Source organism: Streptomyces sp. BK239, from assembly GCF_004217285.1.
GTDB lineage: Bacteria > Actinomycetota > Actinomycetes > Streptomycetales > Streptomycetaceae > Streptomyces.
Genome location: NZ_SHKS01000010.1, coordinates 113,224 through 169,750, shown reverse-complemented (window position 1 = coordinate 169,750; position 56,527 = coordinate 113,224). Strand labels below are relative to the sequence as shown.

Annotated in this window: 52 protein-coding genes and 1 tRNA gene (2 of these 53 running past the window's edge); 22 read left to right on the top strand and 31 right to left on the bottom strand. The window is 70.9% G+C overall.

All coding sequences use genetic code 11. From position 1 onward, the window contains the following. The 3 genes from EV567_RS25985 to EV567_RS25975 all read right to left on the bottom strand — a co-directional run. Window positions 1-994, bottom strand: partial view of an FKBP-type peptidyl-prolyl cis-trans isomerase gene (locus EV567_RS25985; RefSeq protein WP_130444235.1) — the 5' portion only. It extends 14 nt beyond the left edge of the window; only the first 994 of its 1,008 coding nucleotides appear in the window; the start codon lies at window positions 992-994; its stop codon lies beyond the left edge, outside the window. A gap of 167 nt (window positions 995-1,161) precedes the next feature. Beyond that, complete coding sequence (gene pafA / locus EV567_RS25980; protein ID WP_030955459.1) at window positions 1,162-2,523, bottom strand: Pup--protein ligase; 1,362 nt, start codon at window positions 2,521-2,523, stop codon at window positions 1,162-1,164. Window positions 2,524-2,532: 9 nt separating this feature from the next. Beyond that, on the bottom strand, window positions 2,533-3,792 hold the full coding sequence (locus tag EV567_RS25975) for an MFS transporter (protein WP_130444233.1): 1,260 nt from the start codon (window positions 3,790-3,792) through the stop codon (window positions 2,533-2,535). An 87-nt stretch (window positions 3,793-3,879) separates the two neighbouring features. On the opposite strand from EV567_RS25975, the gene EV567_RS25970 reads away from it, so the two are divergent. Beyond that, window positions 3,880-4,896 carry a LacI family DNA-binding transcriptional regulator gene (locus tag EV567_RS25970; RefSeq protein ID WP_165430489.1) on the top strand — a complete coding sequence of 339 codons (1,017 nt, stop codon included), beginning with the start codon at window positions 3,880-3,882 and terminating at the stop codon, window positions 4,894-4,896. An 88-nt stretch (window positions 4,897-4,984) separates the two neighbouring features. Here EV567_RS25970 and prcA read toward each other — a convergent pair whose 3' ends face one another. From prcA to arc, 6 genes are all read right to left on the bottom strand, one after another. Then, a complete protein-coding gene (gene prcA / locus EV567_RS25965) occupies window positions 4,985-5,734 on the bottom strand; it encodes a proteasome subunit alpha (protein ID WP_130444229.1) in 750 nt (249 codons plus the stop codon). 60 nt (window positions 5,735-5,794) lie between these two features. Beyond that, the gene (gene prcB / locus EV567_RS25960; protein WP_130444227.1) at window positions 5,795-6,640 is read right to left on the bottom strand and encodes a proteasome subunit beta; all 846 of its coding nucleotides are present in this window, start codon (window positions 6,638-6,640) and stop codon (window positions 5,795-5,797) included. Further along, entirely contained in the window at window positions 6,592-7,167 is a 576-nt protein-coding gene (locus EV567_RS25955) for an endonuclease VII domain-containing protein (protein ID WP_130444225.1), read from the bottom strand. Before EV567_RS25955 ends, prcB begins: the two co-directional genes overlap by 49 nt. Before the next feature lie 60 nt (window positions 7,168-7,227). Continuing rightward, entirely contained in the window at window positions 7,228-7,446 is a 219-nt protein-coding gene (locus tag EV567_RS25950) for a ubiquitin-like protein Pup (RefSeq protein ID WP_130444223.1), read from the bottom strand. Window positions 7,447-7,637: 191 nt separating this feature from the next. Beyond that, the gene (gene dop, locus EV567_RS25945; RefSeq protein WP_347400509.1) at window positions 7,638-9,149 is read right to left on the bottom strand and encodes a depupylase/deamidase Dop; all 1,512 of its coding nucleotides are present in this window, start codon (window positions 9,147-9,149) and stop codon (window positions 7,638-7,640) included. 231 nt (window positions 9,150-9,380) lie between these two features. Beyond that, on the bottom strand, window positions 9,381-11,147 hold the full coding sequence (gene arc, locus EV567_RS25940; protein WP_130444220.1) for a proteasome ATPase: 1,767 nt from the start codon (window positions 11,145-11,147) through the stop codon (window positions 9,381-9,383). 243 nt (window positions 11,148-11,390) lie between these two features. Here arc and EV567_RS25930 point away from each other — a divergent pair, with 243 nt between their 5' ends. Beyond that, entirely contained in the window at window positions 11,391-11,696 is a 306-nt protein-coding gene (locus EV567_RS25930) for a ferredoxin (protein ID WP_130444216.1), read from the top strand. A 98-nt stretch (window positions 11,697-11,794) separates the two neighbouring features. Here EV567_RS25930 and EV567_RS25925 read toward each other — a convergent pair whose 3' ends face one another. Continuing rightward, window positions 11,795-12,361, bottom strand: coding sequence for a hypothetical protein (locus EV567_RS25925; protein ID WP_130444214.1), 567 nt, complete (start codon window positions 12,359-12,361; stop codon window positions 11,795-11,797). A gap of 201 nt (window positions 12,362-12,562) precedes the next feature. Beyond that, window positions 12,563-13,465: a tRNA (adenine-N1)-methyltransferase gene (locus EV567_RS25920; protein WP_130444212.1), complete on the bottom strand. Its 903-nt coding sequence runs from the start codon at window positions 13,463-13,465 to the stop codon at window positions 12,563-12,565. Window positions 13,466-13,770: 305 nt separating this feature from the next. On the opposite strand from EV567_RS25920, the gene EV567_RS25915 reads away from it, so the two are divergent. Next, the gene (locus EV567_RS25915) at window positions 13,771-14,391 is read left to right on the top strand and encodes a bifunctional 2-polyprenyl-6-hydroxyphenol methylase/3-demethylubiquinol 3-O-methyltransferase UbiG (RefSeq protein ID WP_130444210.1); all 621 of its coding nucleotides are present in this window, start codon (window positions 13,771-13,773) and stop codon (window positions 14,389-14,391) included. A gap of 49 nt (window positions 14,392-14,440) precedes the next feature. Here EV567_RS25915 and EV567_RS25910 read toward each other — a convergent pair whose 3' ends face one another. Continuing rightward, a complete protein-coding gene (locus tag EV567_RS25910) occupies window positions 14,441-15,910 on the bottom strand; it encodes a site-2 protease family protein (RefSeq protein ID WP_130444208.1) in 1,470 nt (489 codons plus the stop codon). A gap of 163 nt (window positions 15,911-16,073) precedes the next feature. On the opposite strand from EV567_RS25910, the gene EV567_RS25905 reads away from it, so the two are divergent. Both EV567_RS25905 and EV567_RS25900 read left to right on the top strand, forming a co-directional pair. Continuing rightward, window positions 16,074-17,066 (top strand): RecB family exonuclease, encoded by a 993-nt coding sequence (locus EV567_RS25905; RefSeq protein ID WP_130444206.1) that lies wholly within the window; start codon window positions 16,074-16,076, stop codon window positions 17,064-17,066. Window positions 17,067-17,080: 14 nt separating this feature from the next. Then, a complete protein-coding gene (locus EV567_RS25900; protein ID WP_130444203.1) occupies window positions 17,081-17,752 on the top strand; it encodes a response regulator transcription factor in 672 nt (223 codons plus the stop codon). 99 nt (window positions 17,753-17,851) lie between these two features. Here EV567_RS25900 and EV567_RS25895 read toward each other — a convergent pair whose 3' ends face one another. From EV567_RS25895 to metH, 4 genes are all read right to left on the bottom strand, one after another. Beyond that, window positions 17,852-19,432, bottom strand: a complete 1,581-nt coding sequence (locus tag EV567_RS25895; RefSeq protein ID WP_130444201.1) for an ABC transporter substrate-binding protein — start codon at window positions 19,430-19,432, stop codon at window positions 17,852-17,854. A gap of 87 nt (window positions 19,433-19,519) precedes the next feature. Then, window positions 19,520-21,130: an ABC transporter substrate-binding protein gene (locus EV567_RS25890; protein WP_130444199.1), complete on the bottom strand. Its 1,611-nt coding sequence runs from the start codon at window positions 21,128-21,130 to the stop codon at window positions 19,520-19,522. A 459-nt stretch (window positions 21,131-21,589) separates the two neighbouring features. After that, window positions 21,590-22,285 (bottom strand): HAD family phosphatase, encoded by a 696-nt coding sequence (locus EV567_RS25880; RefSeq protein WP_130444197.1) that lies wholly within the window; start codon window positions 22,283-22,285, stop codon window positions 21,590-21,592. A 164-nt stretch (window positions 22,286-22,449) separates the two neighbouring features. Then, entirely contained in the window at window positions 22,450-25,965 is a 3,516-nt protein-coding gene (metH, locus tag EV567_RS25875; RefSeq protein ID WP_130444195.1) for a methionine synthase, read from the bottom strand. A gap of 325 nt (window positions 25,966-26,290) precedes the next feature. On the opposite strand from metH, the gene EV567_RS25870 reads away from it, so the two are divergent. The 5 genes from EV567_RS25870 (at window position 26,291) to EV567_RS25850 (ending at window position 32,738) form a co-directional block, all read left to right on the top strand. After that, window positions 26,291-27,055 (top strand): IclR family transcriptional regulator, encoded by a 765-nt coding sequence (locus tag EV567_RS25870; protein ID WP_130444193.1) that lies wholly within the window; start codon window positions 26,291-26,293, stop codon window positions 27,053-27,055. Window positions 27,056-27,456: 401 nt separating this feature from the next. Then, window positions 27,457-28,251 (top strand): MIP/aquaporin family protein, encoded by a 795-nt coding sequence (locus EV567_RS25865; protein WP_130444191.1) that lies wholly within the window; start codon window positions 27,457-27,459, stop codon window positions 28,249-28,251. A 75-nt stretch (window positions 28,252-28,326) separates the two neighbouring features. Next, window positions 28,327-29,865, top strand: a complete 1,539-nt coding sequence (gene glpK, locus EV567_RS25860; RefSeq protein ID WP_130444189.1) for a glycerol kinase GlpK — start codon at window positions 28,327-28,329, stop codon at window positions 29,863-29,865. A 66-nt stretch (window positions 29,866-29,931) separates the two neighbouring features. After that, on the top strand, window positions 29,932-31,548 hold the full coding sequence (locus EV567_RS25855; RefSeq protein ID WP_130444187.1) for a glycerol-3-phosphate dehydrogenase/oxidase: 1,617 nt from the start codon (window positions 29,932-29,934) through the stop codon (window positions 31,546-31,548). A gap of 263 nt (window positions 31,549-31,811) precedes the next feature. Beyond that, window positions 31,812-32,738: a PAC2 family protein gene (locus EV567_RS25850; RefSeq protein WP_130444185.1), complete on the top strand. Its 927-nt coding sequence runs from the start codon at window positions 31,812-31,814 to the stop codon at window positions 32,736-32,738. 64 nt (window positions 32,739-32,802) lie between these two features. Here the strand turns inward: EV567_RS25850 and EV567_RS25845 are convergent, their stop codons facing one another. The 5 genes from EV567_RS25845 to EV567_RS25825 form a co-directional block, all read right to left on the bottom strand. Next, window positions 32,803-33,762, bottom strand: coding sequence for a superoxide dismutase (locus tag EV567_RS25845; RefSeq protein ID WP_130444183.1), 960 nt, complete (start codon window positions 33,760-33,762; stop codon window positions 32,803-32,805). Window positions 33,763-33,950: 188 nt separating this feature from the next. Further along, window positions 33,951-35,180 carry a cysteine--1-D-myo-inosityl 2-amino-2-deoxy-alpha-D-glucopyranoside ligase gene (gene mshC / locus EV567_RS25840; RefSeq protein ID WP_130444181.1) on the bottom strand — a complete coding sequence of 410 codons (1,230 nt, stop codon included), beginning with the start codon at window positions 35,178-35,180 and terminating at the stop codon, window positions 33,951-33,953. A gap of 92 nt (window positions 35,181-35,272) precedes the next feature. Next, on the bottom strand, window positions 35,273-36,106 hold the full coding sequence (locus EV567_RS25835) for an SCO1664 family protein (RefSeq protein WP_130444179.1): 834 nt from the start codon (window positions 36,104-36,106) through the stop codon (window positions 35,273-35,275). After that, the gene (locus tag EV567_RS25830) at window positions 36,070-36,660 is read right to left on the bottom strand and encodes a DUF3090 domain-containing protein (RefSeq protein ID WP_130444177.1); all 591 of its coding nucleotides are present in this window, start codon (window positions 36,658-36,660) and stop codon (window positions 36,070-36,072) included. The genes EV567_RS25835 and EV567_RS25830 overlap by 37 nt, the downstream gene beginning before the upstream one ends. Window positions 36,661-36,747: 87 nt before the next feature. Further along, window positions 36,748-37,434, bottom strand: a complete 687-nt coding sequence (locus EV567_RS25825; RefSeq protein ID WP_130444175.1) for a histidine phosphatase family protein — start codon at window positions 37,432-37,434, stop codon at window positions 36,748-36,750. A 62-nt stretch (window positions 37,435-37,496) separates the two neighbouring features. On the opposite strand from EV567_RS25825, the gene corA reads away from it, so the two are divergent. After that, window positions 37,497-38,492, top strand: coding sequence for a magnesium/cobalt transporter CorA (corA, locus tag EV567_RS25820; protein WP_130444173.1), 996 nt, complete (start codon window positions 37,497-37,499; stop codon window positions 38,490-38,492). Here corA and EV567_RS25815 read toward each other — a convergent pair. Both EV567_RS25815 and EV567_RS25810 read right to left on the bottom strand, forming a co-directional pair. Then, window positions 38,470-39,264, bottom strand: a complete 795-nt coding sequence (locus EV567_RS25815; RefSeq protein WP_130444171.1) for a ferritin-like domain-containing protein — start codon at window positions 39,262-39,264, stop codon at window positions 38,470-38,472. The genes corA and EV567_RS25815 overlap by 23 nt on opposite strands. 209 nt (window positions 39,265-39,473) lie before the next feature. Beyond that, entirely contained in the window at window positions 39,474-40,529 is a 1,056-nt protein-coding gene (locus EV567_RS25810) for an LLM class F420-dependent oxidoreductase (RefSeq protein WP_130444169.1), read from the bottom strand. 198 nt (window positions 40,530-40,727) lie between these two features. Between EV567_RS25810 and EV567_RS25805 the strand changes: the two genes are divergently transcribed. Then, entirely contained in the window at window positions 40,728-41,714 is a 987-nt protein-coding gene (locus tag EV567_RS25805) for an aldo/keto reductase (RefSeq protein WP_130444167.1), read from the top strand. Beyond that, on the top strand, window positions 41,711-43,960 hold the full coding sequence (locus EV567_RS25800) for a helix-hairpin-helix domain-containing protein (RefSeq protein WP_130444165.1): 2,250 nt from the start codon (window positions 41,711-41,713) through the stop codon (window positions 43,958-43,960). The genes EV567_RS25805 and EV567_RS25800 overlap by 4 nt, the downstream gene beginning before the upstream one ends. 83 nt (window positions 43,961-44,043) lie before the next feature. On the opposite strand, the gene EV567_RS25795 is transcribed toward EV567_RS25800, so the two are convergent. Beyond that, a complete protein-coding gene (locus EV567_RS25795; RefSeq protein WP_130444163.1) occupies window positions 44,044-44,724 on the bottom strand; it encodes a hypothetical protein in 681 nt (226 codons plus the stop codon). Window positions 44,725-44,771: 47 nt separating this feature from the next. On the opposite strand from EV567_RS25795, the gene EV567_RS25790 reads away from it, so the two are divergent. After that, the gene (locus tag EV567_RS25790; protein WP_130444161.1) at window positions 44,772-44,960 is read left to right on the top strand and encodes a DUF5703 family protein; all 189 of its coding nucleotides are present in this window, start codon (window positions 44,772-44,774) and stop codon (window positions 44,958-44,960) included. A gap of 78 nt (window positions 44,961-45,038) precedes the next feature. Here EV567_RS25790 and EV567_RS25785 read toward each other — a convergent pair whose 3' ends face one another. The 3 genes from EV567_RS25785 to EV567_RS25775 form a co-directional block, all read right to left on the bottom strand. Then, window positions 45,039-45,908, bottom strand: coding sequence for a chaplin (locus tag EV567_RS25785; RefSeq protein WP_130444159.1), 870 nt, complete (start codon window positions 45,906-45,908; stop codon window positions 45,039-45,041). A gap of 144 nt (window positions 45,909-46,052) precedes the next feature. Next, complete coding sequence (locus tag EV567_RS25780; protein WP_130444157.1) at window positions 46,053-46,286, bottom strand: chaplin; 234 nt, start codon at window positions 46,284-46,286, stop codon at window positions 46,053-46,055. A 169-nt stretch (window positions 46,287-46,455) separates the two neighbouring features. Beyond that, entirely contained in the window at window positions 46,456-47,784 is a 1,329-nt protein-coding gene (locus tag EV567_RS25775) for a M20/M25/M40 family metallo-hydrolase (RefSeq protein WP_130444155.1), read from the bottom strand. Between the two features lie 181 nt (window positions 47,785-47,965). Between EV567_RS25775 and EV567_RS25770 the strand changes: the two genes are divergently transcribed. Further along, window positions 47,966-48,050, top strand: a tRNA-Leu gene (locus EV567_RS25770). 132 nt (window positions 48,051-48,182) lie between these two features. After that, a complete protein-coding gene (locus tag EV567_RS25765; protein ID WP_130444153.1) occupies window positions 48,183-48,608 on the top strand; it encodes a YchJ family protein in 426 nt (141 codons plus the stop codon). Window positions 48,609-48,617: 9 nt separating this feature from the next. On the opposite strand, the gene EV567_RS25760 is transcribed toward EV567_RS25765, so the two are convergent. After that, a complete protein-coding gene (locus EV567_RS25760) occupies window positions 48,618-49,319 on the bottom strand; it encodes a FadR/GntR family transcriptional regulator (RefSeq protein ID WP_130444151.1) in 702 nt (233 codons plus the stop codon). 129 nt (window positions 49,320-49,448) lie between these two features. Here EV567_RS25760 and EV567_RS25755 point away from each other — a divergent pair, with 129 nt between their 5' ends. Then, window positions 49,449-49,964 (top strand): gluconokinase, encoded by a 516-nt coding sequence (locus tag EV567_RS25755; protein ID WP_130444149.1) that lies wholly within the window; start codon window positions 49,449-49,451, stop codon window positions 49,962-49,964. 187 nt (window positions 49,965-50,151) lie between these two features. Continuing rightward, window positions 50,152-51,549, top strand: a complete 1,398-nt coding sequence (locus EV567_RS25750) for a GntP family permease (protein WP_130444147.1) — start codon at window positions 50,152-50,154, stop codon at window positions 51,547-51,549. A gap of 70 nt (window positions 51,550-51,619) precedes the next feature. On the opposite strand, the gene EV567_RS25745 is transcribed toward EV567_RS25750, so the two are convergent. From EV567_RS25745 to EV567_RS25735, 3 genes are read right to left on the bottom strand one after another with little or no spacing between them, the layout of a single operon-like run. Then, entirely contained in the window at window positions 51,620-52,246 is a 627-nt protein-coding gene (locus EV567_RS25745) for a cytochrome b/b6 domain-containing protein (RefSeq protein ID WP_130444145.1), read from the bottom strand. After that, a complete protein-coding gene (locus EV567_RS25740; protein ID WP_242621003.1) occupies window positions 52,230-52,955 on the bottom strand; it encodes a molybdopterin-dependent oxidoreductase in 726 nt (241 codons plus the stop codon). Before EV567_RS25740 ends, EV567_RS25745 begins: the two co-directional genes overlap by 17 nt. A gap of 51 nt (window positions 52,956-53,006) precedes the next feature. Further along, window positions 53,007-54,029 (bottom strand): hypothetical protein, encoded by a 1,023-nt coding sequence (locus EV567_RS25735; protein WP_407071622.1) that lies wholly within the window; start codon window positions 54,027-54,029, stop codon window positions 53,007-53,009. Between the two features lie 420 nt (window positions 54,030-54,449). On the opposite strand from EV567_RS25735, the gene EV567_RS25730 reads away from it, so the two are divergent. The 4 genes in view from EV567_RS25730 to EV567_RS25715 are tightly spaced (at most 36 nt apart) and all read left to right on the top strand, a layout consistent with a single transcriptional unit that may run on beyond the window. After that, complete coding sequence (locus EV567_RS25730) at window positions 54,450-55,346, top strand: DMT family transporter (RefSeq protein ID WP_130444143.1); 897 nt, start codon at window positions 54,450-54,452, stop codon at window positions 55,344-55,346. Window positions 55,347-55,382: 36 nt separating this feature from the next. After that, window positions 55,383-55,895, top strand: coding sequence for an NUDIX hydrolase (locus tag EV567_RS25725; protein WP_130444141.1), 513 nt, complete (start codon window positions 55,383-55,385; stop codon window positions 55,893-55,895). Further along, window positions 55,885-56,283: a YidH family protein gene (locus tag EV567_RS25720; protein WP_130444139.1), complete on the top strand. Its 399-nt coding sequence runs from the start codon at window positions 55,885-55,887 to the stop codon at window positions 56,281-56,283. The genes EV567_RS25725 and EV567_RS25720 overlap by 11 nt, the downstream gene beginning before the upstream one ends. Further along, window positions 56,280-56,527, top strand: the 5' portion of a protein-coding gene (locus EV567_RS25715; protein WP_347400508.1) for a DUF202 domain-containing protein. Its footprint extends 163 nt past the window's final position; the window shows 248 of its 411 coding nt (coding positions 1-248); the start codon lies at window positions 56,280-56,282; its stop codon lies beyond the right edge, outside the window. Before EV567_RS25720 ends, EV567_RS25715 begins: the two co-directional genes overlap by 4 nt.

Below are 56,527 nucleotides of genomic sequence, written 5' to 3'. Positions count from 1 at the left end.
GGATGTCCACCGTGAACACCATCGTGGAGTCCTTCTTGATGCCGCTGCCCGCCGGCGGGCTGTCGCCGTAACCCAGCGACGGCGGGATCACGATGACGACCCGGCTGCCCACCTTCTTCCCGGTCAGCCCCTGCGACCAGCCCTTGACCACGTTCTGCAGCGGGAACGACGTCAGCTCGCCCCGCCCGTACGTCGAGTCGAACGTCTTGCCCGTCTCCCACAACACGCCCTGGTACTGGACCAACAGGGTGTTCTCCGCCTTGACCACCTCACCGTCGCCCTCGATGACGTAGTTCGACACGAGCCCCTTCGGCGGGCCGGACTTCGGGATCTTCACCGAGGGCGCCTTGCCGTCCGTGTTCGTGCCGATGACGGGCAGCGCCGCGTCCGTCTGCGGGACATCCTTGCCCTCGGCGGAGCTCTTGGCGTTGAACGTGGCCTCCAGGTCCACCACGAACACCAGCGTGTCGGTGCCTTTGATGCCCGCCTGCGCGTTGCCCTCCGTGCCGTAACCCCAGGTCGGCGGGACGGAGAATTCCACGCGGCTGCCCGTCTTCTTCCCCGACAGCGCGTACCGCCAGCCGTCGATGATGCTGCCCTGCGCCAGCTGGATCAGCAGCGGCGTCTTACGGTCGTAGGAGTTGTCGAACACCTTCGCGGTGGACCAGATCTGCCCCAGGTAGTTCGCCTGGACCCAGTCGTTCTCCGCGACCGCGCGGCCGCCGCCCGCGATGACCGTCCTGACCGCGAGCTGGTCGGACGGCTCACCGGAGCCCTTGGCGACCGTCGGCTTCTCACCGAACTTCACCCCCGCCGTGATGGCCGGCAACGGCCCGTCGACGATCTTCGGCGACGGCGCCGCCGAAGGCGCCGAGGCGGAAGGCGACGCGCTGCCGTCCGCCGCGCTCGACGAGTCGGACTCCTCGTCGCCGCATCCGGCGAGCGAGACCAGTCCTGCGGGGACGGCGGCGAGAATGAGTGAGCGTCGGCGCACGGTGAGGGCCTCGTAATCGGTCGATCTTGCTGATGGCGTGCGCGCTACCTTACTGACACCCGCCCGCCGATCCGAGGCTCACGCGACACGGCAAGGGCGCCGTACGCACCACGCACGACGCCCCACACACGCTCCGCCCCAGGCCACAGGGGGCGCAACGCATCCGCTCACATTCCCGCGATCAACTTCTCCACCCGGTCGTCCACCGAACGGAACGGGTCCTTGCACAACACCGTCCGCTGCGCCTGGTCGTTGAGCTTCAGATGCACCCAGTCGACCGTGAAGTCACGGCGCTGCTCCTGCGCCCGCCGGATGAAGTCACCGCGCAACCGCGCCCGAGTCGTCTGCGGCGGCACCGACTTGCCCTCGAAGATCTTCAAGTCGTTGCAGATCCGGGCCGCCTGACCCTTCTTCTCCAGCAGGTAGTACAACCCACGACGACGGTGGATGTCGTGGTAGGCGAGGTCTATCTGCGCCACCCGCGGATGCGACATCGTCATGTTGTGCTTGGCCCGGTACCGCTCGATGAGCTTGTACTTCATCACCCAGTCGATCTCGGTGCCGATCCGGTCCAGATCCTCCGACTCGATCGAGTCCAGCGTGCGGCCCCACAGCTCCAGCACCTGCTCCACGGTGCCCGTGCGGATGCCGCGGCGCTCGCAGAAGTCCACCGCCTTCTCGTAGTACTCCCGCTGCACCTCCAGCGCGGAGGCCTCACGGCCGCTCGCCAGCCGCACCTTGCGCCGGCCCGTGATGTCATGACTGACCTCGCGGATCGCCCGGATCGGGTTCTCCAACGTCAGATCACGCATCACCGTGCCCGCCTCGATCATGCGCAGCACCAGATCGGTCGCGCCGACCTTCAGAAGCATGGTCGTCTCGGACATGTTCGAGTCGCCCACGATCACATGCAGTCGCCGATAGCGCTCGGCGTCCGCGTGCGGCTCATCGCGGGTGTTGATGATCGGCCGGGAACGCGTCGTCGCCGACGACACGCCCTCCCAGATGTGCTCGGCACGCTGGCTCACGCAGTACACCGCCCCGCGGGGCGTCTGCAGCACCTTCCCCGCGCCGCACAGCAGCTGCCGGGTCACCAGGAACGGAATCAGGATGTCCGCGAGCCGGGAGAACTCCCCGTGCCGCGCCACCAGATAGTTCTCGTGGCAACCATAAGAGTTGCCCGCCGAGTCCGTGTTGTTCTTGAAGAGGTAGACGTCGCCCGCGATTCCTTCCTCGTGCAGGCGTCGTTCCGCGTCCACCAGGAGTCCTTCGAGAATGCGCTCGCCGGCCTTGTCGTGAGTGACCAACTCGGTCACGTTGTCACATTCCGGCGTCGCGTATTCCGGATGCGATCCCACGTCAAGATAGAGGCGGGCGCCGTTCCGCAGAAAGACATTGCTGCTACGGCCCCATGACACGACACGGCGGAAGAGGTACCGCGCCACCTCGTCAGGCGACAGGCGGCGCTGTCCCCTGAACGTGCACGTGACGCCGTACTCGTTCTCCAGCCCGAAAATGCGGCGGTCCATGACTGAACATTACGCCCGATCACCAGAACTGAAACGGGGTTCGACAACACGGTTCGGATCATTTTCCGATGAAGCCGCAACCACCCCGCCCCCCACCGGACGCGCCAGCACCCGCCCCCCGGCCAGCAGAACCGCCGACGCCACCGCACCCGCGACCCCCGGCACGGCGAACCCCCACACCGCACCACCCCGCTCCACCACCGGCCCCGCCACGCCCGTCCCCACCGACATCCCCACCGTGAACATCGTCACCAGCCACGAGAAGGCCTCCGTCACCGTCCCTCGCGGAGCGTGACGATCCACGATCACGAAAGCACAAGCCAACGCCGGCGCCAGAAACACCCCCGCCACCGCCGTCAACGCCACCATCGCCACCGCACCCGGCATCAGCAACAACGGCAGATAACACACCGCCAGCAGCCCCACCAGCACACGCAACCGCCGCTCCGGCACACCCGGCCACTCCCGCGCCCCGTACGCCAGACCGCCCACCAGCGCCCCCATACCCACCGCCGCCATCAGCCAGCCGTACACCACATCACCACCGTGCTCGTCCGCATACGGCACCGCGGCCACCGTGATCGAACCCAGCGCCACCCCCACGAACAGCAAAGCCCCCAACAGCACCAGCAGCCCCGGCGACCGCAGAGCACCGAGCCAGTGCGCCTCACGCGGCGCCGACCGCCACGCCCGCGAAGGCGCCGACACCACCACCGACAGCGCCCCCAGCACCCCGATCGCGTTGATGACCAGCAGCGCCACCGCCGGCGACCACAGCGACACGCACACCGTCACCAGCAGCGGCCCCACCGCGAACATCACCTCCTGCGCCACCGCGTCCAACGCGTACGCCGTGTGCACCTGGTCCTCCCGGCGCAGCACCGACGGCCACAACGCCCGCAGCCCGCCCTCCAGAGGCGGCGTGAACAGCCCCGCAGCCGCCACGGCCGCATACGCGAGCGGCAGCACCCCCGTGCCCGACAGGGCGAACCCCGCCATCGCCAGCGCCGACGCCAGCGCGGCCGGCAACTGCACCCTCGGCTGCCCGTACAGATCCACCAGCCGCCCCAGCAGCGGCTGACCGACCGCGTTGGCCACGCCGTACACCGCGGCCAGCGCGCCCGCCAGGCTGTACGCACCCCCCTCGCCCCGCACGAACAGCACGACCGCGATCGCCGCCGTCGCATTGGGCAACCGCCCCACGAGCGTGCCCGCGAGCAGCCGGGCCGCATGCCTCGCCCTGAGGATCTCGCCGTATCCCGCCGCCATCGAACCGCCTCAGTTGTACGTATAACCTCGTCCGTCATACGTACCATGTGCGCTGTTCACCAGTCCAGACGAAAGAGCAGGCCCACGGTGGCACGAGGCAACACCCGCCCCACAAGCCGCGACGTCGCCCAGGCCGCGCAAGTCTCCCAAGCCACCGTCTCCCTCGTCCTCGGCGACAAATGGCAAGGCCGCGTCTCCGCCACCACAGCCGAACGCGTACGCCAAGCCGCCCGCGACCTCGGCTACCGCCCCAACCTCGCCGCCCGCCACCTACGCCTCGGCCGCACCCGCACCGTCCTCCTCGTCGTCCCCGCCCTCACCACCGAATTCTTCGCCGGCGTCTACACCGGCGCCGCCCGCATCGCCGCCGAACACGGCTTCGGCGTCGTCCTCTACCCCTCACCCGAAGGCGTCGGCCCCGCCCGCGACCCCTTCGCCTCCGCCCAAGCCGCCCTCGACGGCGTCATCGCCTCCTCCATGGCCGCCGACGCCCTCACCGCCATCAGCGGCGACCAACTCCCCCTCGTCATGCTCGACAGCGACCCCGCCGCCCACCCCGCCGCGGCCACCGTCAACCTCGACATCGCCGACGGCATCCACCAGATCACCGACCACCTCCTCCACCTCGGCCACCGCCACTACCTCCACCTCGCCGCCGACATCCCCTCCTGGACCTTCCACCTCCGCGCCCGCGAACTCGCCGCCCGCCTCGCCACGACACCCGGAACCACCCTGCGCACGGCACCCGCCCCCATCTCCATCGACGGCGCCCTCACCGCCGCCCTCACCGCCCTGCGCAACCCCCACAACCGCCCCACCGCCGTCATCTGCGACGACGACAAACTCGCCGCCGGCGCCTACAAAGCAGCCCGCCGCCTCGGCCTGCGCATCCCCGACGACCTCTCCGTCACCGGCATCGACGACCTCGCCCTCGCCGGCGCCCTCGACCCCGAACTCACCACCGTCCACCTCGACGCCGAACTCTTCGGCGAACGCGGCATGCACGCCCTCCTCGCCGTCCTGGACGGCCGCACACCGGACGCGCAGGACATCCCCGTCCACCTCATCACCCGAGGCTCCACAGCGCCCCCACACACCCCCTGAAGGCCCCGGAAGACCCCACAACGCCCTGCGCCCCGGACGGCAGACCGACCGGGGCACAGAACAGGGCGACATCGAGCAGCACCGACGCCTACGAGTCGTCCTCCGACTCCTCGGCGCTCTCCGCCTCCGACACCGCACCACTCGACTCCAGCAGACGCGCCAGCTGACGCCCCACGATCCGCTTGAACTTCCGCTGCTGCGGCCGCGTACGATCCAGCACCGCCACCTCAAGACGCTCCGCCGGAATCTCCCGCTGCGTACCGTTGGTGTCCCGCGACAACGCCTGAACCGCCAGCTTCAACGCCTCGGCAAGACTCATGCCGTCCTGATGACGCTGATCCAGGTAACCGCTGATCTGCTCCGCGTTACCGCCCACCGCGACCGAACCGTGCTCGTCCACGATCGAACCGTCATGCGGCAACCGGTAGATCTGATCCCCGTCCGGAGTCTCCCCGACCTCCGCCACGACCAACTCCACCTCGTACGGCTTCTCACCCGCCGAAGAGAAGATCGTGCCCAACGTCTGCGCGTACACGTTCGCCAGACCACGCGCCGTCACATCGTCACGGTCATAGGTGTAACCCCGCAGATCCGCGTACCGCACACCACCGATCCGCAGATTCTCGTACTCGTTGTACTTACCGGCCGCGGCGAAACCGATCCGGTCATAGATCTCGCTGAACTTGTGCAGCGCACGGGACGGGTTCTCGCCGACGAACACGATCCCGTCGGCATACTGCAGCACGACCAGGCTGCGACCACGGGCAATGCCCTTCCGCGCGTACTCCGCACGGTCGGCCATCGCCTGCTGAGGTGAGACATAGAACGGCGTCGACACCGGTTATCCGTCCCTTTCTGTGAAAGTCACTCGATCACCTGAACCAGCGGAACCGGCCCACTACAGCAGCGCCGCCCGCGGACCGTCCGGCTGCTCCAGACGCCGAGCCAGCACCGACCGGGCGATCTCCGACGACTCGTCCTCCGTGAGCCGGCGGAAACCGTCCTCCGTGATCACCGTGACGATGGGGAAGATCCGGCGGGCCACATCCGGGCCACCCGTCGCCGAATCGTCGTCAGCCGCGTCGTACAGCGCCTGCACCACCAGCGTCGTCGCCTGCTCCTCGGTCAGGTCCTCACGGAACAGCTTCTTCATCGCACCACGCGCGAAGACCGAACCCGAACCGGTCGCCGCGTAGTTCTGCTCCTCCGAACGCCCGCCCGTGACGTCGTAGGAGAAGATCCGCCCCTTCCCCCGGTCCACGTCGAACCCGGCGAACAACGGCACCACGGCCAGCCCCTGCATCGCCATGCCCAGGTTCGACCTGATCATCGTCGACAGCCGGTTCGCCTTGCCCTCCAGCGACAGCTGAGCGCCCTCGACCTTCTCGAAGTGCTCCAGCTCCAGCTGGAACAGCTTCACCATCTCCACCGCCAGACCGGCCGTGCCGGCGATGCCCACCGCGGAGTACTCGTCCGCCGGGAACACCTTCTCGATGTCCCGCTGCGCGATGACGTTGCCCATCGTCGCCCGGCGGTCGCCGGCGAGCACGACACCGCCCGGGAACGTCACGGACACGATCGTCGTCCCGTGCGGCGCCTCGATGACACCCTGCGTCGGCGGCAGCTGCCGCTTGCCCGGCAGCAGCTCCGGCTGGTGCTCGGAGAGAAAGTCCATGAAGGACGAGGACCCAGGCGTCAGGAAGGCAGCTGGTAGACGCCCGGTGCTACGAGTGTTGGCTTCCACGCGATTCCTTCCACGTAAGCGGCAGCCCGCCTTATGGCATCGGGCCGATCCTTGAACTGCCCCAGTGCTGCATTGCAGCTGAAGCACAGTACGCCACGGACCCTACCCGTCTGATGGCAGTGATCCACATGCTCGGGCGCCGCTGCAAGACAGATGCAGCAGACGCCCCCTTGAGAGGCGACCAACTCGTCGCGTTCGGCTTCGGTGATGCCGTACTGGCGCTTCAGGTGACCGGCGCGCCCCTTGATCGCGCGACACGCCTTGCAGCTCGTCGACAGGCCATCAGAGGCAGACGCATTGCGATGCCACTCGCTGTACGGCTTGATCTCACAGCAGGAACGGCAGAACTTGTGCCCCTCAGGCACCTCGACTCGGGGACGCACGTTCTTGCCCTTAGCCAGTTGCCGAGCCTGGTGGTATTGCGCCCAGCATTCTCTGCAATAGGCCTGGAGGCCGTCGCGCGCCGCCCTGTTGCCGGCGAACGCCGCCCGCGGTTTGGACTCCTTGCACCGCGAGCAGCGTTTCACCGTCCGATCTCCCTGCACCCACACCCCCGACCGGACCTTCGATTCGAAGGCCAAAACGGCTTACTGGCCACCCTTCTGAACGAAGCTCCGAACGAAATCCTCCGCATTCTCCTCGAGGACATCGTCAATTTCGTCAAGAACCGAGTCGACGTCGTCGCTCAGCTTCTCCTGGCGCTCCTTGAGGTCGTCCGAGGCCTGCGTCTCCGCGGCCTGCTCTTCGACCTCCTCCGTGGAGCGCGTCGCCTTCTGCTGGCCGCCGCCGGTGTCCTTGGTCGCCATTACCCTCACCCCGCTCAGTTCGCCCGACATGGGTCGACAGGTCGGCTTTCCTGCCGATCGGTGATGATCAGACCCTACAAGCCGGGTCCGACATCGGCCCCGCAGTTCCTGGAACGTACGGGCGCCACCTCGATGATTCCCGGACGGCGGGGCTCTCACCCCGCTCGCCCGGGTCCGGCCGAGTACCCCGGTCAGCCGCCCGACAAGACCCTGACCAGGTCTTCCGCGGTCCGGCAGCGGTCCAGGAGTGCCTTGACGTGATTTCGCGTTCCGCGAAGAGGTTCGAGGGTTGGGACCCGCTGGAGCGAGTCCCGACCCGGAAGGTCGAAGATGACCGAGTCCCAGGAGGCCGCGGCGACGTCGTCGGCGTACTGCTCCAGGCAGCGGCCGCGGAAGTAGGCGCGGGTGTCCTCCGGGGGCTTGGCCTTGGCCCGCTCGACCTCGGCCTCGTCCAGCAGCCGCTTGATGCGGCCGCGGGCGGCGAGCCGGTTGTACAGGCCCTTGTCGGCCCGTACGTCGGCGTACTGGAGGTCGACGAGGTGCAGGCGGGCGGCGTCCCAGTCGAGGTCGTCGCGGCGCCGGTAGCCCTCCATGAGTTCGCGTTTGGCGACCCAGTCGAGTTCGCCGGCGAGGCTCATGGGGTCGTTCTCCAGGCGGGTGAGGGTGTCCTCCCAGCGCGCCAGGACGTCCTTGGTCTGGGCGTCGGCGTCCGCGCCGTACCGTTCCTCGATGTATTTCCGCGACAGCTCGTAGTACTCCATCTGGAGCTGGACGGCGGTGAGCGTGCGTCCGCTGCGCAGGGTGACGAGGCGCTGGAGCGTCGGGTCGTGGGAGACCTGGTGGAGGGTGCGGACGGGCTGGTCGACGGCGAGGTCTACGGCGATGAAGCCGTCCTCGATCATGGACAGGACGAGGGCCGTCGTGCCGAGTTTGAGGTAGGTGGAGATCTCCGAGAGGTTCGCGTCGCCGATGATCACGTGGAGGCGGCGGTACTTCTCGGCGTCGGCGTGCGGTTCGTCGCGGGTGTTGATGATGGGGCGTTTCAGTGTCGTCTCCAGGCCGACCTCGACTTCGAAGTAGTCGGCGCGCTGGCTGAGCTGGAAGCCGTGTTCGTGGCCGTCCTGGCCGATGCCGACGCGGCCGGCTCCGGCGAAGACCTGGCGGGAGACGAAGAAGGGCGTGAGGTGGCGCACGATGTCGGAGAAGGCGGTTTCCCGCTTCATCAGGTAGTTCTCGTGCGTGCCGTAGGAGGCGCCCTTGTTGTCGGTGTTGTTCTTGTAGAGGTGGATGGGCTGGGCGCCGGGGAGTGCGGCGGCGCGTTCGGCCGCTTCGGCCATGATGCGTTCGCCGGCCTTGTCCCAGAGGACGGCGTCGCGGGGGTTGGTGACTTCGGGGGCGCTGTATTCGGGGTGTGCGTGGTCGACGTAGAGGCGGGCGCCGTTGGTGAGGATGACGTTGGCGAGGCCGATGTCCTCGTCGGTGAGCTGGCTGGCGTCGGCGGCCTCGCGGGCGAGGTCGAATCCTCGGGCGTCACGCAGGGGGTTCTCTTCCTCGAAGTCCCAGCGGGCCCGGCGGGCCCGGTGCATCGCGGCCGCGTAGGCGTTGACGATCTGGGATGAGGTGAGCATGGCATTGGCGTTGGGGTGGCCGGGGACGGAGATCCCGTACTCCGTCTCGATGCCCATTACTCGCCGTACGGTCATGCGGCCCTCCTTGCCCGGCGGCGCCCTCGGTCGTGGGCGCCACTCCAGTACCGCGGGTGCTCCGGTGCGTGTGCGGTGCCCGTCCCCGCACTGCGCCCGGCGGTACGGAAGAGCCTAGAACGGCTCTGCGCTGGCGGGGAGATCATTTGCGTCATTGACTGCTCCAGCCGTGGCCCGAAAAGCAGTCGGCTGCGGATACCCCCGTGGAGGGCACCCGCAGCCGCCCTGGTTTTACAGGTACTGTCCGGTGTTGGCCACCGTGTCGATGGAGCGCCCGGTGTCGGAGCCTTGCTTTCCGGTGATGAGGGTGCGGATGTAGACGATCCGTTCGCCCTTCTTTCCGGAGATGCGGGCCCAGTCGTCGGGGTTGGTGGTGTTGGGGAGGTCTTCGTTCTCCTTGAACTCGTCCACGCAGGCCTGGAGGAGGTGGGAGACGCGGAGGCCCTTCTGGTTCTTTTCGAGGAAGTCCTTGATGGCCATTTTCTTGGCGCGGCCGACGATGTTCTCGATCATGGCGCCGGAGTTGAAGTCCTTGAAGTAGAGGACTTCCTTGTCTCCGTTGGCGTAGGTGACTTCCAGGAAGCGGTTTTCCTCGGATTCGGCGTACATGTGTTCCACTGCCGTCTGGATCATGCTGTCGACGGTGGTGGCCTTGCTGCCGCCGTGCTCGCCGAGGTCGTCGGAGTGCAGGGGGAGGCGTTCGGTGAGGTACTTGCCGAAGATGTCCTTGGCGGCCTCGGCGTCCGGGCGCTCGATCTTGATCTTGACGTCGAGCCGGCCGGGGCGCAGGATCGCCGGGTCGATCATGTCCTCGCGGTTGGAGGCGCCGATGACGACGACGTTCTGCAGGCCTTCGACGCCGTCGATCTCGGCGAGGAGCTGCGGGACGATGGTGTTCTCGACGTCGGAGCTGACTCCGGAGCCGCGGGTGCGGAAGAGGGATTCCATCTCGTCGAAGAAGACGATGACGGGGGTGCCCTCGCTGGCCTTCTCGCGAGCACGTTGGAAGACGAGGCGGATCTGCCGCTCGGTCTCGCCGACGTACTTGTTCAGGAGCTCGGGTCCCTTGATGTTGAGGAAGAAGCTCTTGCCGGCGGCCTGGCCGGTGACTTCGGCGACCTTTTTGGCCAGCGAGTTGGCGACGGCCTTGGCGATGAGCGTCTTGCCGCATCCGGGGGGTCCGTAGAGCAGGACGCCCTTGGGGGGCCGCAGTTCGTGCTCCTTGAACAGGTCGGGGTAGAGGTAGGGCAGCTCGACCGCGTCGCGGATGGCTTCGATCTGGCCGCCGAGTCCGCCGATCTGTTCGTAGCCGATGTCGGGGACTTCTTCGAGGACGAGTTCTTCGACCTCGCTCTTGGGGACGATCTCGTAGACGTAGCCGGAGCGGGGTTCGAGCAGCAGGGCGTCGCCGGGGCGGATGGTGACGTCCAGCAGCGGCTCGGCGAGCCGTACCACCCGTTCCTCGTCGGTGTGCCCGAGCACCAGGGCGCGTTCGCCGTCCTCGAGGATCTCCTTGAGGGTGACGATGTCCCCGACGCGCTCGAACTCCATGGCTTCGACCACGTTGAGCGCTTCGTTGAGCATCAGTTCCTGGCCGCGTCGGAGCTCTTCGAGCTCGACGCCGGGGCTGACGTTCACGCGGAGTTTGCGGCCTCCGGTGAAGATGTCGGCGGTGCCGTCCTCGTTGGCCTGCAGGAAGACTCCGAAGCCGGCCGGCGGCTGGGCGAGCCGGTCGACTTCCTCCTTGAGGGCCACGATCTGGTCGCGGGCCTCGCGGAGTGTGTTGGCGAGTCTCTCGTTCTGAGCGGACACGCCGGCCAGGTTGGTCTGCAGCTCGACGATCCGCTCTTCGAGAATCCTCGTGTGCCGCGGAGAGTCGGCGAGCTTGCGTCGCAGGACGGCGATCTCCTGCTCAAGGTAGGCAATCTGCCCGGCCGGGTCGTCGGACCCTCGTCCCGGGCGGATGCCGCGGTTCATGTCGTCGTCGTGGGCTGCCACGGTCCTCACCTCCTCCAAGGGGAGCTGGACGCTTCCAGACCCTACCTGGGTGGGTGTCGATTGAAACCCCTAGATCACAAAGACTGTCGGGGTGTGTCCGATCTTCACCCTTGCGCTCTCCCTCACGCCAGGGGAATACCCACCGAACATGATTGGAAAGCCGCCAGGGGTAGGGTCGAAGTGTTCAACACCCGTCAGGGCTCGCATGGTTCCCGTGGGGCTCGGTTCTAAACGGCAGGAGATATGGGCGTGCAGCAGGATGCGGTGGTCGGCGGTGAGGCGCTGGAGGTCTGGATCGACCAGGATCTCTGTACCGGTGACGGCATCTGTGCGCAGTACGCGCCGGAGGTGTTCGAGCTGGACATCGACGGGCTGGCGTATGTGAAGGGTGCGGGTGAGGAGCTTTTGCAGGCTCCGGGGGCGTCGGCGCCGGTTCCGCTGCCGTTGCTGACGGATGTGGTGGATTCGGCGCGGGAGTGTCCGGGCGAGTGCATCCATGTGCGAAGGGTTTCGGACAGTGTCGAGGTGTACGGCCCTGACGCGGAGTGAGTGCGTGTGTGCGTGGGGTGATGTGGTGAGGCCTGTCTGACGGGCGAGTTGTGGGCGCCGGCCGCCGCGCGGGGTGACGTGGGGGCGGTGGGCGGGTGTCAGACGGTGTGGGCGCCCGCGGGGGTGGAGCGGATGAACACGTTGTCCTTCCAGCGCCACTTGGCGTCGGCTTTGACGTCGGGGCAGCAACTGGGCACGTCGGCCGAGGAGTAGCCGAGGTAGGTGGCGAGGACGGCGCCGTCCTGGACGGTGAGGGCGGTGACGGTCCGGCGTTCCCCGGGGTCGAGGAGGGTGGCGACGAGGCGGGGGTGGGGGGTGTCGGCGCCTTGGGTGAGGACGTAGAGGCCGTCGGGTGGGGTGCCCATGGCTGAGTCGCAGTGGACGGCTGCGATGGTTTCGGGCCTGCCGTCGCCGTCGAGGTCTCCGGTGGCTTTCTTGACGACGAGGGGTTTGACGGGGCCGCACCGGAGGGGGAAGTCGATTCCGGTGGTGGCGGGCGCCGTGGCGGTGGTGGGGTGGGGGTCGGTCGTCTGGGCGGCGGTCGCCGGCCGGGGTTGGAGGACCGAGGAGAGGGCTATGACGGCGGCCAGGGCGGTGGCGGTCGCGAGCCAGTGGATCGGTCGGGTGTGGGTGTGTGCCAGTTCCGGGACGGCGGGTTGCTGCACGAGGTGCGTCTCCTGGGCTGTGCCGGGGGGTGGGGTGGCCAGCATCGTGCCACACGTCACAGTGCGGGGGAACGGCGGGGTGCGGGCCGGGCCGGTGGGGTGCCGGGCGGGGCGGGGGGTCAACGCGGTGACGCCGTGGCCGGGTTCCTGGCTGTGGCGGGGAACTCGGTCACGGCGTCGTGGCGTTGAGGGGGTGGGGTGTCAGCGGCCGTTGCCCGCGTCGGCGTTGGGGCCGGCGTAGTCCTCGCCGTAGGCGCCCTTGGCGGGGCGGCGGCGGCGCATGGGGGGCTCGACGCCGTCGGCGAGGCGGCGGGCGGTGAGCAGGAAGCCGGTGTGGCCGATCATGCGGTGGTCGGGGCGGACGGCGAGGCCTTCGATGTGCCAGTTGCGGATCATCGACTCCCAGGCGGTCGGCTCGTTGAAGCAGCCGATCTCGCGGATGGACTCGACGGTCCGGGCGAGCTGGGTGGTGGTGGCGACGTAGCAGCACAGGATGCCGCCGGGGACGAGGGCCTTGGAGACGGCCTCGAGGCATTCCCAGGGGGCGAGCATGTCGAGGATGACGCGGTCGACGTCGGGGTCGGACAGGTTGTCCTGGAGGTCGCCGACGGTGAGCTGCCAGGCGGGGTGGGGGCCGCCGAAGTAGCGTTCGACGTTCTGCCGGGCGATGTCGGCGAAGTCCTCGCGGCGCTCGTAGCTGTGCAGCATGCCCTCGTCGCCGATGGCCCGCAGGAGGAAGCTGCTGAGGGAGCCGGAGCCGACGCCAGCTTCGACGACGCGTGCGCCGGGGAAGATGTCGGCGAAGGCGAGGATCTGCCCCGCGTCCTTGGGGTAGACGACGGCTGCCCCGCGGGGCATGGACAGGACGTAGTCGGGGAGCAGGGGGCGCAGCGCGAGGTAGGCGACGTTGCCGGTGGTGCGGACCACGCTGCCCTCGGGTGCGCCGATCAGTTCGTCGTGCGGGAAGGAACCCTTGTGGGTGTGGAAGTTCTTCCCGGCTTCGAGCGTGAACGTGTAGTGGCGGCCCTTGGGGTCGGTCAGCTGAACCTGGTCCCCGACCTTGAAGGGCCCGCGCCTGCGGGCGGCACCGGTCGGTTCGGACATGTGACCAGACTACCGGCGTTTGCGGTGGTCGCCGACCACGGTGGTGGGGGGCGGGTGTTCGCCGGGAGGGGTGGTGCGGCCGGGGGCGGGGTGACCGGTCGAATTTGCTTGCGGGCATCGGCCGGTTCGGCTTTACCTGTTCCCTTGTGCCTCATAGCCTTGTGGATCAGGTCACATGGCGGGTGGGACATGGGCCGCGAGGGCGGGACGCGATGCGGGTCCGTCCTTGGGGTTTCCTTGTGGGTTCCGTTCGTTCCGCCGGTGTGGCCCGTTGTCGATCTCTCATCTGGGAATGGCGGTCATCGATGTCCGAGGCCAAGAACGGTAAGCCCGAGGCGAGCACGGAGGGCTCCGACTACACGAAGCGGCTCGCCCGGCTGGAAACCTCGGGGATCAAGCGGTTCCTGCCGACGCAGGCGCCGTACCGGTGGAACCTGAAGCGGCTTCGGCTGGGGCGGGTTCTCGACGTGGGGTGCGGTCTGGGGCGGAACCTGCTGAACTGCGGGCCGGACAGTGTGGGTGTGGACCACAACGAGCATTCGGTGGCGACGTGTCGTGAGCGTGGGCTGACGGCGTATGTGCCGGAGGATCTGGCGAAGGCGCCGGACTGCGGTCCGGGGTCGTTCGACTCGCTGCTGTGCGCGCATGTCCTGGAGCACATGGACGAGGCTCTGGGGGCGGATGTGCTGGCGCAGTACCTGCCGCTGGTGAAGCCGGGGGGCCGGGTGGTGCTGATCACCCCGCAGGAGGCCGGTTACAAGACGGACGCGACGCATGTGCGTTTCGTGGGCTTCGAGGAGTTGCGCCGGCATGCGGACAAGGCGGGGCTGACGGTGGCGCGGGCGTTCTCCTTCCCGTTCCCGCGGTCGGTGGGGAAGGTGTTCCCGTACAACGAGTTCGTCCTGGTGGGGACGAAGGCCGGCTGAGGTGGGCCGGGCGGTTCCGGTCCTGCGGGCCGGAACCGCCGGGGGGGTGTCAGCTGGGGCGGGCCATCGCCTTGACGAAGGCGCGTTCGACGTCGGCTGCGGACAGGACGCCGTAGATCGCGCCGGTCTCCTCCACGACGAGGTATTCGGTGGCGGGTGTCGCGCGCAGGGCGTCCAGGAGGTCTTCTCCGGCGAGTTCGGCGGAGACGCGCATGCCGTCGGTGAGGTCCTGGGCGAGGCCGCTGACGGCCACCCAGGGGCGGCGGTGTTCGGGGACGCCGACGATGGCGGCCTCGCGGACCAGGGAGAGCGGTTCGCCGTCGGCGTCGACGACGACGAGGGCGCGGGCGCCGGCGTCGTTGGCGCGGCGCAGTGCCTCGGAGAGCGGGGTGGCGGACTCGACGGGGACGGCGCGGCGGGTGAGGTTGCGGGCGCGCAGTTCGGGGAGGTGTTCGCGCAGTCGGGCCATGCGCAGGCTGTTGCCGGCGCCGGTCCAGATGATCGCGGCGAGGATGGCGGCGAGCAGGGCGTCCATGACGGTGTCCATGCCGACGCTGTCCTCGGCGGCGTCTCCGAGGGCTCCGGACTGGGTGAGCAGGGGCAGTCCGATGAGGACGGAGACGGCGAGGGCGCGGCCGACCCAGGCGGCGGCGACGGTGCCGGTCATGGGCTTGCCGGTGATCTTCCAGACGACGGCGCGGAGCATGCGGCCGCCGTCGAGGGGGAGGCCGGGCAGCAGGTTGAAGACCGCCACGATGAGGTTGGAGATCATCAGGCCGGCCAGGAGGACGCCGGGGACGGTGCCGGGCTCGACGGGTTGCATGGCGAGGTAGAAGACGCCGGCGAGGGCGAGGGAGAGCAGGGGGCCGACGAAGGCGAGCCAGAACTCGCGGCCGGGGGTCTCGGCTTCCTTCTCGATCTCGGATACGCCGCCGAAGAACTGGAGCTGGATGCGGCGGACGGGGAGTTTGAAGCGGAGCGCGGCGACGGTGTGGGCGAGTTCGTGGATGAGGACGGACGCGTAGAAGGCGACGGCGAAGAAGAGGGAGACGAGGTAGCGGGCGGCACCGAGTTCGGGGAGCACGCGGTCGAGCTGGCCGCCGAACACCCAGGTGATGAGGGCGGCGACGAGGAACCAGCTGGGGGCTACGTAGACGGGTACGCCGAAGGGGCGGCCCATGAGGAGTCCGCCGCGGGGTTCGGGGGCCTTGGGGGGGCGTCCTTTGCCGGCGGGGGCTTGTCCGAGGGCGGGGCCCGGCGCCGCGCCGCCCGGGGTGTGGGCGTGGGGGCGGTCGGGGTGGTGGTCGCCGTGGGCGCGGGCGGGGGTTTCGGCGCGTCGTGAGGCGTCGGCGGGTGCGGAGGCGTCGGGACGTGCGGGGGTTTCGCCGGGTTCTGGGGCGTCGCCCGGTGGCGGGGTGTCGGCGTCCGGTGGGGGCGGGCCCTCGGTCGGTGTCGTGGGGGGCTTGGCCGGCTGTTCGCTGTCCGGCCGCGGCTGCCCGTTCCCGCCGCTTTCCACCACGGTGTCCCCTCGTTCGATGCGTCTCCCGTCCTGGCGGGCGGAAGGGTCTCGGGATCGATGGTATGCGGCCGTGGTGGCGTGTTCCGCCCCGGCACCCCTGTGTTTTCACTGCCGTAGCGGACGGAGTGGGTGACTGTCAGTGGTGGGCCGTATGGTCTGGGGCATGGAGAGCAGCAGCGAGCGGGTCGCCGGGGCGGTCGGGGGCGGTGTGGTGGAGTCGCGGGCGGAGTCGGAGGCGCGGGTGGAGTCGGAGTCGGGAGCGGGGTCTCAGGGGGGCGCGGCGGCGGGTGGGAAGGCGGTCGCCGCTGTGGCGCCCGCTTCGCTGTCGCCGTCACGGGCCGGCGATTTCATGCAGTGTCCGCTGCTGTACCGGTTCCGGGTGATCGACCGGTTGCCGGAGAAGCCGAGCGCGGCGGCGACGAAGGGGACGTTGGTGCACGCGGTGCTGGAGCGGCTGTTCGACGCGCCGGCGGTGGAGCGGACGGCGCCGCGGGCCAAGTCGCTGATCCCGGGTCAGTGGGACCGGTTGCGTGAGTCGCGGCCGGAGCTGGTGGATCTGTTCGCGGACGATCCGGAGGGTGAGCGGCTGGCCGGGTGGCTGGCGGAGGCGGAGGGGCTGGTCGAGCGGTGGTTCACGCTGGAGGATCCGACGCGGCTGGAGCCTGCCGAGCGGGAGCTGTTCGTGGAGGCGGAGCTGGAGTCGGGGCTGACGCTGCGCGGGATCATCGACCGGGTGGATGTGGCGCCCACGGGTGAGGTGCGGATCGTCGACTACAAGACGGGCAAGGCGCCGCGGCCGGAGTACGCGGAGGGCGCGCTGTTCCAGATGAAGTTCTACGCGCTGGTGGTGTGGCGGCTGAAGGGGGTGGTGCCGCGCCGGCTTCAGCTGGTGTATCTGGGCAGCGGTGACGTGCTGACGTACGACCCGGTGGTGGCCGATCTGGAGCGGGTGGAGCGCAAGCTGCTGGCGTTGTGGGAGGCGATCCGCCGGGCCACGGAGACGGGTGAGTGGCGGCCGCGGCCGACGAAGTTGTGCGGTTGGTGTGATCACCGGGCGCACTGTCCGGAGTTCGGTGGGACTCCCCCGCCGTATCCGCTGCCGGTGAGGGCGGTCGGGCCGGCGGTGGACGCTCAGGGCAGAATGGGGCCGGACTAACTAAGGAGACTTACGTGGCCATCCGCGTCCTACTGGTCGACGACCAGCCGCTGCTGCGTACCGGCTTCCGGATGATTCTGGAGGCGGAGCAGGATCTCGCGGTGGTCGGTGAGGCCGGTGACGGTTTGCAGGCCCTCGACCAGGTGCGGGCTCTGCAGCCCGATGTGGTTCTGATGGACATCCGTATGCCGCGGATGGACGGTGTGGAGGCGACGCGGCAGATCACGGGGCCGGGTCGGGACGGTCCGGCGAAGGTGCTGGTGCTGACGACGTTCGACCTGGACGAGTACGTGGTGGAGGCGCTGCGGGCGGGGGCGAGCGGATTTCTGTTGAAGGACGCGCCCGCCAACGAGTTGGTGCAGGCGATCCGGGTGGTGGCCGACGGTGAGGCGATGCTGGCGCCGAGCATCACGCGCAGGCTGCTGGACAAGTACGCCACGCATCTGCCGTCGGGTGAGGAGCCGGTGCCGGACACGCTGCACACCCTGACCGACCGTGAGGTGGAGGTGTTGAAGCTGGTGGCGCGGGGGTTGTCGAACGCGGAGATCGCGGCGGATCTGTTCGTGAGCGAGACGACGGTGAAGACGCATGTGGGGCATGTGCTGACGAAGCTGGGGCTGCGGGACCGGGTGCAGGCCGCGGTATACGCGTACGAGAGCGGGCTGGTGCGTCCGGGCGCGCAGTAGGAGGCGTCCGGTGGCGGCCGTGTGGCGGTCTTGAGAGGTGCGGTACGGCGGAAGGGCGCCCCCGGTGGGGGCGCCCTTCGTGGTGGTGTGGCGGCCGGGTCAGCCCTTGTGGAGTTCCCAGAAGCGGAAGACCGTGGAGGCGTCGAGGCAGTTCTCCAGGCCGTAGACGTTCTCGTGGACGACGGCGTACTGCTTGGCCTGCCAGACGGGCAGGACGGGCATCTGCCGGGCGACGATGTCCTGGAGTTCGGCGAAGTCGGTGTCGGTGGAGGAGCGGGTGCTCTGGGCGGCGGTGCGCGGGATGAGCGTGCCGGTGATGGCGTCGTTGGCGTAGTTGTTGTTGAGGACGTTGCCCTTGCCGAAGAAGGGGGCGGTGAAGTTGTCGGCGTCGGGGTAGTCGGGGACCCAGCCCTTGACGTAGACGCCGTACTTGCCGGCGGCGATGTCCTTCTCGTACTGGTCGTAGGCGACGGATTTGACGTCGGCGGTGAACAGGCCGCTGGCGTTGAGCTGGGCGGCGATGGCCTTGAGTTCCGCGTCGGTGGCCGGGCCGTAGCGGGAGGGGGTGGACCACAGGGTGAGTTTCACCTTGTCGGTGATGCCGTCCTCCTTGAGCGCGGCGGCTGCCTTGGCCTTGGAGGGGCGGGCGCCGTAGCGGTCGAAGAAGGCGGTGTTGTGGCCGCCGATGCCGGCCGGGATGATCGAGTACAGCGGCGTGGCGGTGCCCTTGTAGACGTTCTCGATCAGGGCTTCGCGGTCGATGAGGTGGGCGATGGCCTGGCGGACGCCGAGCTTTCCGGCCACGGGGTCGTCCATGTTGAAGACGAGGTGCTGGACTTCGGCGCTGGTGCCTTCGACGACTTCGACGCCCGTGCTGTCGTTGCTCTGTTCGACTTCGGAGATGTCTGCGGCGGTGAGGCCGCGGTAGGCGATGTCGATGTCGTGGGCGAGGAGGGCCTTCTTCAGGGCGCTCTGGTCGCCCTTGAAGAACCTGAGGGTGACGCCGGTGTTCTGGACGTCGGCGGTGCCCTCGTAGTTGTCGTTGACGGAGAAGACGGCCTCGTCGTCCTTGAAGGAGTCCAGCTTGTAGGGGCCGGAGCCGACGGCTTCGCCGTCCTCGCGGAGTTTGTCCGCGTCGTAGGAGCGGTGGTCGACGATGGACCCGGCGCCGGAGGCGATCTTGCTGGGGAAGGTGGCGTCGGGGACCTTCAGCTTGAAGACGACGGTGTGCTCGTCCGGTGCTTCGACCTGGTCGAGCATGGGGAACATGATGGCCGGTCCGGCGTCGTCGTTGATCTTCAGCATGCGGTCGAAGGAGAACTTGACGTCCTCAGACGTGAGCGCTTCACCGTTGCTGAACTTCAGGCCGTCCTTCAGCGTGCACTTGTAGACCGTGGTCCGGGTGTCGGTGAAAGAGCATTCCTTGGCGGCGTCGGGCTGGGGCTCGGTGCCCCCCTTGGGGAAGCTCAGCAGCGACTGGAAGACGTTGTTGAACAACAGCCATGAGCCCGGGTCGTATCCGGAGGCGGGGTCCGTGGCGAGGACCTCGTCGGACATCCCCATCACGACGGAGGAGCCGTCGCCGCCGGAGCCGCCGTCCTGCGAGCCGCATCCGGTCAGCAGTCCGGAGGCCAGGCCCGCCATGACGGGCAGGAGCGGCCACTGGTTGCGCATGTTCACGTAGGTGTGCCTTGTCGTCGAATCTCGCGTCCCGGGGCCGTGGCCGCCGCAGGTCCGGGCCCCGGGGACGTCGAGGAGTCAGGTGCGTCAGCCGCTCACGCCGCGGGAGAGCTCCCACAGCTGGAGGCTCGCGGAGGAGTTGAGCACGTAGGCCGTGCCGGTGATGTCGTCGCTGGATGCGACGTACTGCTTGCCCTGCCACAGGGGGATGACGGGGACGTCTTGGGCGACGATGTCCTGGATCTTCGTCAGGCTCTTGGCCGCGGTGAGCCGGTCGGCCACCCGGCGGGACTGCGGGATGAGGTCGTCGATGATGTCGCCGTTCTTGTAGGGCGACTTGAGGAAGTTGTCCTTGTCCAGGAACGGGGCGAGGAAGTTGTCGGCGTCGGGGAAGTCGGGGAACCATCCCATGCCGTAGACCTCGTACTGGCCCTTGCGTTCGGCGGGGACGAACGTCTCCCAGGGCGTGCCCTTGATGGTGACGTCGAACAGGCCGCTGGCGTTGAGCTGCTTCTGCAGCTGCTCGAACTCCTGCTTGGTGGCGGCGCCGTAGTGGTCGGTGGTGTAGTTCAGGGTCAGCTTCACGGGGGTGCTGACGTCGGCTTCCTTCAGGAGCGCCTTGGCCTTGGCGGGGTCGGGGTCGCCGTAGGTGTTGAAGAACGAGTTGGAGTGGCCGGTGACCGAGGCGGGGACCAGCGAGTAGAGCGGTTCGGCTTGGGTGCCGTACACCGCTGAGACGAGTTCGCTGCGGTTGATCACCTGGGCCATGGCCTGCCGGACGGCCTTGGTCTTGACCGTGGGGGCGCTGGTGTTGAAGGCGAGGTAGCGGATCTCCAGGCCGGCGAGTTCGACGAGGGATTCCTTGTTGCCGCCGGCGGCGTCGGAGAGCTTCTTGATCTGCTCCGGCGTCATGGTGCGGGTCATGACGTCGATGTCGCCCTTGTCGAGGGCGGCGCCCATGGCGTCGGCGTCCTCGAAGGAGACCATGTCGACCTTCTCGTTCTTCACGTCGAGGACCCCCTTGTACTCGGGGTTCTTGGTGAAGACGGCCTTGGTGACGGCGTCGCCGTCGGTCTCGGTCTTCAGGGTGTAGGGCCCGGAGCCGTCGATCGCGAAGCCTTCGCGGAGCTTGCCCTTGTCGTAGTCGGCGGGGTTGACGATGCCGGCGACGGGGGTGGACAGCTTGAACGGGAAGGTGGCGTCGGCGGTCTTGAGGTGGAAGATGACCTCGTTGTCGCCCTGCGTCTCGACGGTGTCGATGGTGGACAGCAGGGCGAAGACGCCGGAGTCGGCCTTGATGGAGCGGGCGCGGTCGATGGAGAACTTGACGTCCTCGGCGGTGACGGGGTCGCCGTTGGAGAACTTCAGGCCGTCGCGGAGCTTGCAGGCGTAGCGTTCGTTGCCGCTGTCGGTGAAGCCGCAGCTCTGGGCGGCCTCGGGGACGGGGTCGCCGTCGCCCTTGGGCTGGATCATCAGGGTCTGCACGGTCTGGCGCAGGACGTTCCAGGTGCCGACGTCGTAGGAGTAGGCGGGGTCGAACGGCGCGGGGGCGTCCTTGGTGGCGGTGAACCGGTCCGTGGTGCCGACGACGATGGCGCCGTCGTCGCCGCCGCTGCCGCTGTCGGACCCGCCGCACGCGGCGAGCACGGGCGCGAGCAGACCGACGACGGCCGGCAGCACCAAAGTCTTGCGGTTCATGCTCGAGTTTCTCCAGAGCTCTCAAGTCCGTGTACCCGGCATGCAGGGGTGTCGCGGCGGGACACGGGGGTAACTGCGTTGTTCTCGCATCGAGGTTAGTCCGGGTCGGCACGGCGGTTCGCGGGCACCGGAGTTGAAAGCCCATCACGCTGCGAAACCGGGTGCGGACGGACCGAAAACCCGAGCGGGGAATGTTTCGTGCAGCGTCTGACCAATCGGGACACATGGGCGCGTGGGGACCCCCCTTGTGGGGGTGAACAGCACACGGTGGCGTTCGTGTCGACCCCGTCCCGCGTGGGGAACGTCACAGGTCCCGGGGGGTGCGATGGAAGCGGAATTCAGCCGTCGGTGATGGTTCGAATTCACCGTGCGCACGGGTGCGGAATTCCCGTTGTCGCCGGTTGCGCACGCTGGGTGAACGTCCGCTCTTTTCCGTCGCCGACCCGCCGCCGGTGATCTTCAGACGGTGATGAGGCCGCGCAGGAATGTCAGGTCGACGTGTTCGAGTGAGGGGACGACGGTGCGGCGGGCGGCGGGCGGGATGGGCGCCACGGAGGGGACGGCGACGACGTGGCAGCCGGCGGCCTCGGCGGCGGCGACGCCGGTGGCGGTGTCCTCGACGACGGCGCAGCGGGCGGGGTCGGCGCCGAGGCCGGCGGCGGCGAACAGGTAGGGGTCGGGGTGGGGCTTGGTGCGTGCGACTTCGTCGCCGGCGACGGTGAGGGCGAAGTGCTGCGGGCCGAGGAAGGTGAGGACGCGGTCGATGATGCGCCGGTACGAGGCGGAGACGAGGGCGGTGGGGACCTCGTGTTCGGCGAGTTCGGCGAGGAGGCGGGTGGCTCCGGGCATCAGGGGCAGGGTGCGGGTGATGCGGTTCTCGAAGCCCTCGTTGAGCAGGACGGCGAGCTCGGGGAGGGTGATGTCCGCTCCGGTCGCCTCGATGAGGAAGCCGGCGCTGCGGCTCATGGGGCCGCCGACGACGACGTGGCGCCAGGAGTCGTCGAGGGTGTGTCCGAGGCCGGCGAAGACCTCGACCTCGACGTCCCACCAGAAGCCCTCGGTGTCGACCAGGGTGCCGTCCATGTCGAGGAGCACGGCCTGCAGGGCCGAGCCTTCGGCCGTCCGTGTGCCGAGCGCGGGAACCGTACTGGTCATCCACGTACCTCCTGGAGGGACGAGCAGGCCGGCTGCCCTTTTCTCGCGAAGAGGCAACCGGCCTGCCGGGGATCGACCAGTGTACGACTTATCCGATCAGTGTGCTGAGTGTGGCGCGCCGCGTCGTGTGACGCGGGCCGCCGTGTGCACGTGGTGCGGGGTCGTCACCGTGCGTTGAAGTACTTGGCCTCCGGGTGGTGGATGACGATGGCGTCGGTGGACTGCTCGGGGTGGAGCTGGAACTCCTCCGAGAGGTGGACGCCGATCCGCTCGGGCTGGAGGAGTTCGGCGATCTTGGCGCGGTCCTCCAGGTCGGGGCAGGCGCCGTAGCCGAGGGAGAAGCGGGCGCCTCGGTACTTCAGGGCGAACATCTCCTCGACGTCGGCCGGGTCCTCGCCGGCGAAGCCGAGTTCGGAGCGGACACGTGCGTGCCAGTACTCCGCGAGTGCCTCGGCCAACTGGACGGACAGGCCGTGGAGTTCGAGGTAGTCGCGGTAGGAGTCGGAGGCGAAGAGCTTGGCGGTCTCCTCGCCGATGCGGGAGCCGACGGTGACGACCTGGAGGCCGACGACGTCGGTCTCGCCGGATTCCTGGGGGCGGAAGAAGTCCGCGAGGCACAGACGGCGGCCGCGGCGCTGGCGGGGGAAGGTGAAGCGGGTGCGTTCGTTGCCGTGCTCGTCGAGGAGGATGAGGTCGTCGTCCTTGGACACGCAGGGGAAGTAGCCGTAGACGACGGCCGCTTCGAGGAGGTTCTCGGTCTGGAGCCGGTCGAGGAGGCCGCGCAGGCGGGGCCGTCCCTCGGTCTCGACGAGTTCCTCGTAGGTGGGGCCGTCGCCGGTACGGGCCTGCTTCAGGCCCCACTGGCCCTTGAACAGGGCGCCTTCGTCCAGCCAGGAGGCGTACTCCTTGAGCTGGATGCCCTTGATGACGCGGGTGCCCCAGAACGGCGGTTCGGGGACCGGGTTGTCGACGGCGACGTCGGAGCGGACGTGGCCTTCCTCGGGGCGTTCCTCGACCTCGGCGGCGGCGGTGGCGCGGACCCGGCGCTGCTTGAGTTCGGGCAGCTTCGCGCCGGGGACGCCTCGCTTGACGCCGATGAGGGCGTCCATCAGACGCAGGCCCTCGAAGGCGTCGCGGGCGTAGCGGACTTCGCCTTCGTAGACCTCGTGGAGGTCCTGTTCGACGTAGGCGCGGGTGAGGGCGGCGCCGCCGAGGATGACGGGGTAGTCGGCGGCGAGGCCGCGCTGGTTGAGCTCCTCCAGGTTCTCCTTCATGATCACCGTGGATTTGACCAGGAGCCCGGACATGCCGATGACGTCGGCGCGGTGTTCCGCGGCGGCTTCGAGGATCGCGGAGACCGGCTGCTTGATGCCGAGGTTGACGACGTTGTAGCCGTTGTTGGACAGGATGATGTCGACGAGGTTCTTGCCGATGTCGTGGACGTCGCCGCGCACGGTGGCCAGGACGATGGTGCCCTTGCCGTCGGCGTCCGACTTCTCCATGTGCGGTTCGAGGTGGGCGACCGCGGTCTTCATGACCTCGGCGGACTGCAGGACGAACGGCAGCTGCATCTGGCCGGAGCCGAAGAGTTCGCCGACGACCTTCATGCCGTCCAGGAGGGTCTCGTTGACGATGTCGAGGGCCGGGCGGTCCTGGAGGGCCGCGTCGAGGTCGGCCTCCAGGCCGTTGCGCTCGCCGTCGATGATGCGGCGCTTGAGGCGCTCGTCCAGCGGGAGGGCGGCCAGTTCCTCGGCCTTGCCGGCTTTGAGGGACTTGGCGGTGGCGCCCTCGAAGAGCTGCATGAGCTTCTGGAGGGGGTCGTAGCCCTCGCTGCGGCGGTCGTGGATGAGGTCGAGGGCGGTGGCGACCTCCTCCTCGGAGAACCGGGCGATCGGGAGGATCTTCGAGGCGTGGACGATGGCGGAGTCCAGGCCGGCCTTGACGCACTCGTCGAGGAAGACGGAGTTGAGCAGGATGCGCGCGGCCGGGTTGAGGCCGAAGGAGATGTTCGACAGGCCGAGGGTGGTCTGCACGTCGGGGTGGCGGCGCTTGAGTTCGCGGATCGCCTCGATGGTGGCGATGCCGTCCCCCCGGGACTCCTCCTGGCCGGTGCAGATGGTGAAGGTCAGGGTGTCGATGAGGATGTCTTCCTCGCGGATGCCCCAGTTGCCGGTGAGGTCGGCGATGAGCCGTTCGGCGATCTCGACCTTCTTCTCGGGGGTGCGGGCCTGGCCTTCCTCGTCGATGGTGAGGGCGATGAGCGCGGCGCCGTGCTCGCGGGCGAGCTTGGTGACCTTGGCGAAGCGGGATTCGGGGCCGTCGCCGTCCTCGTAGTTGACGGAGTTGATGACGGCGCGGCCGCCGAGCTTCTCCAGGCCCGCCTGGATGACGTCGACCTCGGTGGAGTCGAGCACGATCGGCAGGGTGGAGGCGGTGGCGAGGCGGCCGGCGAGTTCCTCCATGTCGGCGACGCCGTCGCGGCCGACGTAGTCCACGCACAGGTCGAGCATGTGCGCGCCCTCGCGGATCTGCTCGCGGGCCATCTCCACGCAGTCGTCCCAGCGGGCCTGAAGCATCGCCTCGCGGAACTTCTTGGAGCCGTTGGCGTTGGTCCGCTCGCCGATGGCGAGGTAGGAGGTGTCCTGGCGGAAGGGGACGCTCTGGTAGAGGGAGGCGGCGCCCGGTTCGGGGCGCGGGTCGCGCTCGGCGGGGGCGAGGCCGCGGACGCGTTCGACGACCTGGCGCAGGTGTTCGGGGGTGGTGCCGCAGCAGCCGCCGACCAGGGAGAGGCCGTAGTCGCGGACGAAGTTCTCCTGGGCGTCGGCGAGTTCCGGCGCGGTCAGGGGGTAGCTGGCGCCGTCCTTGCCGAGCACGGGCAGGCCGGCGTTGGGCATACAGGCCAGCGGGATGCGGGCGTTGCGGGCGAGGTAGCGCAGGTGCTCGCTCATCTCGGCGGGGCCGGTGGCGCAGTTCATGCCGATCATGTCGATGCCGAGCGGCTCCAGGGCCGTCAGGGCGGCGCCGATCTCGGAGCCGAGCAGCATGGTGCCGGTGGTCTCGACGGTGACGGAGACGATGAGCGGCAGGTCCAGGCCGGAGAGTTCGCGGGCGCGTCGGGCGCCGAGGACGGCCGCCTTGGTCTGCAGCAGGTCCTGGGTGGTCTCGACGATGAGGGCGTCGGCTCCGCCGGCGATGAGGCCTTCGGCGTTCTGCTGGAAGGCGTCGCGCAGGGTGGTGTAGGCGACGTGGCCGAGGGTGGGCAGTTTGGTGCCGGGGCCGATGGAGCCGAGGACCCAGCGGGTGCGGCCGTCGCGGGCGGTGTACTCGTCGGCGGTCTCGCGGGCGATGCGGGCGCCGGCCTCGGACAGCTCGTGGACGCGCTCGGGGATGTCGTACTCGGCCATGGCCGCGTGGTTGGCGCCGAAGGTGTTGGTCTCGACGCAGTCGACGCCGGCGTCGTAGTACTCGGCGTGGACGGAGCGGACGATGTCCGGGCGGGTGACGTTGAGGATCTCGTTGCAGCCCTCGAGGTTCTGGAAGTCCTCGAGGGTGGGCTCCTGGGCCTGGAGCATGGTGCCCATGGCTCCGTCGGCGACCACCACCCGGGTGGCCAGGGCCTCTCGGAGCTCGGACACGCGGGTCCGGCTGTCGGCGGAAGGGGTCGGCGGCACTGAGGCCATGTAAGGGCTCCCTCGGGTGCGACGGCTGTCGGCTTCTTCGGCGCCGGCTCCGCGGTCGCTCCCGGGAGCCGCCCGGGAGGGGCGGCGCACGGATCTTCCGTGGAGGGCGCTCGCCGTCAGCGTAGCCGGGTCGGCGGGCTTATGGTCATGGCGTCCACGGGACGGACCGCGGCGATGTGCGGTTCACCCGTGTGGGGCGAGTGCTGTAACACCTTTCGGCAGACCATTAGCGGGAGGTCGGCATGGACCGGTAGTGTTCGACATTGCCGAACGACGGCGGTGCTTGCCGCGCGTGGACGGGCGAGGGGACGGAGGCAGGACGGCGATGGCACGGAACATCCAGTCGCTCGAACGGGCGGCCGCGATGCTGCGGCTCCTCGCGGGTGGCGAGCGGCGGCTCGGTCTGTCGGACATCGCCTCGTCGCTGGGCCTGGCCAAGGGGACCGCCCACGGCATCCTGCGCACCCTCCAGCAGGAGGGGTTCGTCGAGCAGGACGAGGCCTCGGGGCGGTATCAGCTGGGCGCGGAGCTGCTGCGTCTGGGCACCACCTACCTCGATGTGCACGAGCTGCGGGCGCGTGCCCTGGTGTGGACGGACGACCTGGCGCGCTCCAGTGGGGAGAGCGTTCATCTCGGGGTGCTGCACCAGCAGGGCGTGCTGGTGGTGCACCACGTCTTCCGGCCCGACGACAGCCGGCAGGTGCTGGAGATCGGGGCCATGCAGCCGCTGCACTCCACCGCGCTGGGCAAGGTGCTGTCGGCGTACGACCCGGTCGCGCACAGCGAGGCGCTGGAGGCCGACCGCAAGCCCTTCACGGATCGCACGGTGTGCGAGCTGGAGGACTTCGAGCAGCTTCTGGACCTCACGCGCGCGCGTGGTTACGCGGCCGACGTGGAGGAAACGTGGGAGGGCGTGGCCTCGATCGCCGCGCCCGTGCACGACCGGCGGCGCATGCCGGTGGGGGCGGTCGGGATCACGGGGGCGGTGGAGCGGCTGTGCCGGGAGGGCGAGCTGCGGCCCGAGCTGATCGCGGCGGTGCGCGACTGCGCCCGCGCGGTGTCGCGGGATCTGGGCGCGGCGCGGTTCTGAGCGCTGCTCGTGCGACGCGGGCCCGAGGGGCCTGCGCGGCGCGGTTTCGAAAGAGCAGCTGCGCGGTTCTGAGAAGCAGGTGAGAGCGGGCCGGGGCGCCGTACGGGCGTTCCGGTCTTCGCCATACCCTGAAAAGTGACATTCCGGGCAGGTTCGATCACGGGTTCGACGACCGGAAGCGATCAATAACGATCCTGCATTCGACAACACAGCTCTTGACGTGCGCGGAACGCCGGAGAAAGACTCCCGTCCATCGGTCGGCATTGTCGAACACCTACCGGCAATACGCGCTAGAGTGTGGCAACGCCATGGGCCGGCATCGCTCTCACCCCCGAGGGCGGCTCGAACCCCCGGAGGGACCCGGGGTTCGGTCCCCTGGACGAAGGACAAAGGAGTCGCGGGTGTCCAGCTCCGACATCTTCATCGGCGAGACCATCGGTACCGCCATACTCATCCTGCTCGGCGGCGGCGTCTGCGCGGCCGTCACACTGAAGGCCTCCAAGGCCCGTAACGCCGGCTGGCTCGCCATCACCTTCGGGTGGGGTTTCGCCGTTCTGACGGCCGTGTACACCTCGGCACCGCTCTCCGGCGCCCACCTCAACCCGGCCGTGACGGTCGCACTCGCGATCAAGGACGGCGAGTGGAGCAACGTTCCGACCTACTTCGCCGGACAGCTGCTCGGCGCCATGATCGGCGCGGCGCTGGTCTGGCTGGCCTACTACGGCCAGTTCCACGCCCACCTCACCGACCGTGAGATCGTCGGCGGCCCCGGCGCCCAGTCCACGGCGGCCAAGGCCGTGGAGGCCCAGGAGAAGGGCGCGGGCCCGGTCCTCGGCGTCTTCTCCACCGGCCCGGAGATCCGCAACGTCGTGCAGAACCTCGCCACGGAGATCATCGGCACGGTCGTGCTGGTGCTCGCCGTCCTCACTCAGGGCCTCAACGACAAGGGCAACGGTCTGGGCACCCTGGGCGCACTGGTCACCGCGCTCGTGGTCGTCTCGATCGGCCTGTCCCTCGGCGGCCCCACCGGCTACGCGATCAACCCGGCCCGTGACCTCGGTCCGCGCATCGTCCACGCCCTCCTGCCCCTGCCCAACAAGGGCGGCTCCGACTGGGCCTACGCCTGGATCCCCGTCGTCGGCCCGCTGATCGGCGGGGCGATCGCCGCAGGCATCTACAACGTCGCATTCGCATAGGCCAGGCTGCACCTTGCACCGCCAGCACGCGCCGTACGTACTGCCCATCACCCACGGAACTCCCAGGAGCACACAGTGACCGACGCCCACACCGCCGGCCCCTTCATCGCGGCGATCGACCAGGGCACCACCTCTTCCCGCTGCATCGTCTTCGACCGCGACGGGCGCATCGTCTCCGTCGACCAGAAGGAGCACGAGCAGATCTTCCCCAAGCCGGGCTGGGTCGAGCACGACGCGAACGAGATCTGGACCAACGTCCAGGAGGTCGTCGCCGGAGCCGTCGAGAAGGCCGGCATCACCCGGGACGACATCAAGGCCATCGGCATCACCAACCAGCGTGAGACCACGCTGCTGTGGGACAAGAACACCGGCGAGCCCGTCCACAACGCCATCGTCTGGCAGGACACCCGCACCGACGGCCTGTGCAGGGAGCTCGGCCGCAACGTCGGACAGGACCGCTTCCGCCGCGAGACGGGCCTGCCGCTCGCCTCGTACTTCGCCGGCCCCAAGGCCCGCTGGCTGCTAGACAACGTCGAGGGCCTGCGCGAGCGCGCCGAGGCCGGCGACATCCTCTTCGGCACCATGGACACCTGGGTCATCTGGAACCTGACCGGCGGCGTCGACGGCGGCAAGCACTACACCGACGTCACCAACGCCTCGCGCACCATGCTGATGAACCTGCACACGCTGGAGTGGGACGAGAAGATCGCCGAGTCCATCGGCGTCCCCCTCGCGATGCTCCCCGAGATCCGCTCCTCCGCCGAGGTGTACGGCGAGATCAGCGGCGGCAGGCTCGGCGACCTGCTGGGCGGCATCCCGGTCGCCTCCGCGCTCGGCGACCAGCAGGCCGCCCTGTTCGGCCAGACCTGTTTTGCCGAGGGCGAGGCCAAGTCGACCTACGGCACCGGCACGTTCATGCTGATGAACACCGGCGAGAAGATCATCAACTCCTACTCCGGGCTGCTGACCACCGTCGGCTACCGCATCGGCGACGACAAGCCGGTCTACGCCCTCGAAGGCTCCATCGCCGTCACCGGTTCGCTGGTGCAGTGGATGCGCGACCAGATGGGCCTGATCTCCACCGCCGCCGAGATCGAGACCCTCGCGCTCTCGGTCGAGGACAACGGCGGCGCGTACTTCGTGCCGGCCTTCTCCGGCCTGTTCGCCCCGTACTGGCGCTCCGACGCCCGCGGTGTGATCGCCGGCCTCACCCGGTACGTCACCAAGGCGCACCTCGCGCGCGCCGTCCTGGAGGCCACCGCCTGGCAGACCCGTGAGATCACCGACGCCATGACGAAGGACTCCGGCGTCGAGCTCGCGGCCCTCAAGGTCGACGGCGGCATGACCTCCAACAACCTGCTGATGCAGACCCTCTCGGACTTCCTGGACGCGCCCGTGGTGCGCCCCATGGTCGCCGAGACGACCTGCCTCGGCGCCGCCTACGCCGCCGGCCTCGCCGTCGGCTTCTGGACCAGCACCGACGACCTGCGCGCCAACTGGCGCCGGGCCGCCGAATGGACCCCCCGCATGGACGCGGACACCCGCGACCGTGAGTACAAGAGCTGGCTCAAGGCCGTCGAGCGGACCATGGGCTGGCTCGAGGACGAGAGCTGACGAGAGCCGGCTCCCCGCTTCGAAGCCGGCCGCGGCCGGAGCTCACATGAGGAGTAAGAACCCGATATGACCAGTCAGTCCACCCTCCAGTCCGTGCCTGCCCTGGGTACGCACCCGGCCTCCGGCTCCCACCCGAGCCGCGCCGAGACCCGGGAGCAGCTCGCAAAGGCGTCGTACGACCTCCTCGTGATCGGCGGCGGCATCCTGGGCATCTCCACCGCCTGGCACGCCGCGCAGTCCGGCCTGAGGGTGGCCCTGGTCGACGCCGGCGACTTCGCCGGCGCCACCTCCTCCGCCTCCTCCAAGCTGCTCCACGGCGGTCTGCGCTACCTGCAGACCGGCGCGGTGAAGCTGGTGGCGGAGAACCACTTCGAGCGCCGTGCGGTCTCCCGTCAGGTGGCCCCCCACCTGGCGAACCCGCTCACGTTCTACCTCCCGGTGTACAAGGGCGGGCCGCACGGCGCGGCGAAGCTCGGGGCGGGCGTGTTCGCCTACTCCGCCCTGTCGGCCTTCGGCGACGGGGTGGGCCACCTGCTCTCCCCCGCCAAGGCCGCGCAGGACGTGCCCGAGCTGCGCACCGACAACCTCAAGGCCGTGGCCGTGTACGGCGACGACCAGATGAACGACTCCCGGATGGCGCTGATGACGGTCCGCGCGGCCGTCGAGGCGGGCGCGGTGGTGCTCAACCACGCCGAGGTGAAGGGCCTGCGCTTCACCCGCGGCCGGGTCACCGGCGCCGATCTGCACGACCGGGTCTCCGGCGACGAGTTCGGCGTGAACGCCCGTCTGGTGCTGAACGCGACCGGGCCGTGGGTGGACCACCTGCGCCGGATGGAGGACGAGAACGCGGCGCCGTCGATCCGGCTGTCGAAGGGCGCGCACCTGGTCCTGAAGCGCACCTCGCCCTGGCGGGCCGCGCTGGCCACCCCGATCGACAAGTACCGCATCACCTTCGCCCTCCCCTGGGAGGACATGCTGCTGCTCGGCACCACCGACGAGGAGTACGAGGGCGATCCGGCCGACGTCGCCGTCAACGACGCCGACATAACCCAGATCCTGGACGAGGCCGCGTTCTCGATCCGGGACCAGCAGCTCAGCCGTGATCTGATCACCTACTCCTTCGCGGGCCTGCGGGTGCTGCCGGGCGGTCCCGGCGACACGGCCAAGGCCAAGCGGGAGACCGTCGTCACCGAGGGCCGGGGCGGCATGCTGTCCGTCGCGGGCGGCAAGTGGACGACGTTCCGCCACATCGGCCGTACGGTGATGCAGAAGCTGGAGGTGCTGCCGGGCCACCCGCTCGGCGACGACTTCGAACCGATCTCCTCGCTGCCGAAGAAGCTGCCGCTGCCCGGTGTGGCCAACCCGCGCGCGGTCGCCCACCGGCTGCTGGTGGACAACCCGGCGCCCGGCCCGCGCATGGCCGCCGACACCGCCAAGCACCTGGCGACGCACTACGGTTCGCTGGCCTTCGACATCGCCCGGCTGGCGAACGAGAACCCGGAGCTGGGCGAGCGGGTCCACCCGGACGCCCCCGAGATCTGGGCGCAGGTCGTCTACGCCCGCGACCACGAGTGGGCCGAGACGGCGGACGACGTGCTGCGCCGCCGTACGACGCTGACCATCCGCGGCCTGGCCTCGGACGAGGTCCGGGCGAAGGTGCAGAACCTCCTCGACAAGAAGTAGTCCCGCCGGGGGCCTCGTCGAGGGCCGACACCGGGAGAGGGGCGTCTCCGCACTGCCGGAGGCGCCCCTCTCGGCGTGGGGGGTCGTGACGCCCGGTCGACCGGCGACGGTCGAGCCGTGAGCGGCTTCGGGGGACGGGTGTTCGGGGGTCGGGATCGGGGCAGTGATCCGTTCACTCCCCCGTGCGAGGGGGCTGCGGGCGCCCCCGCGGAACGCCGTAAGGTTGGGTGGTCAGGCGAGGGCACGTCGGAAGGAGGCGCTGGGTGATCGAGCTCGAGGGGGTTCCCGAGCTGATCGACCCGGTCATGGTGGCCGCGTTCGAGGGCTGGAACGATGCCGGCGACGCCGCCTCCACCGCGGTCGCGCATCTGGAGCGGGAGTGGAAGGGCGAGGTGTTCGCGGCGCTGGACGCCGAGGACTACTACGACTTCCAGGTGAACCGCCCCACGGTGTTCATGGAGTCCGGCGTCCGCAAGATCACGTGGCCGACGACGAGGCTGTCGGTGGTGCGGGTCGGCGGTGAGAAGCCGCGCGATCTGGTGCTGGTGCGCGGGATCGAACCGTCCATGCGCTGGCGCTCGTTCTGCAACGAGTTGCTCGGCTTCGCCCACGAGCTGGGCGTGGAGCTGGTGGTCGTCCTGGGCGCCCTGCTCGGCGACACCCCGCACACGCGTCCCGTGCCGATCAGCGGAACCACGTCCGACGCCGACCTGGCCCGCCGGATGGACCTGGAGGAGACCAAGTACGAGGGTCCGACGGGCATCGTCGGCGTCCTTCAGGAGGCGTGCACGCACGCGGGCGTGCCCGCGGTGAGCCTGTGGGCGGCGGTGCCGCACTATGTGTCGCAGCCGCCCAACCCCAAGGCGACGCTGGCTCTGCTGAACCGTCTGGAGGACCTGATCGACCTGCGGATCCCGCTGGGCGAACTGCCCGAGGACGCCCGGGCGTGGCAGACCGGGGTGGACCAACTCGCCGCCGAGGACAGCGAGGTGGCCGAGTACGTCCAGACGCTGGAGGAGGCCCGGGACACCGCGGAGCTGCCGGAGGCGTCGGGTGAGGCGATCGCCCGCGAGTTCGAGCGGTATCTGCGGCGCCGGGACGGCGGGGGTCCGCCCGATCCCGGTGAGCGGACCCGCCCGCCGAAGCCGCCCAAGCCGGCGAGCGACGACGAGGACTCGTCGGAGGACTGAAAGCCCGACGCGGGGCGGGCAGGCGGAGGAGGGCGGTGCGCGTCGGCGCACCGCCCTCTCGTCGTCAGACGCGGTCCACGGCCACCACGTCGTAGTCGGTGGCGGGCGTCGGGTCGACGTCGAAGCGGGCGTTCGGCAGGTAGAGGCGGTCGCCCCACGCCGCGGCCGTCGTCGGGATGCGGAAGCGCGGGTCGGTGATCCGGGCGATGGCGGTGCCCCGGGTGCCGGCCGCGTTCAGCCGGAAGACGTCGATCGCGTTCTGCCGCTGCTGGACGGCGTAGAGGATCCGGCCGAGCAGGAGCAGGCCGTCGCCGTTGGGCAGCCGGGCCGGCCCGAGGTCGACCGCGCGGGCGACTCCGGTGGCCGGGTCGACCCGCATCAGGCCGCCGCCGTCGGCGACGGTGTCGACCACCAGCAGCGCCCTGCCGTCGGGGGTGCGTTCGATGCCGTTGGCGGTGAACTCGTCGCCCTGCACCCAGTCGCCGCTCAGCGGCACGGTCTCCAGGGCCTGCGGCGTGCCGTGCCGGCCGAGGACCAGTTTGTAGAGCCGGGGTGCGAAGGAGTCGGTGAACCAGGCGGCGCCCGGGGTGAGGATCACGTCGTTCACGAAGACGCCGCCGGTGGCGTGGACCTGCTCGGTCTCGCCGGTACGGGCGTCGGCGACGCGGATCTCGCCGCTCGGGCCGCCGGCGAGGAAGAGCCGGTGGTGCCGGTCGATCTTCAGTCCGACGGTGGGGTGGCCCTCGCCGAGGCCCTTGACGGCGAGGGAGCCGCGGCCGGTGGCGAGGCTCACCCGGTGGACGTCGCCGTTCGCGAGGGAGCCGAGGTAGGCGTGGGGGCGGCTGCCGATGGTTATGCCCTCGGGCTGAAAGCCGTCGGGCAGGGGGAACGCGGCGGGCCATGCCGTGCCGCGCACGCCTGCGGCATGGGCGGCGCCGGCGCCGCCGAGGAGCGCCGCGCCGGACAGGGCGGCGGTCGCGGTGAGAAGTCTGCGGCGGGCCAAGGACCGTTCTGTGGATGCCACTGTGCGTCCTTCCGCGTGGGGGCCGGCTCGTGGCCGGCGGAGCGGTTGTCGTCAACGCTCACACCCCATCACATGACAGGCGTCACCGGCAGCCTGACGACGGGTCGGGCAGGGGAACGGCAAGTGCCCTTCCGCTTCGGGGGTGTTGCTCCCGAGGGGAAGGGCACGTGCCGGTTCTCTCGCGCGGGTTACAGCGCCACGCCGAGCAGGGCGTCCACCGCTCGCGACACGACGCCGGGGGCCCCGGTGTCCGTGCCGCCCCGCTCCTGCTGGAGCGCGGCCCAGCGGTCGACGGCGGCCAGCGCGGCGGGGGCGTCCAGGTCGTCGGCGAGGGCGTCGCGGATCTCCTCGACGAGGGCCTCGGCGGGCGGGCCGTCGGGCCGGGAGACGGCCGCGCGCCAGCGCCCGAGCCGGTCCTGCGCGTCGGGGAGCACCTGGTCGGTCCACTCCCAGTCGGCGCGGTAGTGGTGGGCGAGCAGGGTGAGCCGGATCGCCGCCGGGTCGACGCCGTCGCGGCGCAGTCGCGAGACGAAGACGAGGTTGCCCTTGGACTTGGACATCTTCTCGCCGTCCAGGGCGACCATGCCGGCGTGGACGTACGCCTTGGCCATCGGGAACTCGCCGGTGAGGGCCTGGGCGTGGGAGGCGCCCATCTCGTGGTGCGGGAAGGCGAGGTCGGAGCCGCCGCCCTGGATGTCGAAGCCCATGCCGAAGTGGTCCAGGGCGATGGCGACGCACTCGATGTGCCAGCCGGGACGGCCGCGGCCCAGGGAGGCGCCGTCCCAGCTGGGCTCGCCGTCTCGGGCGGCGGTCCACAGCATCGGGTCGAGCGGGTTCTTCTTGCCGGGGCGGTCGGGGTCGCCGCCGCGTTCGGCGGAGAGCAGCCGCATGGCGGCGGCGTCCAGGCGGGACACCTTGCCGAAGTGCGGGTCGGACTCGACGGAGAAGTAGACGTCGCCGTCGAGTTCGTAGGCGGCACCGGCGTCGCGGAGCCGCTCGACGAGGGGCACGATGCCGGGTATCGCCTCGACGGCGCCTATGTAGTGGCGCGGCGGGAGCATGCGCAGGGCGGTCATGTCCTCGCGGAAGAGGGCGGTCTCCTTCTCGGCGAGGGCGGTCCAGTCGACGCCGTCGCGCTGGGCCCGCTCCAGGAGCGGGTCGTCGACGTCGGTGACGTTCTGGACGTAGTGGACCTGCCGCTTGGTGTCGAGCCACACGCGCTGCACGAGGTCGAACGCGTTGTAGGTGGCCGCGTGACCCATGTGGGTCGCGTCGTACGGCGTGATGCCGCAGACGTAGATTCGGGCGACGGGACCGGGGTCGAGGGTGACGAGGCCGCCGGTCGCGGTGTCGTGGATCCTCAGGTCGCGGCCCTGACCAGGCAGGGCGGGGACCTCGGAAGCGGGCCAGGCATGCATGCCATGAGCCTAACCGGACCGGAGTTCCCGTTACGAACCGGAGCCCGCCGGTTGACCGGGAAGGCACTCTTGCGCGTCCGTCACGAGTGTGGTCAGACGGGGGGCCAGGGGATCGCCGGCCAGTCGCCGCCGGGCTCGGGGTGTCTGCCGGAGGCCAGCAGGGCGTCGACGCGCGCGCGGGTGGCGTCGGTCTCCGCCGGTGTGATGAGCCCGGCCAGGACGCCGGTCAGCTCCCCCGCCGGTTCCAGGGCGGTGCGCAGGCGCTCCAGGGCTTCGACGGCGTCCGGGGTGAGGGGTTCTCCGGCCCAGCCCCACAGCAGGGTGCGCAGTTTGTTCTCGGCGTTGAAGGTGACGCCGTGGTCGATGCCGTACAGGTGCCCGGTGTCGGTGGTCAGCAGGTGGCCGCCCTTGCGGTCGGCGTTGTTGACGACGGCGTCGAGGACGGCGAGCCGCCGCAGCCGTTCGTCGTCGGCGTGCACGAGGAGCGCCGTGCGGCCCTCGCCGACGTCGGCGAGGCCGATCGCCTTCCAGCCGGGCTCCGGTTCCTCCGCGTCGACGAGGGCGAGCAGCCCGTCCTCGGCGGAGGCCTCGATCCACAGCTGGCACATGCCTTCGCCGTACGGTCCGTCGCGCAGCACGGTGGGCGGTACGAGCCCCCAGCCGGTGACCTCGGAGACGGCGTACGCGGCGACCTCCCGCTGGGCGAGGGTGCCGTCGGGGAAGTCCCACAGGGGCCGCTCCCCCGCGACGGGTTTGTACACGCAGGCTGCTTCACGGCCCTCGTGGGCGACCGTGCAGTACAGGGCCGCGTTGGAGGCGTCCTGGATGCGTCCGCGCACGGTCAGCTCGCCCCGGGCGAGCAGGTCGGCGAAGGCGGGGCCGGCGGTCGTCACGCCCCGCGGCGGTATCCGTTCTGGCGCGGACATACGTGTCCTTCCGGGTCGAGCGGCAGACTGCACAGCGGGCACGGCGGCCGACCGGCGTTGACGACGTCGAGGGCCCGCTTGGCGAAGGCCCGGGCCTGGGCGCCGGTGAGGCGGACCCGCAGCATCGGGGGCCCGTTCTCCTCGTCCTGGAGGAGCCGCTCCTCCGCCTCGGCGAGGTCTTCCTCGGAGTCGGCGTCGAGTTCCACGAGGGCCTGCGCCTCGACGATCATGCGCTGTTCCTCGCCGTCCCAGGCGAGGGCCATGGTGCCGACGCGGAACTCCTCCTCGACCGGCGTTTCGAGGGGCGCGGTGTCGGCGACCTCGGCGGGCGCCACGGCGGGCACGGCGGCGCTCCCGCCGCTACGGCGTACGACCTCGTCCAGCAGCTCGTCCATGCGCTCGGCGAGTGCGGCGACCTGGGTCTTCTCCAGGGCCACACTGGTCACCCGGGGGCCTGCGGCGGCCTGGAGGAAGAAGGTACGGCGTCCGGGCAGTCCGACCGTACCGGCCACGAAGCGGTCCGGGGGGTCGTAGAGGAACACCTGACGGGACACGTCCTGTCTCCATGGGAATCGTGGGTACGTGAACGTCCATGCGTGAACGTGCGTATGCGGACCGCTTCACCCTACTGCGGCCGACGATCACGGTGCGCCCGCACCGCCTCCGACCGCGGCGTCCTCGGCGGGGGGCTCCTCGCGGGGCGTCAGGGAGGCGAAGTCGCCGGTGTCGCCGAGGCGGACGAGGAAGGGCCGTACGCGGGTGTAGCGGATCGCGGTGATGGAACACGGTTCGACGGAGATCCGTTGGAAGAGGTCGAGATGGAGTCCGAGGGCGTCGGCGACGAGCGACTTGATGATGTCGCCGTGCGAGCACATGAGGTAGACGGCGTCGGCGCCGTGGTCGCGCTCCACGCGCGCGTTCCACTCGCGGACCGCTTCGGCGGCGCGGGTCTGCATGGCGCGCATCGACTCGCCGCCCGGGAAGGCGGCCGCGGAGGGGTGCGCCTGGACGATGTCCATGAGCGGCTCGTCCTTCAGCTCGGCGAGCTTGCGGCCCGACCAGTCGCCGTAGTGGCACTCCCCGATCCGTTCGTCGGTGTGCGCGGGCAGGCCGGGGCGGGCGTCGAGGAGGGGCTGGACGGTTTCCTGGCAGCGTTGCAGGGGGCTGGCGACGACCTCGGCGATCGGCAGTCCGGCGAGCCGCCCGGGGAGCGCGGCGGCCTGCTCGGCGCCGCGCTCGTCGAGGGCGACGCCGGGCGTCCAGCCGGCGAGGAGGCCGGCGGTGTTGGCGGTGGACCGTCCGTGCCGGACGAGGATCAGCGTGGGCATGCGGCCCAGGGTAGGCGTACGCCGGGGGGCGAAGAGGAACGGCCGAAGGGAGAACACGCTCCGTGATCGTGGACTGTGCCATCTACCGTGACGGGCACCGCAGTGAGGGCCCGCAGGACTTCTCCGACGCGCTGGACGAGGCGCGCGCCGCGGGCGGATTCGTGTGGATCGGGCTGCATGAGCCCACCGAGAAGGAGTTCGACCACGTCACGCGGGAGTTCGCGCTGCACCCGCTGGCGGTGGAGGACGCGTTGAAGGCCCATCAGCGGCCCAAGCTTGAGGTGTACGACGATTCGCTGTTCCTGGTGCTGAAGCCGGTGGTGTACGAGCAGGAGAGCGACACGGTGTCCTCGGGCGAGGTCATGGTCTTCCTCGGCGACTCGTTCGTGGTGACCGTGCGGCACGGTGAGGGCGCTCCGCTGGCGGCGGTGCGGCAGCGGCTGGAGCACGAGCCGGAGATGCTGGCGAAGGGGCCGACGGCGGTGCTGTACGCGATCGCCGACGCGACGGTGGACCACTATCTGGACGTGGCGACGGAGTTGCAGACGGACCTGGAGGAGCTGGAGGCGGAGGTGTTCTCCCCGGACGGCGGCGGTTCGCGGCACACGGCGTCGCGGATCTACACGTTCAAGCGGCAGGTGCTGGAGTTCCGCCGGGCGAGCGGTCCGCTGGCGCCGCCGATGTCGCGGCTGGCGGGCACGGGGGCGATGGGGTCGGCTCTGCCCTTCGTCAACGACAAGGCGCGGCCGTTCTTCCGTGACGTCAGCGATCACCTCGCGCGCGTGAACGAGTCCGTGGAGAGCCTGGACCGGCTGGTGTCGGACATCCTGTCGGCTCACCTGGCGCAGATGAGCGTCCGCCAGAACGACGACATGCGGAAGATCTCCGCGTGGGCGGCGATGGCGGCGGTGCCGACGATGATCGCGGGCATCTACGGCATGAACTTCGAGCACATGCCGGAGCTGCACTGGGTGTGGTCGTATCCGGTGGTGATAGCGGTGATGGCGGTCCTGGAGGTGGGCCTGTACCGGTTGTTCAAACGGCGGGGCTGGCTGTAGTCGCGGGTTCGGGGCCGCCGAGGGCGTTGGTGCGCCGCGGTGGCTTCAGGGTGACCATGCGGTGCCAGCCGGCGAGGCGTTCCCAGGCGTGGACGGCGTGGATGCCGGCGGCGAGGGCGGTCCGTTTGGGGCGGCTCCAGCCGAGGAGGCGGCCCATGTGGGCCATGACGGCGAGGCTCACGTCGCGGTAGACGCGGATCTCGGCGAGCGCGCACCGGCGCAGGGTGCGCTGGATGGTCCGGCCGTGTCCCGCGCGCGCGAAGCGCAGCAGTTCCTCGTGGCAGTAGGCGAGGTGGTTGTCCTCGTCGTGGGAGATCATCTTCACCGCGCGGCCGAGGTCGGGGTGGTCGCCGAAGTGCTTGCGCAGCAGCCGCATCTGTTCGGAGGCGCGCTGTTCGGTGACGCGGCTGTGGGCGAGGTAGGTGACGATGTCGGGCACGGTGAGCGGCTCGTCGGCCCGGAGCCTGTCGTGCTGGAGGCCGATGCCCTCGCGCTCCAGGAGCATCGTGTAGTCGGTCTCGGGGGGTACGGGGGCGGGTGGCAGGCCCCGTTTCCTCAGGAGGGCTTCGAAGATCCGGCCGTGTTTGTCCTCGTCGGCTCCGTGCCGGGCGATCTTGGGGGCGAGGTCGCGTTCGCCGGGTGGGACGAGGGCGGCGATCCGGGCGTTCTCCCAGCCGCCCTGGGACTCGCCGCCGGCGGCGATGGAGCAGAACAGCCGGAACGACTCGTCGTCGTCGAGGATCTCCTGGAAGAGGTTCTTGGCCGAAAGCATGGGGGCGCCTCTCTGCATACCGGGAGAACGAGTCAAGTGCGGTACGAGAGGGGCTGCAACAGGTGCGCCGGACGGCTCGGCCGAAAAGGTGACGGCCTCGTTCGCCGCGGGGGCGTAACCGGCCGGGTCCCGGCGCGTTGTTCCCCGTGACGGCCGTGGCGGGGAAGACCCCCGAGCCCCCACCACGGCCGCTGAACTTCTGAAGGGCCCTACGCCAGGCCGGAGAGCTCCAGGGCCTCCGCGCCGGCCCGCAGGGAGGCGAGACGCTCGTCGAGGGAGAAGCCGGCGGGGGCGAGGCTGAGGGTGGTGACCCCGGCCGCGGCGTAGGCCTTCATCCGGTCGGCGATGCGCTCCACGGATCCGAGCAGCGTGGTGCTGTCGATCAGGTCGTGCGGCACGGCGGCGGCGGCGCCCTGCTTGTCGCCGGAGAGGTACTTCTCCTGGATCTCGGTCGCCGCCTGCTCGTAGCCCATGCGGCGGGCGAGCTGGTTGTAGAAGTTCTGCTTGGGGCTGCCCATGCCGCCGACGTAGAGGGCGGTGTAGGGGCGGAAGGCGTCGGCGAGCCGCTCGACGTCCTTGTCCTCGCCGACGGCGAGCGGCAGGGTCGGGCAGACGTCGAAGCCGTCCAGCGTCTTGCCGGCCTTCTCGCGGCCCGCGCGCAGGTGCCTGACGGCGGTGTCCTCGAGGTGGTCCGCCGAGGGGAAGATCAGCAGGGCGCCGTCGGCGATCTCGCCGGTCTGCTCCAGGTTCTTCGGGCCGATCGCGGCGATGTACAGCGGGATGTGCTCGCGCTGCGGGTGCACGGTCAGCTTGATGGGCTTGCCCGGGCCGTCGGGCAGCGGCAGCGTCCAGTGCTCGCCCTCGTAGGACAGCCGCTCCCGCGTCATCGCCTTGCGGACGATCTCGACGTACTCACGCGTGCGGGAGAGCGGCTTGTCGAACTTGACGCCGTACCAGCCCTCGGAGACCTGCGGGCCGGAGACGCCGAGGCCGAGGCGGAAGCGGCCGCCGGACAGCGAGTCGAGGGTGGCGGCGGTCATCGCGGTCATCGCCGGCTGGCGGGCCGGGATCTGGAAGATGGCCGAGCCGACGTCGATCCGCTCGGTCTGGGCGGCGACCCAGCTGAGCACGGTGGCCGCGTCCGAGCCGTAGGCCTCGGCGGCCCAGCACACGGCGTACCCCAGCCGGTCGGCCTCCTGGGCCACGGCGAGGTTGTCCCCGTCCATTCCGGCACCCCAGTAGCCGAGGTTGATCCCGAGCTGCATGGCCGATTCCCCTTACTGATCAGTAACGACGCTGTTTCCGGAGACAGTAGCGCGGGGCCGCCCGCCGGGTCAGGTCGGTGTGGCGAGGGTCGCGTCCGCCGGGCGGGCCTCCGGCCTGCGCCGATCCGGGGCGCGGCGGCCGGAACCGTTGTCCACAGGCAACCCATGGCCCAGTTCTGGCCAGTAATCTCGGCGTCCATGGAGCAGAGGCATCTCGGCCGTACGGGCCTGCGCGTGTCCCGGATCGGGCTCGGCACCCTGACCTGGGGCCGCGACACCGACGAGCATGACGCCGCGGACCTCCTGAAGACGTTCTGGGAGGCGGGCGGCACCCTCGTCGACACCGCGGACGTGTACGGCGACGGGGAGGCCGAGTACCTGCTGGGGCGGCTCATGGACGGGCTGATCCCGCGCCGGGATCTGGTCCTGTCCACGAAGGCGGGCAGCGTGCCCGACCCGGACCGGCGCTTCGACGGCTCCCGCGGGCATCTGCTCGCCGCGCTGGACGCCTCGCTCGCCCGCCTCGGCACCGACCACGTCGACGTGTGGCACGTGCACGCGTACGACCCGGACACGCCGCTGGAGGAGACGCTCCAGGCGCTCGACATCGCGGTGGCCAGCGGGCGCGCCCGGTACGCCGGCGTCTCCGACTTCTGCGGCTGGCAGCTCGCCAAGGCCGCGACCTGGCAGCTCGCCGCGCCGGGCACGCGCACCCGGCTGGCCGGCACGCAGATGGAGTACTCGCTGCTCCAGCGGGGCGTGGAGCGCGAGGTGCTGCCGGCCGCGCTGGATCTGGGCATCGGGCTGCTGCCGTCCTCTCCGCTGGGGCGGGGCGTGCTCACCGGCAAGTACCGGGGCGACGCGCTGCCCCCGGACTCGCGCGGCGCCTCCGAGCACTTCGCGCCGTTCGTGGAGCCCTACCTCGACGACACGGCGAGCCGCATCGTGGACGCGGTGACGACCGCGGCGGACGGGCTCGCGGTGACCCCGTTGCAGGTGGCCCTCGCGTGGGTCCGCGACCGGCCGGGCGTGACCGCGCCGATCATCGGCCCGCGCAACGCGCTGCAGCTCACGGGGGCTTTGTCAGTGGAGGCCCTTAGTCTTCCTGACGAGATCTGCCGTGCGCTCGACGATGTGTCGGCGCCGGTGCACCGCTATCCCGATCACGACTGGAGCACGCTGTGAGCACGGAGCCGGACCCCCCGGAGCACGAGGCGCCCACCGGGCCGGCCACCCCGGAGACGGGCCCTTCGGAGACGGAACCGACGCCGGCCGAGACCGCTGACGACACCGAGGTCGCCGAGGCCGCCGAAGCCGGCGGGAGCACCGCGGACACGCAGGCCGCGGGCCCCGCCGTCGACGCGCCCCCCGGCGAGCCCGCGGAGCCTGCGGCGGACGCTCGGGCCGAGGGTGAGGAAGGGAAGGCTTCCGAGGCCCAGGCGGAACTCGCGGCTCAGAAGGTGGAGCGGGAGCGGATCGAGCGGCGCAAGGCCGAGCGGCAGGGGCCCGTCGAGGCGGGCGGCAAGCTCAGCGGGAAGGCCGCCGATCTGCTCGCCGCGGTGCGGGCCGTGGAGGGCGGCGCGAAACCGGCCGCCACGGTCTTCGCCGACCCCGAACCCGCCCCGCGCCGCCCCGCCGCCCAGGAACCCGTGCGCCGTCCGCAGCCCGCCCCCGCGCCCGCCCCGCAGGGGCCCGCTCCGGAGACCGTGGCGGCCGTGCGCCGCGTCCTCACCGGCGCGGGCGCCCCCGAGTCGCTCGCGCCGCAGGTCGCGGCCGTGCTCGGCGAGGGTGCCGGGGAGACGCTGTCCGAAGACCCCTGGCAGTTGCTGCGCGTCCCCGGAGTCCGGCCGGAGCAGGCCGACGGCTTCGCGCGGGCGCTGCTCGGCCCCGACTGCGCGCCCGACGACGAGCGGCGCGCCCGCGCGGTCACGGTGTGGCTGCTGGAGCAGGCCGCCCTGGCCGGGCACACCGCGCTGGAGCTGCCCGCGCTGACCACCGCGCTCGGCCGGCAGGGCGTCCGGGACGGCGACGCGGCCGTGCAGAGCACGCTCGCCGAGGGCGAGGCCCTCGTCTTCCAGGACGCCCTGGACGAGCCCGGGGCCACGAAGCCCGCCGACGCGTCGGGCGAGGAGGGCGAGGAGGAGGCCCGTCCGGTCCGGGTCCTGGTCGGGCTGGAGCGGTACGCGCTCGCGGAGGAGAGCCTCGCCGACGGCCTGGCCCGGGTGGCCACCTCGCCGGCCGAGGACGCCCCGGCGCGGTGGGAGCAGGCCGTGGCCGGGGCGTCCGGCGGCGCGGCCGAGCTGATCCGCGCGGTCGCCGGGCACGGGCTGGTGCTGCACACCGGCGGCGAGGCCGCCCGCGCCGAGCCGGCGGCCCTGCTCGCCGCCGCCCGGTCTCTCGGCCTGCGCGCGGTCGCCGCGTGCCACACCCCGGACGGGCGGCGCCGGTTCGCCGCCCTGCTGAAGGAGCCGGGCGAGGACGTGGTCACCGTCGCCGGTCTGCTCGCGGGCGCCGAGGGGCCCGGCCGGGACGCCGACGGCGCCCTGGCCCTCGATCTGCTGATCCTTCCGGACACGCCGCAGCTCGACGTGGAGAGCGCCGCGGTGCTGGTGGAGTCCCTGCCGGACGGGGCCCGGCTGGTGCTCGGCGGGGACCCGGCGCTGCTGTGGTCGGCCGGTCCCGGCCGGGTCTTCGCCGACCTGCTCGCGGCGCGCGTGTGCCCGCAGATCGCCTCGCGCACGCCCGACCCCGGGCCGCTGGGCGAGCTGATCTCGGGCATCGGCGTCGGTGAGCTGAACCAGGTCGAGGCGCCCGGCAAGGAGCTGGTGATCGTGCCGGTGCGCGACGCGGGCGAGGCCGTGCACAGGACCGTGCAGCTCGTCGTGGACTCCGTGCCGCGCGCGTTCGGCATCGCCCCGGAGCAGACGGTGGTCATCACCCCGGGCCACGGTGGCGCGGCGGGCACCCGCGCGTTGAACGCGGCGCTGAAGGAGCGCCTCAACCCCGGCCCGGGCCGCTTCGGCGGCTTCGACCCCGGTGACCGGATCGCGTACACGCCCGCGCCGGGCCGTACGGTGCCGGGTCAGGTGGTGGGGGCCGACGCGGACGGCCTGCACCTGTCCTGCGCGGACATCGCCGTGGTCGTGCCGAAGGAGCGGGTGGAGCAGTCGGTGCGGCACGGGTGGGCGCTCACGGCGCACCAGGCGGTGGGCGGCCGGTGGCCGGCGGCGGTCGTGGTGCTGCCGGGCGACGCGGCTCAGGCCCTGTCCCGCCCCTGGGTGTACACGGCGTTCGGGTGTGCGGAGCGCCATCTGTCCGTGGTGCACGGGGTCGAGCAGGCCCTGCCCCGGGCGGTCGCCGAGGTCGGGCCGAAGCCCCGCACGACGCGGCTGCCGGCGCTGCTGCGCGCCCAGGTGCCGGCGGCGGGCTGACGCGGACGGCGGCGGTCACGGCGGGTCTCCCCTGCCGTCGACCGCCGCCGTCACCGCGTCACGTCACGTGCTGCCTCACGGCGTCACCGGTCGGCGCGGTGCCCGTCCAGCGGCGCCGCGCCCTCGTCGTCCGTGTCCTCGTCCACGTCGTCCAGCTCGTCGTCGAAGACCGAGCTCACGTCGAAGCGGCACACCACCTGCTCGGGGTCGGGCTGGTCGAACGGCGTCTCCAGCCAGTCGCCGGGGTCGGCCGGTTCGTCGGCGGCCACGACCCAGAGCGTGGAGTCGCCCTCCTCCAGGCCGAACTCCTTGTGCCGGGAGGCGATCTCGTCCGGCTCGAACTCGCCGAAGAGCAGGCCGAGCGCCCCGTGGACGGTGCCGGAGGCCTCCGTGTCCGTGCCGGCGCCGTCGGACTCCGCCGCCTCGACCCGCTGGGCCTGCGCCAGCAGCCGCTGCGGTTCCGCCACGGAGTAGTCGCGGCGGATCAGCACGCTGAGCGCGTTCGGTTCCTCGGGACCCGCGTACGGCGGCAGCGCGTCCTCCGCGGCGGGGATCTCGAAGGGGGTGACCTCGTCGTAGCGGTCGTAGAGCAGTTCGTCGTACGCCTCGGCGGCCGCGGCCAGCTGGTTGAAGGCCTCGTAGACGGCCTGGTCGTCCTCTCCCGTCCTGCGTTCGACCGCGGCCAGGTGGCGGTCGAGCGCGGTCTTGACCGCCTCGGCGGCGGCGCGTACCTCGGCAGCGGTGGGCTGCGCAGCATCAGACATAGTGCAGACGCTATCCGTACCGGGCCCCAGACCGCACAATAGATGCGATGCCGGAATACGAATTTGTCGACGTGTACGTACCGCGTGGGGTCTCCCGCAGCGAGGCGACACGACTGCTGACGGACCACGCGGAGTACGGGAACTGGGAGCTGCACCGTCTGAGCCTGCTGCGGGACGGCAGCCGCAGGGTGCGGTTGAGGCGACGGATCATCCGCCAGGTGCGGGCCACTTGGTGAGCCGAGGATGACGCGAACGGAGCGGGCCCCGCCGAGGCGGGGCCCGCTCCGTCGTGCGCGGTGCCGTGGGGGTGCCGGCTACGCCTGGGGGCGCGCCTTGCGGTAGAGGACCGCGCCCGCGAGCAGCGCGCCGGCGCCGACGGGCACGGCGAGGCCCAGCGGGAGTTCGCTGCCGGTGGTGGCGAGCTGTGCGGTGGCCCGGCCTGCGGGCCGGTGTGCGGTGGAGGAGCTCGCCGGGGTCACGTGGCGCGGCGTGGACGGCTTGCCCTCGGGCGTGGTCGGGCTGGAGGTGCCCGGGTTGGTCGGGGTGCCGGGGTTCTGGTTGCCGGGCTCGGGGGGCTGGTGCTCGCCGCCGGGCGGCGTGCCGTAGTCCCAGTCGGGGGCGGGGCGGCTGTCGTTGTCACAGCGGTTGCCCATGGTGGGGTTGAGGATGCCGACGGCGTCGACGCCGTTGCCGCAGACGTTCACCGGCACGTGGACCGGCGCCTGGACGTGGTTGCCGGAGCCGATGCCGGGCGAGCCCTCGGTGCGGCCGCCCGCGTGCGCGCCGCCGTGGCCGCCGTGCGCGCGGGAGCCTCCGTGGCCGCGGTCGTCGTGGCCGCCGTAGCCGCCGTGGTCGCCGTAGCCGCCGTGACCGCCGTAACCGCCCTGGTCGCCGTGACCGGAGTGGCCGCCGTCGCGTCCCTCCGACCGGCCGCCGCGGTCGCTCCGGTTGGAACAGGCGTTGCCCATGGCCGGGTTGAGGGCGCCGATGACGCCGACGGTGTTGCCGCAGACGTTGACCGGCACGTCCACCGGCACCTGGACGGTGTTGCCCGAGAGCACGCCGGGCGAGTGGGACGCGCCTGACTGCGCACCGGAGTCGGCGTGGGCGTAGCCGCCTGCGGCGGCGATCACGCCCGTGGCGGCCGCCACGGTCATGAGGCCTTTGCGGGTGACCTGTCGCATGACTGAATCCCTTGCTTTCTTCGTCGAATGTCTTCGGCGTTTCACGCCGACAAGGAATGCCTCGAGAAAAAGACCGGTAGGCCCCGGAGCGCATGGCGTGCGCTCCGGAGCCGACGGTGTGGACGACCCCTCAGCGGGTCGATGTCACTTGTTGAGGCAGGCGTTGCCGAAGGCGGGGTTCAGCGCGCCGATCGCCGAGATCGTGTTGCCGCAGACGTTGACCGGGATGTGCAGGGGCACCTGGATCACGTTGCCGGAAGCGACGCCCGGGGAGTGCACGGCGGCGGCCTGAGCACCCGAGTCGGCGGCGGCCATGCCCGCGCCCGCGAGAACCAGCCCACCGGTGGCAGCCGCAACGGCGGCGACCTTCTTGATCATTGTTCCTCCTTGTTGGCAAACCTTGTCGGCAAAGCGATCCCAAGCAGCGGATCGCATCACCAGTAACGAGGAGGAATTAGTGGGGCTACGCGCTTATCGGCGCATTCACTCGTCCCAGTCACGTCCGTACAGGCGGCCGAATGCTGAAGTGTCGTTTCAGCGGGAGGAGTCAGGACGCGTCGATGAAGCGGTCGAGCACCCGCACGCCGAACTGGAGCCCGTCCACCGGCACTCGCTCGTCGACGCCGTGGAACATGCCGGCGAAGTCCAGCTCCGGCGGCAGCTTGAGCGGGGCGAAGCCGAAGCCGCGGATGCCGAGGTCGTCGAAGGACTTGGCGTCGGTCCCGCCGGAGAGCATGTACGGGATGGCCTTGGCGGTCGGGTCCTCGGCGAGCAGCGAGGACTGCATGGCCTCCACCAGCGCCCCGTCGAAGGTGGTCTCGACGGCCTTGTCGGCGTGCACGTCCTCGCGGCGCACGTTCGGGCCGAGGATGCGGTCCAGGTCGGCGAGGAACTCCTCCTCGTGTCCGGGCAGGAAGCGGCCGTCGACGTGGGCGGTGGCCTCGCCGGGGATCACGTTGACCTTGTAACCGGCGCCCAGCTGCGTCGGGTTGGCGGTGTTGCTCAGGGTCGCGCCGATGAGCTTGGCGATGCCGCCGAGCCGGGCGAGCGTCGACTCCATGTCCTCCGGGTCCAGTTCGGTGCCGAGCGCGTCGCCGAGCTCGTCGAGGAAGGCCCGGGTGGTCTTGGTGACCCGTACGGGGAAGCGGTGCCGGCCGAGGCGGGCGACGGCCTCGGACAGCTCGGTGATCGCGTTGTCCCGGTGGATCATCGAGCCGTGCCCGGCGGTGCCGGCCACGGTCAGCTTCATCCAGTGCATGCCCTTCTCGGCCGTCTGGATCAGGTAGAGCCGCCGCTTGTCGTCGACGGTGAAGGAGAAGCCGCCCACCTCGCTGATCGCCTCCGTGACGCCCTCGAAGAGCTCCGGGTGGCGGTCGACGAGGTGGCGTGCGCCATAGGTGCCGCCGGCCTCCTCGTCGGCGAGGAAGGCGAGCACGATGTCGCGCGGGGGCCTGCGGCCCGAGCGCAGCCGGTCGCGGACGACCGCGAGGGTCATCGCGTCCATGTCCTTCATGTCGACGGCGCCCCGCCCCCACACGCACCCGTCGGCGACCTCGCCGGAGAAGGGATCGTGGGTCCAGTCGGCCGCGTTAGCCGGTACGACGTCGAGGTGGCCGTGGATGAGCAGCGCGGGCCGGCTCGGGTCCGTGCCCTCGATGCGGGCCACCGTGGAGGCGCGGCCCGGGTGGGACTCGAAGATCCGGGGCTCCAGCCCCACCTCGGCGAGCTTCTCGGCGACGTACTCGGCCGCCTTGCGCTCACCCGGACCCGAGTGGTCGCCGTAGTTGCTGGTGTCGAACCGGATCAGGTCGCGGCAGAGGTCCACGACCTCGTCCTCGCCGGTGACGCCCCTGGCCGTGTCGTCCGTCGCGCTCACGCTGCTTCCTCCCGCTGTCACTGCTGGTGGTCCCCTTCATCCTCCCTCTCCCCCGCCGCTCGCCCAAGAGCGCTCCCGGCCCGTCACACGCCGTTCACGCCCGGCCCGTGATCGGGCACCCTCGAAAGCCTGGTAATGTTTACGTCGTCGCCGCGGGGAAAACCCGCACGACAGACACCTTGTCCGGGTGGCGGAATGGCAGACGCGCTAGCTTGAGGTGCTAGTGCCCTTTATCGGGCGTGGGGGTTCAAGTCCCCCCTCGGACACTGAAGATGAGTGAGGGCCGCGACCGTCGAGGTCGCGGCCCTCAGTCGTGTCCGGGGGCGTGTTCCGGCCGCGCTCGTCGGGGTCCGGAGCCCTTCGGTGGCCCGGTGCGGGCGCCCGGCACAATGGGGGGCATGTCCCGACGTACCGCCCGCTCCGGGCGTCCGGCCCGGCCCGCCCCCGCTGCCGCCGTCTGTCCCTGCGGTCTGCCCGAGGTCTACGAGGCCTGCTGCGGTCGTTTCCACTCCGGTGCGGCCGTCGCGCCGACCGCCGAGGCGCTGATGCGTTCGCGGTACAGCGCCTTCGTGCGGGGCGACGCGGGGTATCTGATGCGGACCTGGCATCCGCGGACCCGGCCTGCGGGGCTGGACCTCGATCCCGGCACGCGGTGGACCGGCCTGGAGATCCTCGCCACGGCCGAGGGCTCCGCGTTCCACTCCACCGGCGTGGTGGAGTTCCGGGCGTCCTACCGGGGCGGGGCGCTGCACGAGCGGAGCCGGTTCGAGCGGGTGGAAGGGGCGTGGGTGTACGTGGACGGGGAGTTCCCGGACGCGGCCTGACCCTCGGCCTTACGGGGCGAGGATGTCCAGTTCCTTGAGGGCGCCCGCGGTGACCTCCCGGGTCAGCCGCTCCGCGCGCTCGGCGTCGCCCTCGCGGACCGCCTCGGCGAGCTGGACGTGCAGGGTGACGGCGGCCGGGTCGGGGTCGTGGAACATGACCTCGTGCTGGGTGCGGCCGGTGAGGACCTCCGCGACGACGTCGCCGAGGCGGGCGAACATCTCGTTGCCGGAGGCCGTGAGGATCACCCGGTGGAAGGCCACGTCGTGGAAGAGGTACCCCTCCAGCCTGTGGCCGCGTGAGTTCGCGACCATGCCGAGCGCGCACTCGGTCAGTTCGGCGCACTGCTCCGCCGTGGCGTGCTGGGCGGCCAGGCCCGCCGCGACCGGCTCGATCGCCGAGCGCAGCACGGTGAGCGAGCGCAGTTGGTGGGGGCGGTCGGCGCCGGCCAGCCGCCAGCGGATGACCTGCGGGTCGTAGACGTTCCACTCCGCCCTGGGGCGGACCGTGACGCCGACGCGGCGGCGGGACTCGACCAGGTGCATGGACTCCAGCACGCGGACCGCCTCGCGCATCACGGAGCGGGAGACGTCGAAGCGCTGGGCCAGCTCGTCGGTCCGCAGCACGCTCCCCGGCGGGTAGTCGCCCGCCGTGATCGCGGGGCCGAGGGCGTCCAGTACTCGGCCGTGCAGACCCCGGCCCGGAGTGGTCATGCACTCAGCGTACGGGGTGGATCAAGGACTCAAAAAGTCAGACTTATTTGCCACAGTCTCTTGAATTCGTCGTACCTAATGCGTTTCAGTGTCGTCGACATCGGTGTCGAGGAAGACAGTGAGGCAGAGATGCGCACCCCGCACGTCGTCGTGGTGATGGGCGTCGCCGGCACGGGCAAGACCACGATCGGTCCCCTGCTCGCGGCCCGGCTGGGCGTCCCGTACGCCGAGGGTGACGACTTCCACCCGCCGGCCAACATCGCCAAGATGTCGGCCGGCACCCCGCTCGACGACGACGACCGGTGGCCGTGGCTGGACGCCATCGGCGCCTGGGCGCAGGGGCGGGCGGGGCTCGGCGGGGTGGTCAGCTGCTCGGCGCTCAAGCGGTCGTACCGCGACCGGCTCCGGGCCGCCGCGCCCGGAGTGGTGTTCGTGCACCTCGCGGGCGACCGGGCGTTGATCGAGAACCGGATGGGGCAGCGGCAGGGGCATTTCATGCCGACCGCGCTGCTCGACTCCCAGTTCGCCGCGCTCCAGCCGCTGGGCGCGGACGAGGCCGGGGCGGCGGTCGACGTCTCCGGCTCCCCCGATGAGATCACCGAGCGGGCCGCCAAGGCCCTGGCGCAGCTTCCGGACGCGTCTTAGCCGGAGGCACCCGAAGCGGCAGTACCCGCGGGCGCCCCCCGTAGCGGTGGCCCGTGCGTGCCCGTAGTACCTGCGGCGCCCGTACTCCTCGCACCCGTAGTACCCCGAAGCACCCGTACCCGCAGTCCCCCGTACCCGTAGTACTCGCATCACCCCTCCCCCGTCCCCGTATCTGCAAGGAACCCCCGTGACCAGACTCAGCGTCGAGATGCTGGCAGCGGACTCGGCCGAGCCCATCACCTCGGCCGGCCACGCGCAGCTGGGCATCGCCGTGCTGGCGGGCATCGCCCTCATCGTCCTGCTCATCACCAAGTTCAAGCTTCACGCCTTCCTGGCGCTGACCATCGGCTCGCTCGCGCTCGGCGCGTTCGCCGGGGCGCCGCTGGACAAGGCCATAGCCAGCTTCACCACCGGGCTGGGCACCACGGTCGCCGGTGTGGGCGTGCTGATCGCGCTCGGCGCGATCCTCGGCAGGCTGCTCGCCGACTCCGGCGGCGCCGACCAGATCGTCGACACCATCCTCGCCAAGGCGGGCGGCCGTTCCATGCCGTGGGCGATGGTGCTGATCGCCTCGGTGATCGGTCTGCCGCTGTTCTTCGAGGTCGGCGTGGTGCTGCTGATCCCGGTGGTGCTGATGGTGGCCAAGCGGGGCAACTACTCGCTGATGCGGATCGGCATCCCGGCGCTGGCCGGTCTGTCCGTGATGCACGGGCTGGTGCCGCCGCACCCCGGCCCGCTGGTCGCGATCGACGCGATCGGCGCCAACCTGGGGGTGACGCTCGCGCTCGGCGTGCTCGTGGCCGTCCCGACCGTCGTCATCGCCGGCCCGGTCTTCTCCCGGTACGCCGCCCGCTGGGTGGACGTCCCGGCCCCGGACCGCATGATCCCGCAGCGGCCGTCGGAGGAACTGGAGCGGCGGCCCGGCTTCGGCGCGACGCTGGCGACCATCCTGCTGCCGGTCGTGCTGATGCTGGCGAAGGCGCTGGTCGACATCGTCGTGGACGACCCCGACACCACCGTGCAGCGCGTGTTCGACGTCGTCGGCTCGCCGCTGATCGCCCTGCTCGCCGCCGTGCTCGTGGGCATCTTCACGCTGGGCAGGCCGGCCGGGTTCTCCAGGGAGCGCGTCTCGCAGCTCGTCGAGAAGGGGCTCGCGCCGATCGCGGGCATCCTGCTGATCGTCGGCGCGGGCGGCGGCTTCAAGCAGACGCTGATCGACTGCGGCGTCGGGCAGATGGTGCTGGACGTCTCCAAGGACTGGTCGATCCCGGCCCTGCTGCTGGCGTGGCTGATCGCGGTGGCGATCCGGCTGGCCACCGGTTCGGCGACGGTGGCGACGATCTCGGCGGCCGGGCTGGTCGCCCCGCTGGCCGCCGACATGTCGACGGCCCACGCCGCCCTGCTGGTCCTGGCCATCGGCGCCGGCTCGCTCTTCTTCAGCCATGTCAACGACGCCGGGTTCTGGCTGGTGAAGGAGTACTTCGGGCTGAGCGTCGGGCAGAACATCAGGACCTGGTCGGTGATGGAGACGATCATCTCCGTGGTCGCCGGCGGGCTGGTGCTGTTGTTGTCGCTGGTCATATAGAGGCAGGGGCGAACTCCCAAGGGGGACGTCAGGGGCGCGCGGTGATCCGCGCGCCCCTTCCGCGTTCCGGTCACCGGCGCCACAGCGGGTGCTCGCGCTCGGCCCATTCCTCGCTCACGGATCCGGTGCGCATGCCGCGCCGGGCCTCGGGGTCGGCGAGGGCCATGCCGATGTGGCCGGCGAGGACGATGCCGACGGTCAGGGCCAGCCAGTCGTGGACGAAGGTCGCGCTGGTCCGCCAGACCAGCGGGGTGAGGTGGGTGAACCACATCAGCAGCCCCGTGCCGAGCATGACCAGCGTGGCCCCGGCGATCCACGACGCGTAGACCTTCTGCCCCGCGTTGAACTTGCCGGCCGGGCGGGAGGCGCGTCGCCGGTCCCGGCGCAGGGCGGCCCGCAGCCAGCGGCGGTCGTGCGGGCCGAACCGGTTGAGTCGGCCGAGGTCGGCGCGGAAGGCGCGGGAGGCGAGGCCCGCCAGGACGGGCGCGGGCAGGGCGAGGCCGGCCCACTCGTGGACGCGGACCACCAGCTCGCGGCGGCCGACGAGCCGCGCCAGCTCGGGGACGTAGAGGAAGGACGCCGTCACCACGCAGACGCCCATCAGGACGGCCGTAAGGCGGTGGATCCAGCGTTCGGCGCGGCTGAAGCGGTGGACGCGGGCGGGGGCGGCCGGCGGGGCGTCAGCTCGTAGGCTCATCGTCCCGCCCGTTCGAACGGCCCACCCAGGCGTCGACGTCGTACCCGCGCTCCTCCCAGTAGCCCGGCCGGACCTCCTCGGTGACGGTGATACCGGAGAGCCACTTGGCCGACTTGTAGAAGTACATGGGGGCGACGTACAGGCGGGCCGGGCCGCCGTGGTCGTGGCCGAGGTCCTCGTCCCGCATGCGCAGGGCGACCAGGACGTCGGAGCGGCGGGCCTGGGCGAGGGTGAGGCTCTCGGAGTACACGCCGTCGAAGCAGGTGAAGCGGACCGCGCCGGCGTCGGCGCGCACGCCGGCCGCGTCGAGCAGCGTGGAGAGGCGGACGCCTTCGAACGGTGTGCCGGGGACCCGCCAGCCGGTGACGCACTGCACGTCCTTGACCACGCGGGTCTGCGGCAGGGCCTTGAGCTCGGCGAGGGTGTAGGCGGCGGGCCGGTCGACGAGGCCGTCGACGGTGAGGCGGTAGGACCCGGCGTCCTTGTGCGGGACGGAGGAGGCCACGGAGTAGTAGCGGAAGCCGCCGCCGTTGGGGAGCAGGCCGGTGAGGCCGGTGGGGTCCTTGTCGGCGGCGCCGCCGAGGAAGTCCTCCAGGCCGCGTTGCAGGGTGGGCGCGGCGAGGACGCCGAGGGCGCCCAGGCCGAGGGTGCCGAGGAAGACGCGGCGGCCCATGGGCGCGCCCCGTTCCTCGGGCGGTTCGGGATTCACCTTTCCATTCGAGCACTCGGGGGGACCGCGGGGCCAGGGTTTCCGGTGCCGTTAAGGACTTTGTAAGGAGGCGGCGGGGGTGGCGCTGCCCGTAGGGGGTTCCCCGGCCGGGGGTCGGGCGGGCAGCGGGTGGAGCCGGGTGCCGAGGGAGCGGCTGCGGGCGGCGCGGAAGGCGGCGTAGGGGTCGCGGTCGGGGTAGGACCAGGGGGCGGGGGTGACGTGGTCGCCGATGCGGTGGAACAGGGCGGCGGCCTCGGCGGGCCGGCCTTCGCAGATCTTGGCGTGGGCGAGGTAGTTCAGGTCGATCAGGCGGCGGGGGTGGTCGTCGTGCTCCCATTCGAGCCACCAGTCGAAGGCGGCTCTCATGACGGCGCCGGACCGGTGGTCGCGCCAGTGGGGTGCGGTGGCCGGGTCGGCGGGGGCGAGGCCGCGGACGGCGAGGGCGCGGTAGCGCTCGGCGTGCGCGACGACGGGGAGGATGGCGAGGGGCGAGTCGGCGGGGGCCTGTTCGGCGGCCCGGGTGGCGAACGCGTAGACCTCGTGGAGCGGGTCGGGGCCGGCGGCGGCCCGGCGTTCGGCGAGCAGGGCGACCATCAGGTGGTGGGCGTGGTGGTGGTCGCGGTGCCGGGTCGTGATCTCCTCGAAGATCCGTACGGCGTCGGCGCCGCCGGTGTGTTCGAGCTGGAGGAGGCCGAGCCAGGGGGTGGGGTCGGCGGGTGCGAGGGCGGCGGCTTCCCGGCAGGCGGCGCGGGCGGCGGCGGGGTCCTCGGCGCCGGCGAGGGCGCGGCGTGCCCGGGCGAGGGCGAGCAGGGCGGTGGCGTCGGCGGATCCGGGTTCGGCGCACAGCCACGCGTGGGCGTGCGGGACGGCGGCCGGGTCGAGGGCGAGGACGGTGAGGCGGTGACCGCGGCGGTCCCAGTCGTCGCCGGTCCGGGCGAGCAGGGAGCGGGCGGTCTGCCAGCGACCCTCGGCGAGGTCGGTCCGGGCGGCGGCCAGCTCGGTGTCGTCGAGGGCCTCGGGTCCGGGGCGGGGCGTGCGCGGGGTCGGGATCAGTGGCACCGGGGGTCTTCTCACCCTCCTCGTGACGGGCCTGGCATCGGCACGCGAACGGCCGATCGGCGCACAGCCAAACGTCAGCGAGCGCTTACCGTCAAGGAGCCCGCCCATGTGACAGGTGTCAACTATCGCATGGTAGAAGGGACTTGGTGACAGTCCCCGCTGGTGGAAGCGGTTGCGCCACAGTCGATGTGGCGTACGCCATGGCGCGGGCCGCCGAGGTCGCGGACCATGGCGGTACGGCCGCCCCGCGCCCACGGCCCCGGACCCCGCGCCGGTCCCGTCGGGTGTGCCGCGACCGCGTCAGGCTCCCGGCCCGGGGTTGCTCCCGGGAGCGTCCTCGAGGGTGATTCCCAGGGACAGCCGCCGAAGGCGCTGGGACACTGAAGTCGGCCACCGCGTCTCCCGTGGCCCGACCCGATGATCGAGGTACGCAGCGTGTCGGTTGTGGTTCTGGTTCTCGCCGTGAGTGCGGCCTGTTGCCTGGGCTTCGGCTTCGTCCTCCAGCAGAGCGCGGCCCAGAAGGCTCCCCTCGGCGACTTCCTCTCGCCCCGGCTGCTGCTCGACCTGATGCGGATGCCGCGCTGGCTGGGGGGCATCGCGTTGATGGTGGCCGGCATGGCGCTGGGCGCTGTCGCGCTCGGCAACGGCGAGATCTCCCTGGTCGAACCGCTGCTGGCGACGAACCTGCTGTTCGCGCTGGCCCTGTCGCGCCACCAGACCAGACAGCCCCTGGGCCGGCAGGGCTGGGCGGGGCTGCTGCTGCTGGCGGGCGGGGTGACGGCGTTCATCGTGGCGGGCCAGCCGCGCGGCGGCACCGCGGTCACCGATCCGCTGCGGCACTGGCTGATCATCGGTCTGATGGTCGGTGGGGCGCTGCTGCTCACGGGGTACGCCAAGCGGCACGCGAGCGTGTCCTCGGCCCCGGTGTTCCTGTCGCTTGCGGCCGGTGTCCTGTACGGCGTCCAGGACGCGTTGACGCGGGTGAGCGGCGAGCGGTTCGGCGAGGGCGGTCTCCTGGAGCTGCTGAGCGGCTGGCAGCCGTACGCCGTGCTGGCGCTCGGGGTGACCGGCCTGGTGCTGGTGCAGAGCGCCTTCGAGACCGCGCCGCTGCGGATGTCGCTGCCCGCGCTGACGGCGGCGCAGCCGCTCGCCGGGATCGCCTGCGGAGTCGGCTTCCTCGGTGACCGGCTGCGTACCGACACGGGCGCGCTGGCGTGGGAGTCGGCGGGTCTCGCGGCGGTCGTGGCGGGCATCGTCCTGCTGGGCCTGCATCCCGCGATGCCGCAGGGCGGGGCGGAACGCGAGCGCTTCCGCGATCTGCAGCCTCAGTAGCCCCTGGCCTCAGTAGCCCCTGGTTGGATGGGGGGTATGAGTGCTGCTGACGAGATCATCGACATCGTCGATGAGACGGACCAGGTCGTCGGACGGTCCCCGCGCGGGGAGGCCTATGCCCGGGGGCTGCGTCACCGGTGCGTGTTCGTTCTCGCGCGGGACGCCGAGGGGCGGGTCTTCGTCCACCGGCGCACGGCGGACAAGCTGGTCTTCCCCTCCCTCCACGACATGTTCGTCGGCGGGGTGGTCGGCGCCGGCGAGGCCTACGACGACGCGGCTCTGCGTGAGGCCGAGGAGGAGCTCGGCGTCGCGGGGCTGCCCCGGCCCCGGTTCCTCTTCAAGTTCCTGTACGACGGCGGGGACGGCCGCACCTGGTGGTCGGCGGTGTACGAGGCCCGCTGCGAGCTGCCGGTCAGCCCCCAGGTGGAGGAGGTCGCCTGGCACGACTTCCTCACCGAGGAGGAGATCGAGCGCCGTCTGACCGAGTGGCGGTGGGTGCCGGACGGTCTCGCCGCGTACGACCGGCTCAAGGAGTTCCGTGCCCGGTGACGAGTTCGTGCGCAACGTCCGGCTGTGGTTCGCGCCCGAGGGCGTCCGGGAGGAGGGGCGGACGCCCGACTACCGCTTCTCGCTGGCCAACGAGCGGACGTTCCTCGCGTGGCTGCGGACGGCGCTCGCGCTGATCGGCGGCGGGTTCGCGGTGGACCAGTTCCTGCCCGATCTGCCGTGGGGGTGGCGCGTGGGTCTCGCGCTCGCGCTGCTCGCGGCGGGGGTGCTGTGCTCGCTGCGGGCGGTGAACCACTGGGTGCGGTGCGAGCGGGCGATGCGGCGGGGCGAGGATCTGCCGGCCTCCCGGTTCCCCGCGCTGCTGGGCGTCGTCGTCGCGGTGGTGGCCGTCGCGATGGTCGTGGTCGTGCTGCTCGGGTGGGACGGGTGAGCGGCGGGCGCGATCCCGGCCTACAGCCCGAGCGGACCCGGCTCGCGTGGCGGCGTACGACGCTGTCGAGCACCGTCGCGGCGGTGCTGGCCGGGAGGGCCGCGCTGCACGGCGGGGTGTCGGCCGCGGGGGTCGTGGCGTGCGCCCTGTGCTGCGCGGCCTGGCTGGGCTTCCTGCTGCTGGCGCACCGCCGGATCAGCGGGCTCACCGGGACGGGTCAGGGCGAGCGGCCTGCGGGGGCGGA

Excerpts from the sequence above, each read along its gene's own strand:
- dop (WP_347400509.1), bottom strand. The coding sequence starts at position 9,149 with ATGACCGTACGGCGAGTAATGGGCATCGAGACGGAGTACGGGATCTCC.
- EV567_RS25725 (WP_130444141.1), top strand. The coding sequence starts at position 55,383 with ATGAGTGCTGCTGACGAGATCATCGACATCGTCGATGAGACGGACCAG.
- EV567_RS25880 (WP_130444197.1), bottom strand. The coding sequence starts at position 22,285 with ATGACCAGTACGGTTCCCGCGCTCGGCACACGGACGGCCGAAGGCTCG.
- EV567_RS25835 (WP_130444179.1), bottom strand. The coding sequence starts at position 36,106 with ATGTCCGCGCCAGAACGGATACCGCCGCGGGGCGTGACGACCGCCGGC.
- EV567_RS25950 (WP_130444223.1), bottom strand. The coding sequence starts at position 7,446 with ATGGCGACCAAGGACACCGGCGGCGGCCAGCAGAAGGCGACGCGCTCC.
- EV567_RS25855 (WP_130444187.1), top strand. The coding sequence starts at position 29,932 with ATGACCAGTCAGTCCACCCTCCAGTCCGTGCCTGCCCTGGGTACGCAC.
- EV567_RS25810 (WP_130444169.1), bottom strand. The coding sequence starts at position 40,529 with ATGCAGCTCGGGATCAACCTCGGCTACTGGGGTGCCGGAATGGACGGG.
- EV567_RS25930 (WP_130444216.1), top strand. The coding sequence starts at position 11,391 with ATGGGCGTGCAGCAGGATGCGGTGGTCGGCGGTGAGGCGCTGGAGGTC.
- mshC (WP_130444181.1), bottom strand. The coding sequence starts at position 35,180 with ATGCATGCCTGGCCCGCTTCCGAGGTCCCCGCCCTGCCTGGTCAGGGC.
- EV567_RS25780 (WP_130444157.1), bottom strand. The coding sequence starts at position 46,286 with ATGATCAAGAAGGTCGCCGCCGTTGCGGCTGCCACCGGTGGGCTGGTT.
- EV567_RS25760 (WP_130444151.1), bottom strand. The coding sequence starts at position 49,319 with ATGACCACTCCGGGCCGGGGTCTGCACGGCCGAGTACTGGACGCCCTC.
- EV567_RS25975 (WP_130444233.1), bottom strand. The coding sequence starts at position 3,792 with ATGGCGGCGGGATACGGCGAGATCCTCAGGGCGAGGCATGCGGCCCGG.
- EV567_RS25920 (WP_130444212.1), bottom strand. The coding sequence starts at position 13,465 with ATGTCCGAACCGACCGGTGCCGCCCGCAGGCGCGGGCCCTTCAAGGTC.
- EV567_RS25755 (WP_130444149.1), top strand. The coding sequence starts at position 49,449 with ATGCGCACCCCGCACGTCGTCGTGGTGATGGGCGTCGCCGGCACGGGC.
- EV567_RS25825 (WP_130444175.1), bottom strand. The coding sequence starts at position 37,434 with ATGCCCACGCTGATCCTCGTCCGGCACGGACGGTCCACCGCCAACACC.
- EV567_RS25905 (WP_130444206.1), top strand. The coding sequence starts at position 16,074 with ATGGAGAGCAGCAGCGAGCGGGTCGCCGGGGCGGTCGGGGGCGGTGTG.
- EV567_RS25785 (WP_130444159.1), bottom strand. The coding sequence starts at position 45,908 with ATGCGACAGGTCACCCGCAAAGGCCTCATGACCGTGGCGGCCGCCACG.
- EV567_RS25815 (WP_130444171.1), bottom strand. The coding sequence starts at position 39,264 with ATGCTTTCGGCCAAGAACCTCTTCCAGGAGATCCTCGACGACGACGAG.
- EV567_RS25795 (WP_130444163.1), bottom strand. The coding sequence starts at position 44,724 with ATGTCTGATGCTGCGCAGCCCACCGCTGCCGAGGTACGCGCCGCCGCC.
- EV567_RS25890 (WP_130444199.1), bottom strand. The coding sequence starts at position 21,130 with ATGAACCGCAAGACTTTGGTGCTGCCGGCCGTCGTCGGTCTGCTCGCG.
- EV567_RS25870 (WP_130444193.1), top strand. The coding sequence starts at position 26,291 with ATGGCACGGAACATCCAGTCGCTCGAACGGGCGGCCGCGATGCTGCGG.
- pafA (WP_030955459.1), bottom strand. The coding sequence starts at position 2,523 with ATGGACCGCCGCATTTTCGGGCTGGAGAACGAGTACGGCGTCACGTGC.
- metH (WP_130444195.1), bottom strand. The coding sequence starts at position 25,965 with ATGGCCTCAGTGCCGCCGACCCCTTCCGCCGACAGCCGGACCCGCGTG.
- EV567_RS25745 (WP_130444145.1), bottom strand. The coding sequence starts at position 52,246 with ATGAGCCTACGAGCTGACGCCCCGCCGGCCGCCCCCGCCCGCGTCCAC.
- EV567_RS25765 (WP_130444153.1), top strand. The coding sequence starts at position 48,183 with ATGTCCCGACGTACCGCCCGCTCCGGGCGTCCGGCCCGGCCCGCCCCC.
- EV567_RS25915 (WP_130444210.1), top strand. The coding sequence starts at position 13,771 with ATGTCCGAGGCCAAGAACGGTAAGCCCGAGGCGAGCACGGAGGGCTCC.
- EV567_RS25790 (WP_130444161.1), top strand. The coding sequence starts at position 44,772 with ATGCCGGAATACGAATTTGTCGACGTGTACGTACCGCGTGGGGTCTCC.
- EV567_RS25805 (WP_130444167.1), top strand. The coding sequence starts at position 40,728 with ATGGAGCAGAGGCATCTCGGCCGTACGGGCCTGCGCGTGTCCCGGATC.